Source organism: Paenibacillus soyae (genome assembly GCF_024623455.1).
GTDB lineage: Bacteria > Bacillota > Bacilli > Paenibacillales > Paenibacillaceae > Pristimantibacillus > Pristimantibacillus soyae.
This window is the reverse complement of record NZ_JANIPJ010000003.1, coordinates 171,877-228,471: the sequence shown is the minus strand read 5'-3', so window position 1 is coordinate 228,471 and position 56,595 is coordinate 171,877. Positions and strand designations below refer to the sequence as shown.

Below are 56,595 nucleotides of genomic sequence, written 5' to 3'. Positions count from 1 at the left end.
ATGACGATCAGCCTCGCGTCGTCGATGTACAGCTGGTGCGGCTGGAAGCCTTCCTCCTTGGCATACTCCAGCTCCGCGGCGAGGCGCGGCTTCGCCGGGTCGGAGATGTCTGCGATCATGACGCGGGAGCCGCTGATCTGATAAATATAGTCGCCGTCCGTCTTCACCCAGTCCGCTTCGTCGACGCCTTCCACCTGCACGTTGGTTTTCGAATAGTCGTCGCCCGCATCGGCGGAGCCGCCGTAGTCCGAGCCGTCGGCTGCCGTAGCGGCTTCTGGAGCCGCCGCCCCCTTGTCCGCCGACGCTTGCGTTTCGGTTACCGCGCCGCCTTCCCTCGCCAAGTACGAATACGAGTTTCTGTCCGCCAATTCCCGGAGCAGCTCCGCCAGCTTCTTCTCGGAGCCGATCGCGGGAAGCTGAAGCGGCTCGTCGATGGCGACGATGCGTTTGATGCCGTCCCAGGTGACGACCGTGCCAAGCGACTCGGAGATGGCTCGCAGCGGCACCATCGTGACGCTTTGCACCGTTCGCGGCTCGGCGGCCAGCGTCACTTTTTTGCTGCCGACCGTCATGACGCTCGAGCCGATCGTCAGCACCGCCTCGCGTTCTCCGCGCTTTAGCCGAACGGTCCGCTCGCCGTCCTGCATCTCGTCGTAGGTCACATCCGCGCCGAGGGCTTCGGCGATTTCCCTCACGGGTACCAAGGTTGAACCATTCTCGATGAAAGCGGGCGTGGACAACGCGAGCGGTTCGCCTTCGATGACGATTTGAATCTCTTCCTGCGCCGCTGCCGTTTCGCTTGATTTCGCCCATTGCAGGGAAGCCGTAACGCATAACGTCAAGGTGAGGCATGCGGCAAGTAAGGACTTTTTGTTCACTTTAATTCCTCCTTCTTAAGTTTTGTGTAACGAAGTGGAACAAAACGGCTTCGGAAGCATTCGCTTTGTTCATTGGTTATGGATGAGTTTGTTTTTAGGATAGTAATGATTAGACGGGACGTTCGCGGCAATTGTTTCAGGACGGATGCGGGACGTGAACGTTTTTTGTTTAAAAAATGGAAAATGGGCTTGACGTTGCCAAGTAATAGTTGTATGGTTAGTTACATAAGTAATGAACCAAACAAGCAACGAGGTGATGATGTGTTTGACGAGCGGAGCCCCATTTATCAGCAGATCGCGGATCAGATCAAAAACGATATCGTAAGCGGCGAGCTGAAGGAGGAGCAGCAGGTCATGTCGACCAACCAGTACGCGGCGTTCTACCGGATAAATCCGGCGACGGCGGCGAAGGGCTTCCAGCTATTGACCGAGGAAGGCATTCTGTACAAGAAGAGGGGAATCGGCATGTTCGTGAGCATGGAGGCGAGGGATAAGCTGCTGCAGGCGCGAAGAGAACGTTTCTTCGAGGAAGTGGTGGAACCGATGGTGGAAGAGGCGGATCGAATCGGGGTCCCTCTGGCGGATATTATGAAGCATATCGAGAAGAGAAAGGGGCAGCAGTCATGACGCTTAGCATCGAGGTGAAAGATGTAACCGTCCGTTACGGGAAGACGACGGCCGTCGACCGCATATCGTTCCATCTGGAAGGCGGCAAAATTTATGGTTTGCTCGGGCGCAACGGCTCGGGCAAAACGAGCTTGCTGTCCGTGCTGGCCTCCTTCCAGCCGCAAGCGGAAGGGGAGGTTCGGATCGGCGGCGAAGCGCCGTTCGAGAACGCGGCCGTGACGAGCCAGGTTTGTTTTATTCAAGAGAACGGCCATCTGTCGGATGGATATTCGGTGAAGGATGGGCTGAAGCTTGCTGCCCTATGCATGCCGTATTGGGATTCCCCGTACGCCGACAGGCTAATCGAATTGTTCGGGCTGCCGCTGAAGAAACGGATCTCCGAGTTGTCCAGGGGGATGAAATCGGCCCTTGGCGTGACGATCGGCCTCGCGAGCCGGGCCCCGGTTACGATTTTCGATGAGGCTTACCTCGGAATGGACGCTCCTTCGCGGTACGCTTTCTATGAAGAGCTGCTTAAGGATTATATGGAGCAGCCGCGCACGTTCATTCTGTCGACCCACTTGATCGAGGAGGTAAGCAATCTGTTCGAGGAAGTGCTTATCCTGGATCAAGGCAAGCTGCTGTTGCACAAGGAGACGGAATTGCTGCGCGAACACGGCGTGTCCGTGACGGGACCAGCCGCCAAGATCGACGAATTTAAGCTCGGGCTGAACGTGCTTGGCGAGCAGCAGCTCGGCGGGATCAAGTCTATAACCGCTTACGGCGAGCTTGGGCCGGAGAGAGCCAGCAGGGCGCGCGCGGAGGGTCTGGAGCTCGGTCCGGTGCCGCTGCAGGATTTGTTCGTTCATTTAACCAAAAGAGGAGGGAGCGCTTCATGAATACGCCAAACAAACATTCCGCGCTCAAAGTAGCCGGAAGCTTATGGTCATCTTACCGCATGACGCTTATCTGGTTCTGGGCTATCTTCGTGGTTGTTTTTTTAGGAATTAACTTCCTGCTTCTCCATCTTGGCGAAGTGGACTCGGATATGTGGAGCGAAGGCATCTGGGCGGGCAGCGTCTACTCCCCGAAAATCTTTTTGTTTGTCATCGGCATCTTAGTGACCCCAATATCGCTAGCTTCTTATGTGTCGTTTGGCATCACGAGGAAACATTTCGTATGGGGCAGCACGCTGATGCTCGCCGGCTTGTCGCTCGTTTGCGCAATCCTCACCGCTGCTGGTTTTCCGATTGAACGTCTAATCTACGACATGACGGGCGGGAGCGGATCGTTGAATCAGCCTCCGTTGTTGGAGAGCTCGCTCGAGTTCTTTGTCCTGTGCTTCGGTTACTGTTTGGCGGGCTGTATGATCGGCAACGGATTTTACCGGCATGACTGGCGTATCGGCACCATTATCTGTCTCTTGGCGCTCCTTCCGATTATTCTGATGGAGGCGATCGTCGAGTCGGGAAGCCTGATCCGGTTCATGTCGTATTCGTTCCACTCTCCTTCCTTGGCTCCGTGGCTCGAGCTGATCCTGACGCTGGCCATCGCCGCGATGATGTTAGCTTTGAACTTCTCCATGCTGCGGAAGGTTACCATTCGACGCAAGCTCGTATAATTTCGACATATTTTGCAACTAACCTGCGATTTTCAGCCTCTTATAAGAGAGGGTGATCGCAGGTTATTTTTTTGCAAATCCTTCATTCCTATAGTTGCGATTAACAGTCAAATAGAGGAAAATAGGGATAAGAAAAATTTGCAGAAGATTGTCGAATTTTAGTAGATAATCGATATTGAAGATCGATAGAATAGATCGGGTTGAGGTGTTATACATGAACCAAGCATTTAGGCGCGTTTTTGCATGGCTTATGCCCGCGATGCTTCTGGTCCTCGTCGCGCTGCTGCCCCAGGCGGCCAGCGCCAAGGAAGCGGCTCAGTCCGAAATGGCGATCAAGGAATGGCAAATGCTATGGGAGCAGCCCGGAGAGGAACTGAATATCGAGCAGGTAAGCTCCTTGCCGGACGGGCAGGGCTGGCTCAGCGTGCAGGCTGGCGGGGACTACCCGGAGCCGCCTCCCGACGTGCGGTCGGCGTGGATCAAGCTGAAGCTGCCGGAGCTGACGCAGATGCGGCCGGCGCTCGATATGAACCAGCTGTTCGCCTACGACGTCGTCATCTATTTGGACGGAAACATCGTTTACGAGCGCTATAGAGACTACGTGTACCAGCGTAACGAAATATTGCTGCCGCTTGGCCGATCGGAATCGTCGAAGGACCTTTATTTGAAGCTTAGCACAGGACTCAACCAGCTAGGCTTTTATCAAGCGCCGGTTATTGGGGAATACGATGATTTCAGCAAGCAATACATCATTAGGGATCTGGACGACCTTATCTTGGGAAGCTCCTTAATCTTCATCGCTTTCTTCATGATGGCGAGCGTGCTCTTCTTAAATCGCGCTTTCCAGCCGGGCTGGAATTCCTTGTTTATGGTTATGCTGTCCGTCGGAGTCATGATATTGACTTATTCGGCGTTTTTGGACAAGTATTTCCCCGAGTATGGACAGCTCTTCATTGATTTATTTGACTTGGCCAGCAGGCTGCTCATGCTGTCGCTTTTCTTTTTCTTCGAAAAAATATTTGGCCGAGGGCCGTTCGGGCTTATACGCATTTTCCGTAACATCCAAATTGCAGGCGCAACCATTCTAATCGCGCTGCTTTTGCTCAAGCCCTATTCCGAATGGATTGACGATCTAGCAGGAGACGCTAGCTTCTTGTTTTTTGTTTTTTCGATCGTTGTAGGGAATATTCTAATTCTTGCGTCCCTGTTCTATGAGCTGAGGAGAAAAAATAGAGAAGCGATTATCATGCTAGCGGGAATTGGCCTATTTGCCGGTATAGGAATGATTGAAATCGCTATTTATTTTGCGACGGCCAGCATGTATAAGTTGGTTTTCTGGAAGTTTGGCGTTCTCTTTTTCTTGGCTTCCTTAGTCATTCTTCTGGTTCGAAAGGTGATGTCGGGCTATAAGCAAGCCCTTCAATACTCGAAGCAGATTGAAATTTTTAATAACCAACTGCAACGGTCGGAGAAAATCGAGCTCATCAGTCATTTGGCCGCGTCCATCGCGCATGAAGTTCGAAATCCTCTCCAAGTGACCCGTGGCTTCCTGCAGCTGCTGGGGGAAAAAGCCAGCGATAACAAAGCTAAGGATTACATGTCTTTGGCGATTAATGAGCTCGATCGGGCATCCGAAATCATAACGGATTTCTTAACCTTCGCGAAGCCGGATCAGAACGGGCTCGTTAAATTGGATACGATCGAGGAGGTACAACAAATTGTTGCGATCCTCTCTCCCTTAGCGACCATGCAAGGCGGCATCCTAAAAATACAAGGCGAGAAAAATTTGTACGTGCGCGGAAACTCCTCCAGGTTCAAGCAGGCGCTTATCAATATTATTAAGAACAGCATCGAGGCGCTTGGGGAAAATGGCGAAGTGGAAATAGCCGTAGCAAAGGAGAAGGAGTTAAATACGATCATTATCGTAATAAGGGATAACGGGGAAGGCATAGACAACGAAGATTTGCAACGGCTTGGAGAGCCTTATTACTCCAAGAAAACCAAGGGTACCGGACTTGGACTTATGGTGACATACCGCATCATTGAATCTATGAACGGCGAGATTGCTTTTAGCAGCACCAAAGGAATGGGGACGGAGGTTTGTATACGAATACCTCAGGCTATGTAAGCCTGCAGCCCAAAATAACAGAAACCGGCGTAGTGTCACGCCGGTTTCATGTATATTAAACCCATCTCGGATTGGAGTCGTCACTCTCGGCCGTAAGATCCGCCTTCGCAACGGGGCTTTGCGGAAGCACTAAGTAGTAGGTATCCTCGGTCTCTTCCAATACTTTCAACTTATAGCCTTTCGGAATATCTACGCCGAAAGCGTCTTTAATCGCCGATTCCGGGTTCGAGAGCAGCTGCTTCTTGAATTCCGGGTCGGTCCATGCTTTCTGAATAATCTGATCTCTTAGCTCTTGAGTGCTAGACATTAGAACCATCCTCCCAAATCATATAGGAACACACGCCTAATACTACCATCATAATTCGACAATATCTACAACTTTTCTACCATTATCTTCCCTGGAGGTGTTACTAGTGATCCGAACGTCCATGCGAGTTCCCTTCTTGATTATGCTAGCCTTGCTCCTATCGGCGTTTCTTTTGCCGCCTGCGGAGGCGAGGGCCGATAGAGGACCGGCTTCCGAAGACGAAATAACGGAATGGCAAATGATGTGGGAGCAGCCAGGCGAGGAGCTGACGATCGAGGAGGTAAGCTCCTTGCAGGATAGCTCAGGCTGGTTCCGCGTGCGGGCGGGGGAGCCTCCGGAGCTGCCTGGTGGCGTGAAGTCGGCATGGATGAAGGTTGAGCTGCCGGCGCTGACGCAAGCGAGTCCGGCGTTATACAGCGAGGAATTAACGGCGAGAGACGTGACCGTGTACGTAAATAGTCAGATAGTCATGGATTCGACGCGCGACTATCCATACGACCGCAATCACTTGTTAGTGCCGCTCGCCCAGGAGGCGTCATCATCCTTTCTTTATATCAAGCTTGTTTCCGCTTCCGAAAGATTAGGCCAGCAGGATGTCCTTTATTTAGGGGAATACCCGCGGCTTTCCAAGCAAATGTTCGGAAGCCATCTTTTTGATCTGGTTCTTGGTTTAGCGCTTATGTTAATCGCATTGTTTATGACATCGAGCGCGTTTTTCCTGAACAAAGGATTGTTCCCGGAATGGAATTCGCTCAGCTTGTCCATTCTGTCGATCGGCGTCATGGAAATCGCGTATTCGCCTTTTATCCATAACTTCTTGCCGTCCATTGGCTATCTCACGTATTATTCGTTTGATATTGCTTCTTCCGTTCTTCTGCCGGCCTTGTTTTATTTCTTCGAGCAGATTTTCGGGAAAGGTCCGAAAGGCTTCATACGCTTATTAAGAAAAGCCCATGTCTATATCGCGATAGGATCCATGCTTCTTTTCTTGTCCGGTTTTGCGTCCGATACAATCAAGCAGCTTTATTTGCTGGCCGGTCCGGTATTGTTTGCCGTGTCGGCGCTGGGAAGCATGCTGGCAATGGTTGTGCTCCTCATTCGTTATTGCATGCAGAAGAACAGGAAAGCGATAGCTCTGGCAGCAGGCTTTAGCACGCTTGTTACCATTTGCATCGCGGAAGTCATTTGGTATTTCGCAAGCGGCGGGGCGTATAAGCTCACGTATTGGAAATTCGGCATCATCGCGTTTATCATTTCGTTATTCGTCATGCTTGTGATGAAGGTAACGGAAAATTACAGGCAGGTGCTTATCTACTCCAAGCAGTTGGAAGTGTTCAATAATGAGCTTCAGCGGTCCGAGAAAATCGAGATGATCAGCCAGCTTGCGGCATCCGTGGCGCATGAAGTAAGAAATCCTCTCCAGGTTACAAGAGGCTTCCTCCAATTGCTGCGGGATCGGACGAGCCACGAGCAAGATAAAACCTATATGGTATTGGCGATGGACGAGTTGGACCGGGCTTCCGACATCATTACGGATTTTCTTACCTTTGCGAAGCCGGGCATGGAGAAGCTGTCCCAACTGAATTTATTCGAAGAGCTCCATCAATTAAAAGCCATTGTATTGCCGCTCGTCACCACGCAGGGAGGCCAGTTATCCCTGTCGGTTCAACAGGATTTATGGATTAGAGGGAATTCCTCGAAGCTGAAACAAGCCATCATCAATGTGGTTAAAAACAGCGTCGAGGCGCTGGGCGAGAACGGGAATATTTCGATCCAGGCTGAGAAATCGGAAGATCAGAATAAAATCGTCATTTGCATCGAGGATAACGGGGAAGGTATGGAACCGGAGGCTTTGGAGAGATTAGGCGAGCCGTATTATTCCCAGAAAACAAAAGGCACGGGACTCGGGCTGATGGTCACGTTCCGAATCATTGAGGCTATGGATGGAAGGATTGCCTACAAAAGCGAGATGGGGAAAGGAACGCAAGCATTCATTACGTTCCCGGCCATAAATTAATTCCGCCGCCCATCAGCATGCGCTTGCGCGATTCAATGGCTTCGGCGATCCGCGCCAAGCCGTCCGCCATATAAGCGTGATAATCGAGGAGATCAGGAGCAGCTTCGGGCAATGAAAGCAGCCTCTCGTGATTGCTGCGTGCAATATCGGCATAGGCATTCATACAACCCAGCACGTAAATTTGCGTCTCCATCCTTTCTTCCGTCAAGGAAGAGAGGGAAGGGAGCTCCGACAATCGGGCGCAATGGGCCAGCAGTCCGTTATAGCTTCCTACCGCGAGATCCTCGCGCCAATCGGCCCAGTCGTCCAGCATCTGCAGCGTCATGAGCGTAAGGTCCACGGCTTCCTCGACAGCCGGAATAGAAGCGTGCATTCCTGCCAGCAGACAAGCGCCCGTGCTCGAAAGCTTGACCGGGCCTGCCTTGCCGGCGGTCCGGATCGGATCGTTCGTGAAATAATCCAGCTCCGCTTCGTTCATGACGCAATCCGCCCACGTTGTCACGTACTTGTCATAGTAGCTCCAGAACGGGCTGTCGGACGGGAAGAGCCCGCGGAAGACGCCAAGCATCTCCGTCTGAAGCAGATTGGCCAGGGCCAGCTGTCCCTTCCACTTCTCCGGCTTCGCGTTGTCCATCACATCGTCTTGAATAAAAAAGTAGAGCATGCCATATATATTGGCAAGCGCCAGTCTTTCGCACTGCTCGTCCGAAATACCGGTTGATTCTTGCATCCAGTAGGGGAGCAGCGAGCAGATGTAATCCTTGCCACCGCCATCATCCTCCGTGGGATCGAATTTCAAGGCGTAAGTTTGTCCGATTCTATGCAATGGGGGAGGGAATTCGCCAATACGGGAGAGCGCCGTTTGGAAGACGCGTTCTATTCTCGTTCGATAGTTTTCATACCATAACATGCTTCCGTTCACCATGCCCTATCTAAATATAGTAGACATTCATCCTTTCCTACTATATCATGGTCAGAGCCGTTCTTTTCAAATCTTGTTAAAACAAGAAAAAAACTTTTGAGCGCAGCCTGTTGAGGAAAGCTAAAAAATCCTTTAGAATGAAGAAGGATTAATTACCGTTCAAAAAATGTACACATTTTCTCTCTCATGGGGCGCTTGCATAACTGGACTAAAGTCGAGGGGTCGTCTATTACCTAAGCAGGTTAATTTCTCTCGTGACCTGGCTTAAAGTTAATACCTGATAGAGTTCTTCTATGTGGAGGTCGTGTAGACATGAACAGAGATAAAGATATATATGTTCTCCTGACGGACACCGGAACCGTCTTAACCAAGATCATAAGATCCTTTACGAAGGATCCTCTCAATCACGCTTCGATTGCGTTCGACGACGATTTGAACGAGGTGTACAGCTTCGGGCGGAAAAATCCGAGCAACCCGTTCTTCGCCGGATTCGTGAGAGAGAACGTGCGGGGCGAATTTTTTGAGGATTCGATGTGCGCCCTTTACCGCTGCAGAGTGAGCCAAGCGACGTACAACAGCATCCGCGCCCAAATTCAACATTTCGAGCAATATTCGGATTTGTACAAATATAATCTCGTCGGCATGCTCGGCGTCGTCTTCAATATCGAGTGGGAACGCCGTTATGCGTATTTCTGCTCCCAATTCGTCGCCACGCTGTTCGAGAGAAGCGGCATGAGTCTGGTCGACAAATCGCCGCTGCTGGTTACGCCCGGAGACTTGCAGACCAATCCGCAGCTAGAGCTTGTATATCGAGGCAGGCTGCATGACTATACAGGCTGCGAAGTCGCGGCAGCGGGAAGCTCTTTCCGTACCGCCTAATCCGAAGATCTCTACTTGCTAGAGATCTTTTTTTGTGCCCGATATCGCTGGCAGGATGGCTGCCTCCCTCCCCGAGTGGTGGCGATTGCCAAGGTATGGTACATTTACGTAAAGAGTTTCGAGGAGGGAATAAGCATGACGATTCAACTGGATACGCCGTTTTCGATCAAAGATTTAACGCTCCGCAACCGTACGGTCATGGCGCCGATGTGCCAATACAGCGTGGAGCGTCGTGACGGTATCGCAACCGACTGGCATTTCGTTCATTATACGTCCCGCGCCATAGGCGGAGTCGGCCTGATCATCGTGGAGATGACCAACGTCGAGCCGGATGGCCGAATTACGGATAATTGCCTCGGACTTTGGTCCGATGAGCAGATTCCGGCCTTGAAGCGCATCGTTGACGCAGCCCACCGCCATGGGGCCAAGATCGGCATTCAAATCGCGCATGCGGGCCGCAAGGCGCAAGATGCGGAGACGCCTGTGGCGCCATCGGCCATCGCATTCGACGAGAAGTACAAGACGCCTCGCGCGCTCAGCACCGAGGAAGTCAAAGGAATGGTCGTCAAATTCGGCGAGGCCGCCAGAAGAGCGGTCGAAGCGGGCTTCGATACGATCGAGCTACATGGCGCCCACGGCTATTTGCTTCATCAGTTCCACTCGCCGAAAGCGAACAAAAGACAGGACGAATACGGTCAAGATTTGACGTTGTTCGGCCGCGAAGTGATCGGGCAGGTGAAGAAGCATATGCCGGAAGGCATGCCTTTGTTATTCCGCATATCCGCCTTGGAATATGCAGAGGGCGGCTACGATCTGGCTCAGGGCATCGAGCTTTGCCGCGCTTACAGAGATGCCGGAGTCGACGTATTCCATATTTCCTCGGGCGGCGACGGCGCGCCAAGCCCGTCGCGCAGGCCGACCGTCGAGCCCGGGTATCAGGTTCACGCGGCGGAAGCGGTAAAGGAGGCGCTTGGCGTTCCGGTCATCGCCGTCGGAATCCTGGAGGATCCTAAGGTCGCGGCGGGCGTTCTGAAGGACGGCAAAGCCGACATGGTTGCGGTCGCAAGAGGGCTGCTTCGCGATCCGCATTGGGCGATCCGCGCGATCGAAGCGACGGGCGGCAATTTCCGCTCCTTTGTGCCTGTTCCCTACGAGCGAGGGTTCTAAAGAGCCGGGAGCAATTCTAGGAAAGGGTGTGCATCATCGATGAAGGGCCAAGGCATGCTTATATCCGCTTTCGCGTTTGCGCTTGTCATTGCCGTATTCGCCGTTATTAACGTGGAACAGGTACAGGTTAATTTCCTGTTCGCGAAGACGACGACTCCGCTTATTCTCGTTATACTGGTATCCACTCTGCTCGGGGGATTGACGGTTGGATTGTTCGGCATGCTGCGTATATTCCGGCTTCAGCGCACGGTCAAATCGCTGGAGAAGCGGATTGCCGAATTGACGCCGTCTGAAGAAGGATTCGAAGCATCCTATCAATCGGATCCGCTTAAGCGGGCTTTCGCCGGTGCTCCTGTCGACAAGAAGGAAGAAGATGACGGAGACGAATAAAGTCGTTTATGCCTACGTCAGGCATGAAGAAGAAGCGGAGCTGTGCGCGCTCGAGCTTCGGTCGATGCTTGGCGCAAGAGCGTCCATCGGCGATGGCCTAGCCGTCGTGGAAGGAGATTCGCTTGGCCTTCCGAACGTTGACCGAAGTCCCTTCTTCAAGCGCCGTCTGGATGTGATCGCGGAAGCCGATACGCTTCCCGGCTTGCTGGAGATGCTGCCGGGGATCGAGCTCGAAGGTCGTTCGTTCAAGGTGCTGTATACGCAGGGGCAAGGAGAGCATAAGGTTTCTTCTTACGGCGAGCAGCGCGAGCTGGAGAGGCTTGCCGGCTCAAAGCTTCGCGGCACGGCCGATATGCGGAATCCGGACCGGCTCTTCGGCCTAATGTCATATAGAGGCCGGTGGCTGTTCGGCACCTGCGCGGAAGGCGGCAAGCTTTGGCTGAAGCATCAGAGCAAGCCGCAAAATTATTCGACCGCTCTCCCCACGCGTGCGGCGAGAGCGATCGTCAACATTGCGGCGGGCGAAGCGAATCCGCCAGCCTTCAGCATGATCGATCCATGCTGCGGCATGGGGACGGTGCTGATCGAGGCGTTGTCGATGGGATTTCCGATTAAGGGGATAGACCGAAATCCGATGGCGGCGCGGGGAGCTCGCGTCAATCTGGCCCACTTCGGCTATCCGGACGTCGTTCGTCTCGGCGACATGAGGGAAGAGACGGGCGAATATGATGCCGCGATAGTCGATTTGCCCTACAATTTATGCTCGGTGCTGCCGGAAGAGGAAGCTTCACGCATGCTGCTTGCCGTCCGGAGAATGGCGGCCCGCGCGGTCATCGTCGCGACGGAGGAGATGGACGGCCTCTTGTCCAAGGCGGCATTCCGCGTGAAAGATCGGGCGAGACTGTCGAAAGGCTCTTTTACCCGTTATATAAGTGTAGTAGAATAGGGATGATGTGGAGTATGAAGCGAGGTGAACCTTATGTCGTCGAACGAAAAAAACGATGCTGCCGAACAGAAGAAGCCGCTTACCCAAGCGGAACGCGCTAAGCAGCTGCTTGCCCAGAAGAAGCAAGGCGGGAACGGCGGGAAGCCGGGACAACAGCATTTTTCGACCGGGACCCAGGAGCTGAAGAGCCAGAACACAAAGAAGGTTAACAATCAGCGCAAAAAGATGGGTGTCTAACGTTTATAGCTAGCTGAAGAGGATGGAACGCCGGCCGCGGATCGCGGTTCGGCGTTCCTTTTTTCGATAACGTCGTTTGCGGGTAAGATTGTCATATGCGCCCAGAATTGAATAGGATATAGCCAATGCGGCGGCTGGAAACGGGAGGCTTGGTCGCAAATGTCAGGCGCCGCCGGGAATGAATTGGCCCGGTACCCCGCATAATGAGGATAACGCAACGTTTTCGCCGCGCGGCGAGAAAACAATGGGAGGGAATCGCAATGGCAGTAAAACCGTCGACTTTACAAGTTTTTTTGCTGGCCGGAGTGAAAACAACGACATGTTCCTTCAATGCCTGCAAAGACCGGCTGGAGGAACAGCTGAGGTCCGAAGGCATAGATCCGAATATTCATGTGTTGTTCCCTTATGGCGACGCGAGCCGAAATCTGATTAAGCAGGTACTAGAGGTCAAAACCGATCTGTCCAACCGGATGCGGGCGGGAAGAATCGGGGGCCGGCAGGTATGGCAGCAAATCAAGGATACGGTTAAGGGCGAGAGAGCTTTGCTCATCGGCCACAGCGGCGGCGGGGCCGCGGCATACCAAGCCGCGAAAATGCTGGCCGAAGCCGGGATCATGAACGATTTCCGGGTCGTGCAGGTTGGCTCTCCGCGAACGCCGATCGATCCGAGCATGAGAGAGAGGGTCAGCTACTTCCATTCGATCGACAGCTGGGGCAAGCTGAACGACCCGATCAGCCGGATCGGCAGCTGGGGCGGATGGATCCGGACGGGACGTTCCATCCCGAGGTGGAATCGGTTCAAATACGCGCCTGGATATGTCGAAGGCATTCCGACGCTTGGCGGCCATGCGCACTACTTCCGGAATACCGCGCCTTACATCGATACGGATTCGGTGTGCAATCTGGACAAAACGATCGGCCGCGTTCGGGAATGGTTGAAAGGGTGGCTGTAATCCATTAGACTGGAAGTAAGCTTCAGGAATCGGAGCTTGCAAAGGAGTTGATGGAGAATGGCTAACACGCATACGTTCTCGAAAGGCGAAGAAATCGCGAACGCGGTGACGCACGGAATCGGAGCGCTGCTTAGCATAGCGGCGCTTGTTTTGTTAATCGTATTCGCGTCGATCAAAGGAACCGCCATGCATGTCGTAAGCTTTACGATTTACGGCTCGGCCATGCTGCTGCTTTATTTGGCGTCGACGCTTGTCCATAGCTTTCCGGTCGGAAAGGCCAAGCGGGTGTTCGAATCGCTTGACCATTCGTTTATCTACGTATTCATCGCGGGTACGTATACGCCGATCTTATTCCACATCGTGCAGGGGGCGCTTGGCTGGGTGCTGTTCGGCATTGTGTGGGGCGTAGCGGTCGTCGGCGTCATCTTCAAATCGATGTTCGCGTCCAAATATTTGTTCACGTCGACGATACTGTATATCGCGATGGGCTGGATTATTGTGTTCGCATGGAAGCCGCTGACCACGCATTTGGCGCCAGGCGGAATTCAGCTGCTCGTAACGGGAGGCATTCTGTATACGGCAGGGACCATATTCTATATGTGGCGGAGCTTCCCTTATCATCATGCCGTGTGGCATCTGTTCGTGCTCGGCGGCTCGATCGTACACTTCTTCGCCATTCTGCTGTACGTTCTGCCAGCTTAAGTTCAGTTTTCAGCACCGATCAAAACTGAACATCTACCTCGGGACACCAGCCCGGAGGCTCGGCGCACATCGCGGCCGCGTCTTCGGGCTTTTCTTTGGCCAGATCGGCAAAATAGCTGGACAGAATGTGATTGCCCGATACCGATCCCATGCGGAAGGTACGCTGCACTTCGCCTTTGACGTGCAGATAGAAGTAGGTACCCTTGGTATGCGGCGACTGGTAGACGAGCGGCGGGAGATGAGGCACGATGTCGAATTCGTTCTGGAACCGCCAATGAGTGGGCACGGTATAGTTGTAGGCTTGCACGAACTTGGGGTCTCCGACGCGCGGCGCGCCGAATGTGTATACGACCGGCGACCGGAAAGACGTATTGATCGCGATATCGAGCGCGGCGAGCGTAGCAAGCGCGCCGCCAAGGCTGTGACCGGTAATGAACAGCGGCTTGCCAAGGGGAAGCTGTCGTAGAAGCTCGTGCACTTGATCTCTGGCGGACATGTAGATGTCCGTGAATCCCTTATGCGTCTGTCCCGCATTTCGGACGGGGCGGTAGAGGGTCTGCTGCGCGATGAAGTCCGACACCCAATCGACCGCGGAGCCGGTACCCCGAAAGGCGAGGACGGCGCATGCGTCCGATTCGAGCACGAAGCCGAACCGCTCCGGATTATTGTCGTAAGCGCTGGCCGTAATCTCGCCAACCAGACGATAGGAACGCGGCACCAGGAACAAGCCGTCTTCTTTGTTGTTGTACTGAACGTAGGTTTGTCCGCATATCGCGGCCAAAAATAGAGCGCTTCCCATATCGGGCCCCGTGCCTCGAGCCAATCGGTCATCAACCGTAATCATCGCAATCCCTCCCATACAACATGAATGGAATATTGTATGTGGGCAGGGCTCGCTAGGTACCTGCGGATATTCAAAAGTTGCTCGAGTCGTTCGGACGAAAAAAAAGTTCCCGTGAAACCGCCGCGTTTTACGTGCGATTTCTGCGGGAACGCAGAAGAGGCTGATCCGGCGACGGGCTATCGTCACCTGATGGCTTAGCCGTTCGTTTGCTTCTCTTGCCATGCCGCGCGGAGCGGGTTTCTTGCTCCTGCTTGCCGGCGAACATGGCAGGCGTGCCTCGTTTGTTCAATAAATCCCCGGTCCAGCCTTTCTTCCACAGCCAAATGTAGATGAAGACCGTCAATACGGCCACGCCGGTGACCAAGGCCGAGAAGCCCCACGGCTCCGTCTTGAAGGGGAGCTTGTCGAAATTGGTTCCAAGCAGGGCTCCGAACACGCTGGCTGGCAAGCACAAGACAGTGAAGATCGTCAGCGTCTTCATAATATCGTTGCCGCGGAATCCCGAGATCGCATCGTCCATGGAGATGAGCGTATCGATTTCGACAGCGTAATGCTTGAGCAGCGTTTCGATCCGTTCCAGCTTGTGCGTGATGCGGACGAAAGCTTCTCTCTCCGCCAGTTGTTCGGGAAAGGATTCCTGGGCGGCGACATGCAGCTCCCTGATCGGGATGAACAGATGGCTCCAATGCAGCAAGTCGTACCGGCGCTCGATGATCACGTCTAGCAAGCCCGTCCGATTCTCGCTGCGCATCGAGGACTCCAGCTCGCCGAGCCGCCGCTCGAAGCCGTCGAGACCCGTGTGGAACGTCTCCAGCAGCACGCCTACCATAACGAAGAACGCTTCGGGCGCAAGCTCGCACTCCTCGTATTTGTGCGTATTGGCGCCGTATTGCAGACGCAGCGGGATGCGCATATCCTCATGCATCGTGATGAGCCGTTTGGCCGACAGCCAGAAATGCAGAGGCTGCATGTCGGACTGATCCTCCGACACCTGGATCATCAGCGTGCCGCTGAGCAGGGAGCCGAGATCGGGCGCATCCTCCACCGATATATGATTCGTTCTTCTATGTAGACACTCGTCCACCCAGCCCGCGCATTCGGGGAATCGCTTCTTCAGCTCCAGCGCTTCGTCTTCGGGCGGAGCGGCTTTCTCTTCCGTTAGAGCGCTTAACCTGTTAACGGTCGTGGGCGCTCCCGCGTTTTCCGATCTTGCGGCGGATTTCCTGCTGGGCAGCGGCTTCTGCTCCGTAGGCTGCGATTTTGCCTGCTGCACAACATGCCATTCCCAGCCCCCGGGATATCGAAGCATCCGATGTATCATAGCAAGAGACTCCTTCCGTTTGCTGCCATATCTACTCCACATCATACCCCGAACCCAACCGAACAGACAACCTGCGCGCATCCTTTTAGACGGAATTTGCCAAAACCTCCCCCGAATCGACAAACGGAGTGAGCGTACAGGGAATTGGGCATACCAACGGAAAGCATATTTCCACAAGAAAAGGGGCGAGATGCCTAATGGCCAAAAAAATCGGGATTTTCGACAATGAGCAGAAGGTCATTCAAGCGGTTGCGGAGCTGGAGCAAGCCGGCTTCGTCGCCGGCGAAATGAAAATATTGGCGAAGGATTCGGAGCATTCCCGGCGGATCGAGCGGGAGACGGACACGCATGTCGACGAGATCAGGGAGCTCGAAGAGACGGAATCGCATACGGACGGAGCGGGCACGATCGGACTCGCGGCCTCGTCCGGCTACGGCTTCCCGGTTGCGGCGGGAACCTATGCCGCGTATGGCGCGCCGGGATACAGCGGCATGGGAGCGAACGGCGGGTTTGCTTTTGCCGCGCTATTCGCTTTCCTGGGCGATGACCATGACGAGCCCTTCCGTTCGCTCGGTCTGGATACCAAGGAAACCGAGCTCTGCTCGGAAGCGCTGCGTAACGGGTCGATCGCGCTCATCGTCGAGACGAGCGAAAGCAAGTCGCTGCTGGATAAGGACGGAGGTCCCGACTTGTCCAAGCTCGGCATTGCGGAAGCGGCTTTCCGCCGCTGCGGCGCTTCGCGAATTGTGAATGGAAGCTAGATTAGAGGGGGAAGAACATGCAGGAACAATTGTCTTACGGAGAAGACTACCATTACTTGCCCATCACGTCCGTCGATAGCGGCGAGCTTCACGAGGTTACCGATGATGTAGCGTCACTCACGGTCCAAGTCGTGAATTTATGTTTCGTAGGGCGTCCCGGATCGGAAGATTGGGTGCTCGTCGATGCCGGTATGCCGGGGTCGGCGGACCGCATTATCGAGGAAGCGGAGAGGCGCTACGGCGAAGGAAGCAAACCCAAAGGCATTGTCGTTACCCACGGCCATTTCGACCATGTGGGAGCCATTATCGAGCTCGTGCGGCATTGGGATGTACCGGTTTACGTTCATGAGCTGGAGATGCCCTATATAACCGGCAAACAAAGCTATCCCGAGCAGGACCCTTCCGTCGACAGCGGCTTGGTGGCGAAAATGTCTCCTTTTTTCCCGATCCAGCCGATTCAGCTCGGCCGATACGCGCATCCGCTGCCCGGGGATGGAACGATCCCCGTCATGCCCGGCTGGCAGTGGATTCATACGCCCGGCCATACGGCCGGTCATATCTCGTTATTCCGTGAGGCGGACCGTTTCCTTATCGCGGGAGACGCTTTCGTCACCGTGAAGCAGGAGTCGCTGTACAAAGTCATTACGCAGGAGCAAGAAATTAACGGGCCCCCGAAATATTTGACGACGGATTGGGACCTGGCCGGACAATCCGTGCGCCGCTTGCAAGCGCTGAGGCCCCGATATGCGATTACGGGGCACGGCAAACCGATGCAGGGGCCGCTGCTTGAGGATCAGCTATCCATTCTGGCGAATGAATTCGAGGAGATCGCCGTGCCGCGGCATGGCAAATATGTCCGCCATTAAACGCTAGGGCGGCTTACACATAGGCGATTGGCAGTCCCTCGAAATATACGATTTGCGCGATTCGGACATGAACGGCCCTTCCTTCGGCCACGGTCAGTTGAACATGATCGACCGCCACGCCGGACAATATTCCCGTCAGCATGCCCGCCGTCGTCTGCAAAGAAACCGTACGGTTGGTGTGTCTGCTTAAATGATCGACGAATACCGGATCAAGGGCCGTCATGTACTGCATAGGCTGGGGCACGGCCGGCACGGAATAGATGGGCGTGCAGGTGGCGGGCATGCCGTGTACGAAGGCCGGCTGCACGATCGGATTAAGATGGGTGTCGGCCATGGCTGGCGGCCCGGAATTGGGGCCGGCATTGGGCGCGTCGTATACGGAGAACACGGCATCATCGAGCGGTCGCCTGGCCGCGTTGCGTTCCGATGGGTTCATTAAAGCTCCTCCTTTTTCACGAAGGGATTCTTGGCTTAGCGGGATCACAGTCCGGCTGGGGCACGGAGCCGCTCTGCGACAGCTTCAGCAGGTAGTAGCATTCCTCCCGGAGCATATGGTCCGGCATAAGCGGATCGATCCGGCTAAGCAGCTCGTCGCTTAGCTCCAGCTCCTCCAGCTCTTTCAGGAAGTTCATAAAGACGGACATTTCCATATTCACGTCCGCATGGAACCTGGACAGGACGGGGTAATGATCCTTCAATGTACGGAAGTAACCGGTCAGCTCGACTGCCTTCAAATAAAACTCGTTAAAATGCTGTTCGAATGCCTGGCTCTTGCGGATCAGCCGCTTCTCGACCGCGTCCAGCTCCGCAGCGATGGCGGCCGCGTGACCGGACGCGTCGGACAGCCATAACAAATCATGATGCAAAGAAGGATAAGCCGGCACGCCTTTTCCTCCCATCAACGAGGTTAGGATTCGGATATATTCCTCCAGCTCGTTCACCATATGATTGAGGAATGTAGGCGTAAAAGCGATTGCGACCGTATTCGTCAAACGCCGGTCAAGCAGGTTCAGCTTAAATGCGCGCAGCTGCGCGGCGGCCTCGTACGCTTTGGCCGTTAAGCTCGGCAACGGCAGACTGCGGCTTCGGGCCGCTCCCAGCAGCTCGTCGAACAAAGCGACGAACTGTTCGGCCACCCCGATGTCCCGTTGCTCCTTCGGAGCCAGGGCGCTCCGGATAAACCGGGAATGATCTCCCGCGATCTGCAGCCAGAACCGATGCTCGAACCATGCTTGCTCATCCATGCGGATCCCCCCACTTCACTGACACGATATATTAGGCTATGGGAAATCACGCTTGTTTCATTCATGACCAGTAATTTTTGACTAAGCATAGCTTCCGGCGATGTGAGCAAATTAATGAAGGGGATCATTCGGAATGCCGAGATTCCACTAAAGTTGGAACGGAGAACGTCTGTGAGCGAACATGGAAGCGAAAAGAAAAAGTTGGATTTAGCCGCGTTGGCATCTATTCCTCTTATTATGACGCTGGCCAACTCTATGCTGATCCCGGTTCTTCCCCTCATGAAGAAGAAGCTGAACATTTCTTCCGTTCAATCCAGCTTGATCATTACGGTGTACGCGGGGATATCGATCCTATGCATTCCTATTGCAGGCTACCTCTCGGACCGATTCGGGCGAAAGCTCGTCATTCTGATCGGGATGGCAATAGCCGCGATTGGCGGCACGGTCTCGTGGCTGGCCGCATGGCTGATGCAGGATCATGCTTATTCCGTTATTCTAATCGGCCGGCTGATTCAAGGGATTGGCGCGGCGGGGGCCTTTCCGATTGTGCTGCCTCTCGTCGGCGATATGTTCCGCAGCGAAGAAGAGGTAAGCAGCGGTCTCGGGATGATCGAAACCTCGAATACGTTCGGCAAAGTGCTCAGCCCGATTTTAGGCTCGGCGCTTGCTCTTATCGTATGGTACATGCCTCTTGCCTCCATTCCGGTCATGTCGGCCATTTCGATCGCGGCTGTGTGGTTTCTGGTGAAGACGCCGAATAAAGATGAAGAGAAGGTCGGCTTGAAGCAGTTTATGTCCACGGTCAAAAAGCTGCTTAAGGACAATCGCTGGCTGTATGCCATTTTCATTATCGGCGGAATACTGATGTTCGTCATGTTCGCGTTTCTGTACTATTTATCCTCCGTTCTAGAGGATCATTACCATATCGAAGGTATTCGCAAAGGCTTGATTCTGGCTATTCCGCTCGGCGCCATCTGCTTGTCCTCCTTCGTGGGCGGCAAGCTGGTGGGAGAGAATAAACCGAGAATGAAATGGGTTACCGTTATCGGGGGCGGCATTGCCGCGGCTTCCATGCTCGTCTGCGCCATCGCCGATACGAAGAGCCTTGTCATTCTTATCGTAATCATGTTTGCGGGCGGAGCGGGCATCGGCGCCATGATGCCGAGCTTGGACGCGCTCATTACGGAAGGCGTGGAAAAGAAGCAGCGAGGCACGATTACGGCTTTATATAGCAGCATGAGATTTATCGGGGTGGCGTCAGGTCCGCTCACGGCTTCGGCGCTTGGGGGTAAGGAGACGCTGTTGTTTTATCTGCTCACGGGCACTGCGATATGCGGCGCGTTGATTGCCTTGTTCGCGATTAAGCCGGGACGCGGCAAACCGAAGGAACAAAAAAGCTGACCGAACGAGTCCTGCTTCTATGGCGGGATTCATTCGGTCAGCTTTTTTTAGCGTTGCTCGGCGAAATCTCTCATTCCGATAAAAGGAAGGGGGTGAGGAGTCTTGTCCTTGATCATCCCCAAAATAATTTGAGCTCCCAGCATGCAGCATACGGAGCCGTTGCCGCCATAGCCCAAGTTATAATAGACGCCGGGGCAAGCCGGATCCTCGCCGATGAACGGCAAATGATCCAGCGATTCCCCGAAGGTGGCGTTCCAGGCGAAATCGATTTCCGCGCGGATTCCGGGGAACAGGGAGGAGAACCTGGCGAGCAGCTGCTCCCCTTTATCGGCCAGCTTTCGGCTGCTGTGGACGGGCTGTTCTTGGTCTTCGTCCAAGCCGCCTATAATGATCCGGTTGTCGAGGGTCGTGCGCATGTACAGATAAGGTCTGGCCGTTTCCCATATCAGGAATCGGTTATGCCACGAGCTTAAGTCGGATTGCCCGTCCGTGACGATGACATAGGAACGGTTCAAATCGGCTTTGCGAAGCTTGCCCCGAAGCGCTTCCGGTTCGTAACCGACGGCATACACGACATACTCGGCATCGATCGTGCAGCCGTTCGATGCGTGAAGGCGGTGCCGGGCTCCGGTAAGCGTCTCGTGACGAACGACTTCCGTTTGCTCGAAAATGCGGAGTCCGTTCGCCGTTGCCTCATCCGCCATAGCGAACACGAACTTAAGCGGGTTAATTTCCGCATCCGCATGCGTGACGAGCGCTCCCGGCTTGCGGAAAGGAAAATGCCGTCCTATCTCTTCCGCGGACCAATATTCCACGTCGAACCCGCAATGGAGAAGCGCCTCGTACTCGCGGCGCAGCTTCGGCAGGTCCTGCTCCGATGAAGCGAAGTACAGGCTGCTTCGCCGCTTGAATTCCACGTCGACGGGCAATCGAGAGGCAAGCTGGGCTATTCGGTCGAGCGCCTCTTTGGAGCTGCCGTAGAACCGCTCGGCGGGAGCCTCTCCAATCTGCTCCTTCAGCTCGCATAACATGATGTCGCTGCTGAACTGCAGCAAGCCCGTATTGGAGGAGGTACTGCCGTCCGCAATACTTCGTTGTTCGATGAGCACCGTCTCGAAGCCGGCCTCCGCGAACGCGTGCGCGCACGTCACGCCTGACATTCCGCCTCCCAGTATGGCAATCTGAGCGGAAATGTTATCGGTTAACGGATCGTTGAGCATGGGCTTACGAACCGTTTCCGGCCAATACATTCGTCCGGTATGCAGTTCTTTCACGCGATCACCCCACCTTGGCTAGTATGTCCACCTGGTTCAAAAATCGCCGGGTTCTCCAATCATTTCTTTGCGGTATGCCGTAGGCGAAAGCCCATGCTGCTTGCGGAATTGCTTGGAGAAGTAAAGGGCGTCCTGCAGGCCCACCGAGGCGGCGACTTGCTCGACGGTCAGCTCGGGACGTTCCCGCAGAAGCAGCTTGGCCCGGTCCAGCCGAAGCTTGAGCAGGAACGAGATCGGGGAGAGGCCGGTCTTCTGCTTGAAGGCCCGGGACAGATAGGCTCTATTATAGCCAAGCGACTCCGCCATGCTCTCGATGGATACAGGATGCGTATATTGCGACGATAAATAATGGATAATCCGCCGATGAAGCTGCTCGTTGTCGCGTTCGCTCCCGAAAGTCGATCGCCGCTCGCCGGCGGACGCGTCGCAGTAAGCCGCCATGATGAGCTGCAGATAAGCCGCCGCTTGAATGGGGGCGGAGTCGCGGCTTTCCCGCAGAACGGAGTAGATGCGCCGGTAAAGCGCCGCCGTTCGGCGGAAATCCGCGAGCTTCACGATCTGTCCTTCGGAGGAGTCGAACCCGGCCAGCCCCGCAAGCTCCGAGGATTCGCTTCCTTTGAACGCGACCCAGCGGTATTGCCAAGGCTCCTCCTGGTCCGACTCGTACGTAATAAGCTGGCCTGGCTTGATAAGGAACGTGCTGCCGGCTTCCAGCTCGCGGCGCTGGCCTTCCAGCGTGAACGCGCCTCGCCCGGACAGAACCAAATGCATGAGGTGAAATTCGTACACCTTCGGTCCTAGCCGATGGCCAGGCTTCGTCTGGCTTTCGCCGGAGAAGAGGACATGCAGACGCGGACTGGCACTCTGCGGGGTAACCGCGCTCGAGGCGACGCTGTAGGTTTCGGGCGGGTAAGCCATGATGCGGATTGTTCCCCTTTCATAGGCGATTAAGAACGAGGTTTCATCGTTCTTACCCTCATCATAGCATGTTTGAATCTTGGCTATAAATGCATGTTCAAAAGTCCAGTTTTCAGCACCGAAGTCACATAAGTACATATTGTCGGCACTTCCCGCCATTTCGCTGGCAGCCTGAATCCACTATACTAAAGCTAAGAGGCAACGAATTCCATCCTACTTGCAAAGGAATGTGAGCATCATATGGCAGACATTGCGGCACTGAAAGAACAATTTACCCGGCACTATGGAGAAGGGAAAGCGGAGATTGCCGTATTCCATGCGCCGGGCCGCGTCAATCTAATCGGTGAGCACACGGATTATAACGGCGGCTACGTGTTCCCGGCGGCGCTGACGTTCGGCACGACGCTCCTGATCCGGAAGCGCGAGGATAGAGGGCTTGGACTCGCGACGACGAACTTCCCCGCGTCCAAGCTGCTCTCCATCGACTCGATCGTGTATGACGAGGCGGATGACTGGATGAATTATCCGAAGGGCATCGTGCACGAGCTGCTCAGCCAAGGCGTCGTCTTCGGCAGCGGCTACGACCTGCTCTACCATGGGGAGATTCCGAACGGCTCCGGCTTGTCCTCCTCGGCTTCGATCGAGGTCGTGACGGCCTACGCTCTGCTGAACATGGAAGGATTGCCGACGGACACGGTTAAGATCGCGCTGCTGTCGCAGAAATCCGAAAATGAATTCAACGGCGTTCAATGCGGCATCATGGACCAATTCGCGGTCGCGAACGGCAAGAAGGACCATGCAATCCTGCTTATGTGCGACACGCTCGAATACGATCTCGTGCCGTTCGAGTCCGGCAGCTACAAGCTGGTCATCGGCAACACGAACAAGCGCAGGGGGCTGGTCGATTCCGAGTACAATCTGCGCCGCAGCCAATGCGAACAAGCCGTGCGGGAGCTACGCGCCGCGCACCCGCATCTCGAGCTGCTGGGCCAGTTGAGCCTGGAGCAGTTCAATGCTTCGAAGCACCTGATCAAGGACGAGATCGTGCGGAAGCGCGCGGAGCACGTCGTAGAAGAAATCGACCGCGTCCTGCAATCGATCAAGGCGCTCAAGGCGAATGATCTCGCGGGCTTCGGCCAGCTGATGAACGCCTCCCACGACTCGCTGCGCGATCTGTACGAGGTAACGGGAGACGAGCTGGACGCGATGGTGAACGCGGCCCGCCAGGTGCCGGGCGTGCTTGGCTCCCGTATGACGGGCGCGGGCTTCGGCGGCTGCACCGTATCGCTGGTCCATGAGGACAGCGTCCAGCAGTTCCAGGAGGAAGTCGGACGCCAGTATACCGAAGCGACGGGACTGCGGGCGGACTTCTACGTATGCAGCATCGGCAACGGCGTGGAACGGTTAAGCTAGCTCACGGCAAGTAAAGACTATTTTCAATTATTAGGAGGAGAAACCATTATGGCGGTATTGGTAACAGGCGGAGCGGGGTATATCGGGTCTCATACGGCGGCGGCGCTGCTCGAGCGCGGCGAGGAAATCGTGGTTATCGACAATTTGCAGCAAGGACATCGGGAAGCGCTGCTCGGCGGCAAGCTTTATGTAGGCGATCTGCGCGACGCGGAATTCATGGACACGGTGTTCAAGGAGAACAAGATTGACGCGGTCATTCATTTCGCGGCGAACTCGCTGGTCGGGGAGAGCATGAAGCTGCCCGGCAAATATTATCACAATAACGTTTACGGCACGCTGTGCCTGCTGGAGAAAATGAACGAGCACGGCGTCGGCAAAATCGTGTTCTCCTCGACGGCCGCCACTTACGGCGAGCCGGAGAACATTCCGATCGACGAATACGACCGCACCTTGCCGACGAACGCATACGGCGAGACGAAGCTGGCCATGGAGAAAATGATGAAGTGGTTCGATGTCGCGCACGGCATCAAATATATTTCGCTCCGCTACTTCAACGCGGCTGGCGCTCACGCGAGCGGCCGCATCGGCGAAGATCACGATCCGGAGACGCATCTGGTGCCGATCGTGCTGGAGACGGCGCTTGGCAAGCGTCCGCATATCTCCATCTTCGGCGATGACTACGATACGGCGGACGGCACATGCATCCGCGACTATATCCATGTCAGCGACCTGGCGGACGCGCACGTTCTTGCGGTAGACCGTCTGCGTACCGGCGCGGACAGCGCGATATATAATCTTGGCAACGGTCAAGGCTTCTCCGTGAAGGAAGTCATCGAGATCGCGCGCGAAGTGACCGGCAAGGAGATCCCGGCCGTCGTCGAGCCGCGCCGCGCAGGCGATCCTGCCGTGCTCGTGGCATCCTCCGAGCGCGCGCGCAAGGAGCTGGGCTGGAACCCAAGCCGCAACAAGCTGGAGGATATTATTAAGAGCGCTTGGGCTTGGCATGTCGCGCACCCGAACGGGTATGAAGATTAACTTGCTGGGGTCAAAGAGAGTTCGCGAGAGGAGCAGCACGAGATGACGACGAATCAACAGGCGGCGCCGACGGCAGAAGAGGCGCTGATATCTATCGAAAGATTGCTGCAGTTCGCGCTTCAGCGCGGGTTGCTGCAGGAGCTGGATTTGCCTTCGGGGCGCAACGCGCTTCTCGATTTGTTCCGGTTCTCGGAGCCAAGCGAGGCAGCCGCGCCGGACGAGAAGCTGGACAGCGCGGTCGAGCTCCTGGAGCCGCTTCTGGATTATGGCTATTCCATCGGTCTCATACCGAACAATACCGTCACTTACCGGGATTTGCTGGACGCCCGCATCATGGGACTGCTGATGCCCCGGCCGTCGGAGACGGCGGCGGATTTCCGCCGGCTGTCCGAGCAGGGAGGCGTTGCTTCCGCGACCGACGCGTTGTACCGGCTCAGCATCGACAGCAACTATATCCGGATGGACCGCATCTCGAAAAACCTGATTTGGCTTCACGGAACGCCATACGGCAAGCTCGAGATGACGATCAACTTGTCGAAGCCGGAGAAGGATCCGAAAGAAATCGCGCTGCTGAAGACGCTGCCGCAAGCCCGTTATCCGAAGTGCCCGCTATGCGCGGACAACGTCGGATACGCGGGCCGGGCCGACCATCCCGCCCGGCAGAACCTGCGGATCATCCCGCTCAGGCTGCGCGGAGAAGACTGGTTCTTCCAGTACTCGCCGTATGTCTATTACAACGAGCACAGCATCGTGTTCAAAGCCGCGCACGAGCCGATGGTCGTATCGCACGACTCCTTTGCGAGGCTGCTCGATTTCGTCGAGCAGTTCCCGCATTACTTTATCGGCTCGAACGCCGATCTGCCGATCGTGGGCGGTTCGATTCTGAGTCACGATCATTTCCAGGCGGGCCGTCACGTCTTCCCGATGGAGACCGCCCCTGTCGAGGCGTTCTTCGTCGACGAGCGCCTGCCCGGCGTCAAGTTCGGCATCGTCGAATGGCCGATGACCGTGCTGCGGGTGAACGGCTCGTCGAAGCAGGACGTGCACGCGGCGGCTTGCCGCATCCTGGATCTATGGCGCGAATACAGCGACGAATCGGCCGAAGTCAGATCTTACACGGTTCGTGAAGACGGCAGCAAGGTGCCTCATAACACGATAACGCCGATCGCGAGGCTGCGGGATAACGGCGAATACGAGCTGGATCTCGTGCTTCGCAACAATCGCACCAGCGAGGAGCATCCGGACGGCATCTTCCACCCTCACGCGCACCGGCATCATATCAAGAAAGAGAACATCGGCCTGATCGAAGTGATGGGTCTCGCCGTGCTTCCAGGTCGGCTTAAGGCTGAGCTGGAGCAGCTCGCCGGGTATTTGACGGGTGAAGCGGCGGATGGCGTCGAAGCGCTTCGGGATGCCTCTCATCCTCTTCATAAGCATGCGGAGTGGGCGGAACGCCTGGTTGCCCGGCACGGCGCCTCCCTAAGCGCGGAGCAAGCGGGGGAGCTGCTGCGATCCGAGACAGGGGATATATTCCTGGACGTGCTGAAGGACGCCGGCGTGTTCAAACGGACGGAGCAGGGAGCGCAAGCTTTCCGCGCCTTCTTGGCATCCGCGGGCTTGAAGGAAAAGTAACGAATATAGAACCTTCCCGGGTGTTCGGGGAGGTTCTTTATTGTATTGGCGATAAAATTATGGTATTTTTTATTTAATAAATATTGTTTTTTGAATTATTATTATTAGCTATAGTTGAATTTCACAATTGGAGGGGTTGAAATGCCGGAGAAAATGCTGCCGCTTGATGAATTTCTGCAGCTGAGCACGGAGGAGCAAGTCGAGAAGCTGAAGCGTTGGAAGATGGATTATACGCTCAAAGATATCCGGGAGGCTTGGAATTTCAAGCATTCCGCCCAATATTATATGCTGCTGAAGAAGCTCCGCATTTACGAGCGCGTGGTGAACAAGTCGGATAAGTTCTACCCTGCCCAGGAGCAGATTCCCCAGCGTCCGGGTGTGCCCGAGGAACGCGGCTGGCGCGGCGGAAGCTCCTACGGCTCCAAGCCGCCGTCCGATTCCTTCGGCTATCAATTGAACACGACGCTGAGCGGGCCCGAGCTCGCGGATAAGCTGGAGAGGCTGGCGCATTTCCTGAAGGGCGAGCGCAAGGACATTTCCATTAAGCTCACCATCGAAGCGCTCGATCCCATCGATGCGGAGCTGGATTCCGATTCGGAGGAGTAGAGTCCATTCGGCCTAATAGACAACAAGAACCGAAATCGCGTGATCGATTTCGGTTCTTTTTTGTCGAATTATTCATATAAAATGGTTTTATTTTGTAATTTTCAAGTGAATTATTTTTTTCTGAGCTTGCCTAGCTCGGATACGAGCGCTTCCACTTCGCTGATGCTGAATTTGTCCTTGGAATCGACCACCTCGTACAAGTCCCTGATATCCTCATATTGCTCCACGCTGAAATGGGAAGCTTGCATGGCGGCGCCGGAAGCCATGCGCAGCTTGGTTTTGATCGCTTCGATCATGAATTCCACGTTCTCTTGACTCTGCTGCTCCAGATTCATCATTACCATTGCTCCTTTCTTGCGAATACCGTATTCCTGCCATTGTACCACGGGGCGCGCGGCGCTTGCCACAAATTGAAGCGGCAGGAGAATTTCGGTACAATAACGGGTATGAAGAACATTAGCTAAAGTCCGGAGAAGGTGAAGGCAGATGGGACAGCGGGCAAGAAAAAACCGGGCGCGCCCAGACGTGACCGAAGGTCTCCCTAGCCCTTGCGGCAGGAGAGAGCTGGCGGACTTTCTGGCGAAGGCATGGCCGGGCGAATCCACCCGGGAGCCTGGCGGAGTACTCTTTATATGCATCGGCAGCGACCGCTCCACGGGAGACGCCTACGGGCCGCTTGTCGGTTCCATGCTCAAGGAACGCGGCTTCCCCCATGTGATCGGAACGCTGGAGAAGCCATGCGACGCGCATGCGGTGGAGGAGGCTGTGCGTGAAGCGGCCGCGCTGCGTGAACGGGTGTCCTTTATCGTGGCCATCGACGCGTGCTTGGGGAAGCCGGAATCCGTCGGCTGCTTTCTCGCGGCGGAGGGACCGCTGCAGCCCGGGGCGGCGATCGGCAGACGGCTGCCCTTCGTCGGCGACGTCAGCATTGCGGGCGTCGTCAATATGCACGGGCCGAAGGCGTACGGGATGCTGCAGACGACCTCCCTCCATCTCGTGATGGAGATGGCGAAGCAGACGGCGGATGCGATTTGCGAAGCTTGGTTTGGCAAGGGGCCATAACGGGTACCTTGATACATAGGATGAGAGTGTTCATAAGGATTGAAATGGAGGGAATGGATAATGGCAAATCAAGAGCAAGACTTGAAGGTATCGATCGCTCAGGAGGAAGTCACGCTGAACAACGGCACGAGGCTGGCTTACTTCGATTCGAAGGAATCTCACGGTTTGGATACGGCGCTTGTCCTGCTGCACGGCTACTGCGGAAGCTCGGCCTACTGGGAGAAAATCGTAGACGAGCTGGCGGCGTCGATCCGCATCATCGCGCCGGACGCCAGAGGACACGGCGACAGCTCCTCGCCGGATGACGAGACGTATTCGATGGAGCTTTACGCCGATGATCTGGCCGGCTTGCTCGAAGCAATCGGGGTCGAGAGAGCCGTCGTGCTCGGCCATTCGCTCGGCGGATACATCGCGCTCGCGTTCGCGGAGCGTTATGAAGACAGGCTCGCCGCCTTCGGCCTCATTCACTCGACTTCCCTGCCGGACGGCGAGACGGCCAAGTCTAACCGGGACAAGGCGATCGAGACGATCGGAAGCAAAGGCGTCAAAGAATTTGTGGACGGTCTTATTCCGAAGCTGTTCGCGCAGGATCGTCTGGACGACATGCAGCCCGAGCTCGAACGGTGCAAAGCGATCGGATACGCGACTTCTCAGCACGGGGCCATGGCTACGGCCAGAGGGATGAAGATCAGGATCGATCGAAGCTCCGTCATTAAGGAGACGAAGCTGCCCGTCTTATTGGTCGCCGGAGCGCAGGACGGCATTATTCCGGCGTCGAGCACCTTTGCGGCGATAGGCGCGGATACGAGGAAGGTGGAGCTGGAGCAGGCTGGCCATATGAGCATGCAGGAATGCTCCGCTCAGCTGGCGGAGGAGATCGCTTCCTTCGTTCGTTCGGTTTAACGAAGGGCCGCCGCCATACCTTAGGAGAGGAGGGGGACGGTTGTTTCAGAGGGATTATTTCATGAGGATGATCAGCCAGATGACGGAGGCTATCGGCCAGGTCATGGGTCTCCGCAAGCAGATGAAGCAGGAAGAGGCGCTGCTTGTCCTGGAGGAGCTGCTGGATAAGCACTTCCGGCTCAGCGGCAAGCTGATTCGTTCCCTTACCGACGAGGACTTGATGAAGGTAATGACAACGAACGGCATCGTCGATACGGATCATCTGCAAGCCATCGCCATTATTCTGAAGCAAGAGGCGCTGCTGCATGGGGAGCTGGGGAGGGAAACGGAATGCTTCGGCTTGTACAATCGCTCGCTGCGCTTGTTTCTTCGCCTGTCGTTGATGAAGGCGGAGCCGACGCTCGTGGAGCCTAATGAGCAGATCGAGGAGCTGCTGGAGCTCGTCCGGGAATACGAGCTCCCGGTGCCGACCAAGCGGCTGCTTATGGAATGGCATGAAGCGGAAGGAAAGTACGATCAAGTCGAGAACGTAATGTTCGAGCTGGTGAAGGAGCGGGCGCTGCCGGCGCAGGATGCCGCCGGGGTGTACGCCCGTTTGCTTGCTAAAAGCGACGAAGAGCTGGAGGCGGGAGGACTGCCCCGCGAAGAAATCAGGCAGGGGCTCGCGGAGCTGAGCCTGGACAAGAAGGAAAGCGTAACGAAGGAGTGACCGAAGGCAGCATGACGGATCAATGGCAGGAAGACATAAGGGAATGGATACGCGGAGGCGGGCTTCTGCAGGCCACGCTTAGTTCGCCGCGCGCGAAGACGGAAGAGACGCCAGGGAAGACGGTCGTGCGGCCGGTGAAGCTGAAGGAAGGACTGCGCTATCAGTTCGAATCGCATTTCGCGAACAAAGTTACGCATCTGAACCTGGAAGGGCAGGAGGCGGCCGATCGGCTGATCAGACTGCTCGGCGACCCCTACCGGCAAGCGCTGGTGAAAACGGCGGACGCGGACGTGCAGCTCTTGTTGAACAACAAGGGAAAGGCGACGATGAGGAAGCAGGCTGCCGCCGGCAAGGCGCGCGAAGCCGTCCTCGACCACAATCGCAAGAAGAACAGGATTCTGGAGGAAGGCAAGCCCGCGCCGTTCCTTGTCGAGCTCGGCATTATGACGCCGGAGGGCCGCGTGCACGCCAAGAAGCAGGACAAGTACCGCCAGATCAACCGCTTTCTGGAGATGGTTTCGGATGTGGTGGACGCGCTGCCCCGCGGCCGCGAGCTGAAGATCGTGGATTTCGGCTGCGGCAAATCCTATTTGACGTTTGCTCTTTATCACCTGCTGGCGGTAGAGCAAGGACGGGATATTTCCGTCGTCGGGCTCGACCTCAAGCAGGACGTGATCTCGTTCTGCTCGGAGCTTGCCAAGAAGCTGGGCTACGACAAGCTTCGCTTCCTCGTGGGGGATATCGGGGAGTACGAGGGACAAGAGTCGGCGGATATGGTCGTCACGCTGCACGCCTGCGACACGGCGACGGACGCCGCGCTGGCCAAAGCCGTGGGATGGGGCGCTTCCGTCATCATGTCCGTGCCGTGCTGCCAGCATGAGGCGTTCCGCCAAATCGAGAACGGCACTCTTGCGCCGCTGCTCTCCCAAGGCCTGCTCAAGGAACGTTTCGCTGCTCTCGCCACCGACGCGGTGAGGGGGAATCTGCTCGAGGTTCTCGGGTACAAGGTGCAGATGCTAGAGTTCGTGGATCCGGAGCATACGCCCAAAAACCTGCTTATCCGGGCCGTCGCTTCTCCTCACAAAGAACTATCCGCGGCCAAATGGGAGCAGTACGAAAGCTTTAGGGACTTTCTTCGCCTGTCTCCGGCACTAGAATCGATGATCGCGGAACGCCTCCCGGGACCCTCGCAAAATATATCGGAAACTGCGAAATAGCCAATTGTCGAGCAGAATAACATTTGATACAATGGAAGAAGATGGCTATAAAATGAATGGGTGAACCGAATTGGAATGGATGATTTGGCTCGACTTTAGTATGTTCCTGGTGCTGCTAGGGTTGTTTTTATACGTTTTTTCTTCCAGCACCGTCACGGTTTTACACCGGATTTATATTTTTCTGCATGTCGTATTTATGCTCTGGCCTCTGTTCCAATTTGCCTCGCAGACCGTTTCAGACACTAGCTATAGGCTATTCTACCTATCAGGCTCCTATATAGGACTTTCGCTGCTCGGCATTGGATGGTTCGCGTTTATTCTCTTCCTGACCGGACAGTATTACGTTATTCGCAAGAGTCGGCTGTTTCTCATATCGGTTCCCGCGCTCGTGTCGGTTACGGTCGTCGTCTGGAATCCGGATGGCCGGTTCCTCCGCATAGATTCCGCGCTGGAGCCGCTTAAGCAGCTGCAGCACGGTTCCCTCTATTGGGTCATGATCGGACAGCTTGTGCTTTATCTGACCGTATCCTTGGTCATTTTGCTGTACAAGCTCGGACGCAGAGACGATTCGGCCCGCCAACGGAAGATGGTCAGGACGGCGCTTAACGGCGTTTTTGTTTTGTCGTTTTTTGCGATCATGGATTTTGTCGTCAATGTGGCGTACATCGACTACTTCGCGCGTTATATCCCTCTCATATCGGTCGGGATGACCGTGACGGCGATTTATATCGTGCACGCGATCAGCCGCAACAAAGTATTCGATATTATCCAGATCGTCCAGAGGGATATTATGAATACGATGTCGATGGGCATTATCGTGATGGACGAGAACGGCATGATCATCGAGATCAACAAAGTGATCAAGCCGTTCATCCGGTTCCGGGTCGGGGATATTTTCAATTTGGAAGCGATGGTGTCTCCGTTCAAGAACGAAACGAGAAGGCAGCTTCTGGAGTTTTTCGAAGCGCAGCGGCTTCGCCCCCTCGACCGGATCGAAGTCGAGCTCGCCATGGACATGAATCACATTCAGCATGTCATCGTGCAGTCGGCTCCGATTCTGAATCAGAAGAAGCGAGTCGTCGGACGCGTCATTACGATCCAAGACGTGACCGAGCTTCGCATGCTCGTCGAAGAGACGAATACGCAGAACGAATTGCTCCAAGAACGCAATCGCGAGCTGCTTATTATGCAGGACGAGCTCTATCAGGCGAACAAGAAGCTGGAGCATATGGCGATCACGGATGGCTTGACGGGCTGCTACAACAGACGATACTTGCTTCAGCAGCTGGAAGGCGAAATCGTGAACAATTTCAAATACGGCATTCCGTTTTCGATTTTTTTGTTCGACCTTGATTATTTCAAATCAATCAACGATCGTTACGGCCACATCATCGGCGACGAAGTGCTTTGCAGCACGGTCGAGGCCGTAAGAAGCGCTCTTCGGCTGACGGATGTTCTCGCCCGGTTCGGCGGCGAAGAATTTACGGTTTACCTCCCGCATACCAACCGCGAGCAAGCGGACATTATCGCGGACCGCGTCAAGGAAGCCGTCGAGCAGAATCTGGTTTTGACCGGGGCGAACGGCGTTCCGGTGAACGTGACGATCAGCATGGGCGTCATCTCGATCGAGCAGATCGAGCCGTCCGCGTTAGAACAGCCGAAGGCATTCTTGCGGGAGCTTATGGCGCAGGCGGACGCCGCTCTGTACGAGGCCAAGTACAATGGCCGCAACCGCATCGTGAAGCGAAAGCTGGCATGAAATCCCGACGTTACGTCCGGGATTTTTTTGTTATTGGTTGATTCGATTACGGGCGCCCGCCGTACGCATAGTCAGATCGGCGGTTGTCTGATAAGATTAAGGGTACCTCGCTTGGGGAAAAGAGAAGGTTCAAAGGCGGGAGCAATCAGATGAGAAAAGTTCAACTGGAAATGGTCAAGCCCGGCGACAAAGTTGCAAGACCCATCTTTCAAGATAACGGGAATGTGCTTCTAGGAGAAGGCATCGAGCTCAATGACCGATACATAACGAGACTTCGCAATTTAGGCATCGACGTGCTGTATATTGAAGACGGCTTTACGGCCGATATCGTTCCCGAGGATACGATCAGGGACGAGACAAGATCGCAGGCCGTCAATACCATTTACAAGACCATGACCTCCTTCAAGGACGAGAAGCTGACCAAAGGCAAGACGATCGCTCCCGACATGGGGCGCAACTTCAGGGCGGTGTTCGGCAGCATCATGCAGGATTTGGCGACAAGGCCCAACATGCTGGTGAATTTGACGAGCATTCATTCCATGGACGCGTATTGGTTCCAGCATGCGTTCAATGTTGCGGTGCTTGCCGGTATTATGGGGCTTGCGAAAGGGTTTAACCGCAACCAGCTGGAAGAGCTTGGCGTCGGAGCGCTATTATTCGACATCGGGATGACGAAGATGCCGCAGGAGCTGCTCACGAGACAAGGCCCGCTTACGGAGGCGGAACGGCAAATCCTGCGCTCGCATCCGAAGGAAGGCTTTGACATCCTGCGGAAATATCACGATATTTCGATCGTCTCCGCCCATTGCGCGCTGCAGCACCATGAGCGGTTCGACGGATCGGGCTACCCCCGCGGACTGAGCAAGGACGAGATTCATATGTATGGCCAAATCGTAGGTTTAGCCGATACTTATGACGCTCTTGTCTCTCCGAGACCGCATCGGAAGCGGTATACGACTAGCGAAGCGGTCGAATTTTTGTTCGCCGCGGGAGGCACTTATTTCGACTTGGATTTGATTCGGCTCTTCTGCAAGCATATATCGGTATACCCTATCGCGACGACGCTTCTGCTCAGCACGGGGCAAGAGGTGGTCGTCACGCATAATAACGATCTTGCCGTCCATCGTCCGCGGGTGCGCGTCATTGCGGAAGCCGACGGCAAGCCGCCGAAATCGCCGTACGAGATCGAGCTGAAGAACGAGATGCATATTACGATTGTGAAAGAGCTTTAGCCTAAGTCGCTGCTCGAAAGCCTCTTACGCCCCGGCGGTCCGCCTGGGCGTAAGAGGCTTGTATCATGCGCGGCGAAGCTTTGAATATAGGGTCGATTAAGGTAAAATGAGTAGAAAAAGAAGCGGATTACGCTAGCTGGGGGAGAATGGATCGTTGGACGAATTCGCAAGCATTCGACATTGGACGGCCGGAAGGCAAACTGCCGAATGGCAGCGCCGGCGGGGCGTTACTCTGGGGATCGGCGACGACGCCGCCGCCGTGGACCTAAGCCTTGCCGAAGCCGGGCTGGACGGAGCCGGAAGCTTGTTGATCGCGGTCGATACGATGGTGGAGACGGTTCACTTCGCGGAAGGAACGATGGCGGACGAAGACGTCGGCTATAAAGCGCTCGCCGCGAACGTAAGCGACATCGCCGCGATGGGAGGCGTGCCGCTTCACGCGGTGGTCTCGGTCAGCGTGCCGTCCGGCTACGGTTCGGAGCGGATGCGCCGCGTCTACGACGGTCTGTACGTATGCGCCGAACAGTACGGCATTGCGGTAATCGGCGGCGATACGACTTCGGCTCCGAGCCATATGGTCGTCAGCGTGACGTTAACCGGAACGGTGGAGACGGGCAAGGAGCTTCGGCGCTCGGGCGCCCGGCCGGGAGACGCGGTATTCGTGACCGGTCCGCTCGGCATGTCGGCGGCCGGTCTGCACCTTCTCCTTCGGGAGGAAGCGGGGACTCCCGACTCCGAATATGCCGCAATCGTTGCCGCCCACAAGCGGCCGAAGCCGTCGGTGCTGGCGGGCAGGCTGCTGCTGAAGTCCGGCGCTTGCCGCAGCTTGAACGACGTGAGCGACGGTCTAGCTAGCGAGGCCTGGGAGCTGGCGGAAGCGTCCGGTCTCCGGATCGTTCTGGAGGAGGGGCGGCTGCCGAAGAGCGGCTCATTGAGCGCTTATGCCGCCAAGGCGGGAATCGATCCGCTCGAATGGATGCTTTACGGGGGCGAGGACTATGTACTCGTCGGAACCGTGGAGAGCGGCGGAGCGGATGCGGTCCAGAAGGCGTTCCATGAACGCGGACTGCCGTTCTACATTATTGGCAAGGCGGAAGCAGGCGAGCCGGACGTGGAGTTGATTCCGCTGCCGAAGAACTGGAACGGCGAGCGGGCTTCCGGTAGGATAGCCCGCCGGAAGATTGGGAAGCGCGGCTACAATCATTTTGACGAATGAACGGGTGAAGAAGATGGAGCAAGCAAGCGCGCGGGCGGATTGGCAAATTCATAGCCTGCAGGAAACGGCTGAGCTGGCGGAACGAATCGCCGCCAAAGCGGTTCCCGGCACTGTCATTACGCTGGACGGCGATTTGGGCGCGGGGAAGACGACGTTCTCGCAGGCTTTCGCCAAGGCGATCGGCGTGAAGGGAATCGTGAACAGCCCGACCTTTACGATTATTAAAGAATATGATGGCGAGAAGCTGTCTTTCTACCATATGGATGTGTATCGGCTGTCGCAGGAAGAAGCCGACGAGCTGGGGCTGGACGACTATTTCTACGGAGAAGGCGTTACGCTGGTAGAGTGGGCGAGCTTGATCGAGGACTTGCTGCCTCCGAACCGTCTGGAGCTGTTTATCGAGCATTTGGGCGGCGAGTCGAGAGTGGTGAGAGCGACGGGCATCGGGGAGCCTTATGCCGATTGGTGCGACGAGTGGAACAAGATGGGAGCGACAAATGAGAATGACGGAAGCCTATAACGGAACGGTGCTTGCGCTCGATACGTCGACGGCGGCGATGTCCGCGGCGGTGCTGCGGGGGAATCAAGTGCTGTCGGAGATCGAGTCGATCGCCGAGCGCAATCATTCCGTGCATGTCATCACGCATGTCAAATCGATTTTGGAGGAAGCGGGCGTCTCGAGAGAGAGTTTGGATGCGATCGTCGTCGGGAGCGGCCCTGGTTCCTATACAGGCATGAGAATTGCCGTCACCGCGGCGAAGACGCTCGCGTGGGCTTGGGAGAAGCCGCTGACGGGCGTCTCCAGCTTGGAGGCGATCGCTTACGGCGCTTTGCGCGAGGGCATCGGCGCGGTAGACGGCGAGCTGCCTGGGAAGCTGACCGGCACGCACTTCTTCATTCCTATTATGGATGCCCGAAGAGGTCAAGTGTACGGGGCGATGTTCGAAGCGGGCCATGCGTCCGGCTGGAGCAGAATTCAGGATGACGGCGTTCGGATCATGATGGATTGGGTGGATGAAATCGTACGGGAAGCAGAGACGAGGCAGGAGGACGAGCGTCCGGTCATCTGGCTGACCGGCGACTTGTCCCTGCATGGCGAGGCGGCTGCCAAGCTGCAGGAGAAGGGCCGGGGAGCCGGTCTCGCGGTGAACCTGCTGCCGCATGTTCTGCGAGGAAGGTACTTGGCCGAGCTGGGCATGCTGAATTTGGCTGCCGAATCGTTCGCTGACGTTCACGCGTTTACCCCCAATTACACGCAGCTTACGGAAGCGGAAGTGAAGCTGAAGGCAAGGCAATCGGGAGAGTCGCGGGGATGAGCATGGATACGAACAAGCTGATCTACCGGGCCATGACCAAGCAGGATATTCCGGCCATTCTGGCCATCGAAGAGGAAGCGTTCAGCAGCCCCTGGTCCGAGGAGGCGTTCCAGAACGAGCTGACGAACAATATGTTCGCCCGTTATCTCGTCATGGAGTATCGGGGGGAATTGCTCGGTTACGGGGGCATGTGGGTCATCGTGGACGAGGCCCATATTACGAATATCGCCGTCCGCGCGGATATGCGGGGCAAAGGGCTCGGCAACAGGCTGCTGGACCAGCTGCAGCGGACGGCCGTCTTTTTCGGCGCGGCCCGCATGACGCTGGAGGTACGAGTGACCAATAAGACGGCCCAAAAGCTGTATCGTAAATTCGGCTTCGAGCCGGCCGGCATTCGTCCGCGCTATTATTCCGACAATAACGAAGACGCGCTCATTATGTGGGCCGAGCTGGATGTCGAGAAGCTGAAGAAGGGAGGGAGACGGCATGAGTAGGAACGCAGGAAACGATCGATCGGCGACAGAGGCTGCGGAATCTTTTGATCATTCGCTTATATTGGCCATCGAAACAAGCTGCGACGAAACATCGGCATCCGTCATTCGCGGAGGCAAACACATCTTGTCGAACGTGGTATCGAGTCAGATCGACGTTCACGTCCGATTCGGCGGCGTCGTGCCGGAGATCGCGTCCCGCAAGCATGTAGAGACGATAACGCTCATTATGGAGCAGGCGGTTCGCGAAGCGGGCTGTTCGTTGCGGGACTTGTCGGCGATCGCGGTGACGCAGGGGCCCGGGCTTGTCGGGGCGCTGCTGGTTGGGATCGTCGCCGCCAAGAGTCTGGCGATGGCTCTCGATATTCCGCTTATCGGCACCCACCATATAGCAGGCCATATCTATGCCAACGAGCTGGTGCACGAGATGAACTATCCATGCATGGCGCTCGTCGTGTCCGGCGGGCATACCGAGCTGGTGCTGCTCGAGAGCGAAGGCGAGTTCCGGGTCGTGGGCCGCACGCGGGACGACGCGGTAGGGGAAGCCTATGACAAGGTGGCGCGCGCGCTGCAACTGCCTTATCCCGGAGGTCCGCATATCGACAAGCTGGCCGCAGGGGCGGAGAACGCGATCGAATTGCCGAGAGCATGGCTGGAGCCGGACAGCTACGACTTCAGCTTCAGCGGGCTGAAATCGGCGGTGCTGGCGGTTATCAACCAGACGCGGATGAAGGGGCTGGAGCTGGATGAAGCGGCGCTTGCGCGCGGGTTCCAGGAATCCGTTATCGACGTGCTGGTCACGAAGGCGCTTCGCGCGGTGCGGCAATACGGAGCCAAGCAGCTTCTGCTATGCGGAGGAGTCGCGGCCAATCGCGGCTTGCGGACGGCGCTGACCTCTCGCTGCGAGGCGGAGGGAATCGAGCTGCTGATCCCGCCCGGCGGACTGTGCACGGACAATGCCGCCATGATCGGCGCCGCTGCTCATTTGAAGCTGAAGCGGTCCCAGTTCTCGAACCTCGACATGAAGGCGGATCCCGGTCTGCCCCTCGAGGGCTGGTCTTTATCGGCCCATAATTGACAGACAATAACGATTTGCATATAATAAGCAACAATACTTCGAAACAACTCATAGCGACGAAACGCTGGGAACAGGAACAGTAAAGCCAATCGGGAAGCTCAGAGAGCCGCGGGCGGGTGCAACGCGGACGAAGATTGGTTTGAAGCTCGCCTGGGAGCGGAGCGGTGGAGAAAGCTCATTGGGCTTTGCGTACACGGCTACGGTTAACCTCCGTGAAGAGGTTCATAGGAATCGGCATCCGGAGCCGGTCTTATGGTTAAGGTGGGCGCGCAGCATTTTCGTTAAGGAATGTGAGCGAGTCAACAAGGGTGGTACCGCGCGGGTCATTATAGCCTGTCGTCTCTTGATTAGGAGACGACAGGCTTTTCTTGTTGTCGATTGAAGTGTATAAAGGAAAACGCTGGGAACAGGAGCAGTAAAGCGATAGCTGGATAGGGGCGAACGCCTGCGGGCGTAACGTCGGTCAGAGAGCTGCGGGTCGGTGCGACGCAGTCGAAGCGAACGCTTGAATCTCGCCTGGGAGCGGATCGAGGGAAAGGATGACATTCATCTCTGGTGGATGCTGCCCCCTACTTCGATACGGTTAGCCGCCGTGATCGGGCTTGAAGCGGGCTGCGACATTCGCGCTTCCGGGATCTCTATGGTCCGTCGGAGGACTTGTGGCTGCAGTCAATGAGAGTGGTACCACGGCAAACCTGTCGTCTCTTTTACGGAGACGGCGGGTTTATTTTATTTCTACACATTCTAGGAGGAATGGATCATGAGCCAAGAGATGAAAAAAATTCAAATATTCGATACGACGTTAAGAGACGGAGAGCAGTCGCCGGGAGCTTCGATCGCGCCCGAGAAAAAAATCGTCATCGCCCGCCAGCTTGCGAAGCTGGGGATCGACGTCATCGAGCCGGGCTTTGCCGTATCGAGTCCGGGCGAGTTCGCGGCCGTCCAGCAGATTGCAAGGGAGCTGCAAAATGTCGAAATCGCCGGCTTCGCGAGAGCCGTCAAAGCCGACATTGACGCGGCCGTCAAGGCGACGCAGGATGCCGCGCGCAGACGTCTGCATCTGTTCATCTCCTCGTCGGATATCCACCTGAACCACCAGCTGCGCAAATCCCGCGACGAGGTTGTGCGGATCGCTCGCGAGATGGTCGCATACGGCAAGCAATTCGTGGACGAGATCGAGTTTTCGGCAATGGACTCCACGCGTTCGGGGCGGGATTTCGTCATTCAGCTGGTGGAAGCGGTCATTGCCGAAGGGGCGACCATCATTAATCTTCCCGATACGCTGGGGTATGCTTTGCCGCACGAAATGGCCGACCTGTTCCATACGGTTCGGCGCGAAGCGAGAGGCGGCGATACGGTCCGGTACAGCGCGCATTGCCATAACGATCTGGGGCTTGCGGTCGCGAACAGCCTCGCGGCCATCGAGGCGGGAGCCACGCAAATCGAAGTGACCGTGAACGGGATTGGCGAGAGGGCAGGCAACTGCTCGCTCGAGGAGCTGGTCATGGCCGTCGAGACGCGCAAAGACGCGATTCGGGCGGCGACAGGCATTAACATGGGAGAAATTTATGAAACCTCCCGCGTCGTCAGCCGGACGATGAACTTCCCGATCGCCTACAACAAGCCGATCGTCGGCCGGAACGCGTTCCAGCATGAATCCGGCATTCATCAGGATGGCCTGCTGAAAAACCGCAGCACCTATGAAATCATGGATCCCGAGGCGATGGGCATCTCCCGAAGCATGATCATTCTTGGCAAGCATTCCGGCAGCCATGCGATCAAGCACCGGCTGGAGGAATACGGCGTTCAGGTAACGGACGATCAGCTGAAGTCCATCTATGACCGGTTCAAGGAAGTAGCGGACGGCCAAAAAATCGTGACGGACGACCAGCTGATCCGCATTGCGGGCGATATGACCAAAACGCGTCCGGATCCATTCGCGCTGGTCGACCTTCAGGTGCATGCGGGAACGCAGCGCGCAAGGAGCGCGACGGTCACGATCCGGAACAACGAGCTAGGCGCGGATCAGTCCTATATCGCCATGGGCGAAGGACCGCTGGAGGCCGTTATCCGCGCGATCGGCCAGGCGATACCGGTGGCGGTAGAGTTCGAGGATTTGGAGCTGCATTCGCTGTCCACAGGGGAAGGCGCTAATGGAGAGGCAGTTGTAAGTATTATCCACAAAGGGAAAAGATACCGGGGAACGTCTATTCACAAGGATATTATTCTGGCGGCGGCGGAGGCTTATATCTCGGCATGCAACCAAGCCATGATGACAGCGGGCCGAACTCGTGCAGAGAAAGCGGCGCGTACCGCGAATGAAGTCGATTCGAAGGCCTTGAGTTAAACTTGTGTAGAAAGTTACACACATACCGACAAGTCGATGTGGATAACTATGTAAAAACCGCGTAAATAAAAGGGTTTGTCTAGAGTGGGAGTAAGATGCAAACGTGGACAGTTTTTTCACAAGCGCATTGTGGATAATGTGCATAACGTGAATAATTGTCCACGTTCTTTATTGAGAAGGAGAGAATGTACCTAAAAACCGTAGTTTTCTTGTCCTAATTCGATATTATTCGTTATAAATGTCGACTGAATTTACAAACAATTTATTCACTTATGTGGATAAGGCTGTGAATAACTAAGAAAGGGATTTCGGAACGCAACTTCATTGCGCTAATTACGAACCACTTTTTCGGTGAAAATTGAGGGGGGATCGGCTATCGTTAAAGTAATCTTCATTAACGGAGGAAGGCCGAATGGATATGCCGGCAATTATTCAATTGGACACAGTGAGCAAGCTCTACGGCGCGAATAATGCAATCAAGCAGCTATCCTTTCAAGTGAGGCAAGGAGAGCTATTCGGAATTATGGGGATGAACGGAGCGGGCAAATCCACGCTGCTGGAGCTGTTATCCTGCAATCTGCAGCCGGACGGCGGCGTTCTGCGCCTGCTGGGACATGATGCGGTGCTGGAAGCGGATCAGCTGAAGGGATCTATGAATAAGATTCCCCAAGGAGCTTCTCTCGTTGAGCGGATGACGGTGCGGGAGGCGCTGGAGACGTTCCAGAGCGCCTATAGCCGAGAACATGAAATCGATACCTACCTGAGCCGCTTCGGTCTGCTCCCCTATTCGGATAAGTTGATCCGAGGGTTGACCGGCGGACTGAAGCAAATGACTATGCTCGCGATCGCGATAGCACACGAACCGAAGCTTATTTTCCTGGATGAGCCGACGACGGGGCTGGACGCGCAGGCCAAGAGGGATTACTGGGCGATACTCGCGGCGCTCAGAGCGGAGGGCAAGACCATTGTCATCGCCTCGCACGACATGTCCCTTATGCAGGCGCGCTGCGATCGGATCCTGGTTCTGCGCAAGGGGAGAATGGCGGCTTGCGACAGTCCCGGACGATTAATCGAAGGGCTTCCGGGCGGCGGATTAACGATGGAAGCCGTATATATGCAATACGCCGTAGGAGAACCGGGAGGTGTTGGCGTTTAAGTCACCCGACGCGGACCATCCTGGCAATCGGTCATCACAGAAGCGCGAAAGCCTTATACAGAAGAAGATGGAGCTGATCGCTCTACTCTTAACCAAACGAAGCGAGGGGGGAGCATTGAGGAAAGAGCCGCCGGATGTAACCGGGAAGCAATCATAGTATAATAGATGCTAGATTGCTTGAATCGGAGGACATACCGTGCAGGATCAGTACGAACGCAAGAATCGAATCGCCGGCCTCATGAGCGACTGTATCCGAACCTGGTTTACGACGGAGCCGATGTGCCGTCACGCGCTGCTGTTCCTCGAAGACAAGAGGAAGGAAAGGATGCTGTTCGGCGAATTGACGGCCATCCATTACCGGATGTTCGGCGGCGAACATGCCGACATCGAGAAGGCGTCGGCCGCGGTGGAGCTGTTTATTCTGGCATCCGACATTTTGGACGACTTGGAGGATGGCGATGCCCCGGACAAGCCCTGGATGAAGCTTCCGCTTCCGCTCTCCGTCCATATCGCGACTTCGTTCATTACGCTGTCCCAGCAGGCGCTCCTAGAGGCCGCGCCGAACGCGGAACTGCGGGGGAAGCTGGCGGAGATGACTAATATACAGCTCCTTCGATCCGCGAACGGCCAAATGCTCGATTTGATGAACGGCATTCGGACGGAAGAAGCGTACCTCGAGATGATCGAACTGAAGTCGGCGTCGCTGCTCGTCTGGGCATGTATGTGCGGCGTGATGCTGGCGGGTCATCCTTGGCATGAGAAAGTTGCGGAATACGCGAAGGAGCTCGGAATCGCCGCTCAGCTGCGCAATGACGGCAGGGACCTGATGAGATGGGACGACAAGAGCGATTTCCTGAACCGCAAGCGGACGTTGCTCTCGATGTATTTGATGGAGGGGGACGACGAACAGGTCAGCTGGATTAGAGATTATTACGAAGGCCGCTTAACGAAATCCGATATTTCCGAGAAGAAAGACTTGTTCTTCCGGATTTGCGAGCAATCGGGCGCAAGCCTGTACGGTTCGGTCATGAGTCGAATGCACTACAATCGGTTCGAGGAGCTGTTGCGGGAGACGGATGCCGATGCGGATTGGAAAGACAAGCTGCTGGGCTTGACGGCAGGATATATAACGGTTGAGTGAACCGCGCAATCACGCAAAAGTCATTTCGGTAAATACGAATGATCTTTGCGTTTTCAGTCATGTCTTTCCTTGATATAGTATAAATGTACTATATAATGATAGATTGAATGAGAGGCGGAGGAGTTCCAATGTTGAAAGAAACGATTCGTCAGTTAGCCAGCAGCACGGAGAAGATGTCGCTCGCCCTGTCGGGACAGCTTCAATTCGCGGGCGTTTCCGCGGCAGAACAAGAGGCGCTTTTGGCTGAATTAATGGAAAAGAGGGACAACGGATATTCTTATATGTGGGAATAGCCTGAGGGGATGAGGATCGCATGAGACTAGCCAAATCAAACCGAATACTTGCGATCCTCTTCGTCATTGCTTTCGCGGCGATTTTGTTTTATTTGACTATCGTTATCGTGAGGATCCCTTCCATCGGCGCGCTATTAGTTAAGGAAGCGGACAATCTATATATCGTGCAATCCGTTGAACCAGCAGGGGAGGCCGTTATATCCGGCATTCGGCCGCAAGACCGCATCGTGGAAGTGAACGGCGAACCCGCGCATTTGTACGATAACGTCATGAAATATAATTCGTTGGAATATGCGGATAACGTGCTTGTCGAGCATCGTGACGGGACAAGCGCGCTGATCCATTTCTCGAAGGGATGGACCAACGAGCATTCGGCCACAGAACTAATGCTTCAATTATATATACCGGGAATATCGTTGCTGTTCTTTTTTGCTTTTTCCGGATTTCTGTACGTCAAGCGCAAGAATGATCCAGCCGTTCTTATGCTTATTCTTTTTTTTATGTCGATCGGCATATGCTATTACAGCTCCGCGGCATCCCACCGCAGCGACCCGGTCGGGCTGTCCGTTATTTACGTCGTGATGCCCGCCATTATCCTCATCTTTATGAATTTCATGAATATTTATTTGCGGCGCTTCAATGTCCAATTTATTGGAAAGAAGTTCCTCAGGGCTTTATTTATGCTCGCCGGAGCCGTAAGTTTATTCAGCCTCGTATACATCTGGACGGATCTATTCGATTTCGAAGTGTTATCTTATATTAAGATCGCTTATAGCGGCGTCGTGCTAATCGGCAATTTGGTATGTATATACCGTCTTGCCTTTAAGTTCATTAAGCACAGGAATTCGAAGCTGAAATCGTTGTTCACGATTACGCTCGTCTCCCATCTCGTGGCGTTTACCCCGTTCACGACGATGAATTTATTGCCGTTAATGCTCGGTCAGAAGCAAATTTTGCCGGCGGCTTTTACCGCCTTGTTTTTATTTGTGCTTCCCATCGTCTATTTCTATCTATCGACGTCAAGTCAATTGTTCGACATCGATTTTATATTAACGAGGTTTAAGTACTACACCGCGTTATCTTTGCTGCCTGCCGCTTTGGTATCCGGCGTTGCGGCTTTCGTGATGGATTTAGGGCGACACGGCGGGTGGTCGAAATGGTTTCTTCTATACTCGATTACATTTATCGGAATGACGCTGTTCCTCTATGCGAAGGAGCAGATCGATCAGCGGTTCCGGCCCAAAATATTCAAAGCGATGTACAGCTATCAGGACAGTCTGGACCGTTTCTCCCGCAGCATCGCGAGGGTCATGAAGCAATCCGACCTGGAGGCGGTTCTTAAGCAGGAGATCACTTCGCTTCTGCCCGTCAATCGGATCTCGTTCCTGATCGTCGATCAGGCGGAGCATGTCGTGTTCCCGGTTGCCATGAACGACGAGGAGAAAGTGACGGGCGACTTTCTTCTTGGCATCGTCAATACGCTGAAGCTGGGCGAATTGATCGATCTGCCTTACGGACTCGGCATGATAATCGGGAAGCAGCGTTCCCGCTATCATATTTTGTGGATCGGCCTCAAGACGAACCATACGCGGTTCAACTCGGATGAAATAAGATGGCTCAAGACGATGGCCAATTACTCCAGCATCGTGTTCGAGAATCTCTATCTTATAGAAGGCTTGATCGAGGACTTGGAGACCGAGGTGCGGAAGGAACAAACGACTTCTCCGTGGGTGCTGCGAATGCTGTTCTGCTTATCGGAGAACGAGCGGAGGAAGCTTGCCGCCGATCTGCACGATTCCGCGCTGCAAGACCAACTGATCTGGTATCGGAAGCTTGAATCGGTCATGATGGACCATCCGATCACGGACAAGCTGGGCAGTGAGCTTGAGCAGATTAAGGAAGGCTTGCTTGACGTTATTCATCAGATCCGGGAAACCTGCAACGAGCTTCGCCCTCCTCTGCTTAAGGAGATGGGGGTCGTAGAAGCCGTCGAATCGATTATCGAGCATATGCAGATGCGGGTAAATTTCGACGTTCGTTTCCGCTCGACGCCGGTCCAAGAGCCCATGGATGAAGAGCAGATTACCGCTATCTACCGCATCGTTCAAGAGCTTCTCCGCAACGCGGACAAGCATGCGGGCGCCAAGGTCGTTCAGCTGGAGCTGGAGCTTCGCGAGGGCACTATTTATTTCCGCTATCAGGACGACGGAGTAGGTATGGAAGTCCATCAGATGGAGGAGTCCTTCGAGCACATGGGGTTGTCGGGAATCAAGGAGCGCGTCGCGAGTCTGGAGGGGGACATTTCCTTCTATTCCGAGCGCGGGAAGGGACTGGAGGTTATCATCCTGATGCCGCTCATTATGTCGAACGGTTTATCGGAGAGGGGAATTTCGCGTGATTCGTATCTTATTAGTTGATGATCATCCGTCTGTCGGCGAAGGCACCAAAACGATGATCGAGCAGGACGGAGAGATGAAAGTGACGGTTGCGTTATCCGCGCTCGAAGCGCTGGATAAAGTGCATTCCGAAGCGTTCGATATTATATTGTGCGATCTGAACATGCCTGGAATCAGCGGATTGGAGCTGACGAAGCGTCTGATCCAGAATGATCCGGAGCGCAAGGTCATCATCTATTCGGGGTACGAGATTGGCACGCACTTCAATCTGCTGGTCGAGTCTGGTGTGTCCGGCTTTATATCGAAGACGGCTTCCCGGGAGCAGCTTCACAATTCCATAAGATGCGCGCTCAGAGGAGAAGCGGTTATCCCGATCTCGCTGCTGAAGCAGCTTCGAAGGAATGAAGTCGCCATCTCCCGTTCCGAGCTGTCGATCGAGGACGTATCGATCAACGAGAAGGAGATGACCATTCTCCACGAAGTGGCTGCCGGCGTCAGCAACAAGGAGCTGGCCGCTATCCTGCATGTCAGCCAGCGCAACGTCGAATATCAGCTGACCAAAATTTTCGAAAAGCTAAATGTCCGTTCTCGTTCGGAGGCCATCCGGGAAGCGAAACGGCTGGGACTTATCAGCATGGAGCAATATTAAACGCATGAAAGAAGCAGCCTCATGAATCGTATTCATGAGGCTGCTGCATTCTCACATATATTGCTCCCACTGTTCGTAGGCTGCGGCCAGCGCAGAGCGCTTCGTATCAATCTCGGCTTGAAGCTCTTGTACCCGCAAATAGTTGCCGAACACTTCCGGATCGGCGAGACGTTCCTCAAGAGCCGTGATCTGCTCCTCCAGCTGAGCAATTTCGGATTCGAGCTGTTCGGCCTTGCGCTGCCGGTTCCGTTCTTCGCGTTTGGCCTGCTTCTCCGCTTCATAGGAGCTTGAGGAAGGAGCGGCTTCCGGGGCGGCCGATTTTTTGGAGGTGCTGCTGCGCAACGCGGCCGCTTCCAGCGCTTCTTCTTCCATCTCCCGCTTTTTGTCCAACATTTCGTCATAATTTCCCAGGAAATGCGACATGCCGTCCGGACCGAGCTCAACGATCCGTTCCGCCATTTTGTTCAGGAAATAGCGGTCATGCGAGATGAAGAACAAGGTTCCTTCATAATCGAGAAGAGCGGCCTCGAGCACTTCCTTGCTGAAGAGGTCCAGGTGGTTGGTAGGCTCGTCCAGAATAAGGAGGTTCGCTTCCGCAAGCATAAGCTTCGACAGCGACACGCGAGCTTTCTCGCCGCCGCTTAACGAGGAAATCCGTTTCAGAACATCCTCGCCGCTGAACAGAAAGTTCCCGAGCACCGTGCGAATCCGGGTTTCCTCCAAATGAGGGTACGCGCTCCACAGCTCTTCGAGTATCGTATTCTGCGGGTTCAGTCTCGTATGCTCTTGATCGTAATAGCCGAGCTTCACGTGCGTGCCGAGCTGGATAGTGCCGGTGGCAGGCTCAAGCTGGCCGACCAGCGCCTTCAGCAGCGTCGACTTGCCGATCCCGTTGGGGCCGATAAGGGCAACGGTCTCGCCGCGGGTCAGCTTGAAGCCCACGTTCCGGAACAGAGGCCGCTCGCGTCCCGGGAACTCGACGGAAAGTCCTTCAACCGTCAAAACGTCCTTCCCTGACATGCGTTCGATTTCGAACGAGAAATGGGCTTTCTTCAAATCGCCGAGCGGTTTGTCGACGCGTTCCAGTTTGTCGAGCGCCTTGCGCCGGCTCTGTGCGCGTTTGGTCGTTGAAGCCCGCACGATGTTGCGCTGAATAAACTGCTCCATCCGTTCGATTTCTTCCTGCTGTTTCTCGAAATGCTTCAATTGGGTTTCGTAATCGGCAGCCTTAAGCTCCAGGTAACGGCTGTAATTGCCGGTATAACGCTTGGCCGCATGGCGTTCGATCTCGATGATCGTGTCGGCGAGCGCATCCAGGAAATAACGGTCATGGGAGACGACGACGATGGCGCCCGGGTAACCCCGCAGGTAGCTTTCCAGCCAGGTTAAGGTCTCAATGTCCAAATAGTTGGTCGGCTCGTCGAGCATGAGCAGGTCCGGCGCCTGCAGTAGGATACGGGCGAGCGCGAGCCTTGTCTTCTGTCCGCCGCTTAGCGTCGAGATGGGAGTGTCCGGATCAAAGCTGCCGAAGCCCATCCCATGAAGGACGCTGTTAATGCGGGTATTGATCTCGAAGCCGCCGTTTTCCTTGAACCAATCGGAGCGTTTGGCATAGCGGTCCAGAATGTCGGCGTATCTCTTCTCGTCGGCATGAAGCTCGGGATCGGCTATCTTGACCTCCAGCTCGCGGAGCTCCTGCTCGGCTTGGATCAGATGCGCGAATACGGCCCGCATCTCCTCGATAATCGTCCGGTCCGACTGCAAACCGCTATTCTGCGCAAGGTAACCCAGCTTCAGATCTTTTGGTTTATGAATATCCCCGGAATCGGGGGTTATCTCGCCTGCGATAATTTTAAGCAGCGTCGACTTGCCGGCACCGTTCACGCCTACAAGCCCGATCCGCTCTCTCTCCAGCACCTGCATCGAGATTTGGGAGAGAATCGGGGTGACGCCGTAGCTCTTGGATATATTGGATACTTGCAATAACATTCGTAGAAACCTCCGTTTCATCATGACAACAGGACAAAAAACGCGCACCTCTCTAGTTTACCACAAACTAGCGTCTCCATTGGCGAAACTTGCATAACAATGGTACACTACAAGAAAGATGAAACGATACGAACAAGGATGTAAGGGCATGATAAGGGATTCGGAGCACGGGGACAAGAAATCTCTAAGAAAACAATGGACCGGCATGAGAGATGCGATGAGCGCGCGCGATCGGAAGCTATGGTCCGAAGCGGCATGCGAGAAGCTCTCGGAATGGGTCGAAGACCGGGAATGCCGTTCCGTCATGGTCTACTCTTCCTTTCGGAGCGAGCTCGACCTGCGAGCTTTCATAGAGCGGTGCTGGAGCAGAAGAGTGGGCGTCATCGTACCGCGTTCCATTCCTTCGGACTATTCCATGAAGCTATACGCGTTCGCCGGATGGGACGAGCTGATCCCCGGAGCATATGGCATTATGGAGCCGGATCCGGCTCGAATGGCGGAGCTGCCCGCGGAGGCCGTGCCGGATATCGTCGTCGTGCCCGGGCTTGCCTTCGATAGAGAGGGAGGCCGAATGGGCTACGGGGCGGGGTATTACGACCGTTACGCGGAGCAGGCGAACCGGCAAGCGGCGGAGCTTGGGAAGAAGATTTTGTGGATCGGAGCAGGATTTGAGGCGCAGCTTGTAGAACGAGTACCGCTGGAGGAACACGATTTGCGCCTGGACGGCGTTGTGACCGAGAAGGCTTTGTACTTCCGGCATGATCCGGATGGCGATTAAGAAAGGGGCGGTATGGATGGAGCTTACCCATTTCAATGAACAGGGCAGGGCCCGCATGGTCGATATCTCGGACAAAGAGATTACCGTTCGGGAGGCGACCGCCCAGACGACGGTCAGAATGAATCCCGAGACGCTGGCGAAGATCAAGGAAGGCAAGATCGGTAAAGGCGACGTGCTTGCCGTTGCCCAGGTTGCGGGCATCATGGCCGCCAAAAAAACGTCGGATTGGATTCCGATGTGCCATCCGCTCGCGCTGACGGGAATTAATATTGCGTTCACCGATAACAAGGCGGACGAGCTATATATAGAAGGAACCGTAAAAACCAAAGGGAAGACGGGAGTAGAGATGGAGGCGCTCACGGCGGTATCCGCCGCGGCGCTTACCGTTTACGATATGTGCAAGGCTCTGCAGAAGGATATGGTCATCGGACCGACTCAGCTCATGGCGAAGACGGGAGGCAAGAGCGGGGATTACCAGCGATAGAAACCCCAAGATGGGAATCGAGACGGGAGGAAAGGGACATGCAGTGGAAGGTTGCTTTATTGACGGCAAGTGACAAAGGCTCGCGCGGAGAACGCGAGGATACAAGCGCGCAGGTCATCCGGGAGCTGGTCGAGGAAGAGCTGGGCGGCGTTATCGTGGATTATCGCATCGTGCCGGACGAGCAGGACGAGATTATGGCCGCCATCATCGAGATGACGGAATATTATCAGGCGGATCTCGTGCTGACGACCGGCGGAACGGGGCTGGCGCCGAGGGATATTACGCCCGAGGCCACGCTTAAGGTCATTGACCGCCAGGTGCCGGGCTTAGCGGAAGCCATGAGAATGGGCGCCTTGCAGAAGACCAGGCGCGCGATGCTGTCCAGAGGCGTATGCGGCATCCGGGGCAGCTCGCTCATCGTCAACCTCCCGGGAAGCCCGAAGGGCGTGCATGAAAGCTTGATGGCGATCATGGACCAACTGCCTCACGCGCTTGGCATATTGTCGGGGCAGCTGGGGGAGCATAACGGATGAATGGCGCGGAAATAGATGGAAACCAAGGAAGCGGCTCATCAACTAGCCTGAAGGAAGTGCCGGTCCGCGAGGCGATTGGTCTTCGTCTGGCGCATGACCTGACCCGCATCGTGCCGGGGGAGTTCAAGGGCCGCCTCTTCAAGCGGGGGCATCTGATTACGGAAGAGGATATTCCGAGCTTGCTCGACATCGGCAAAGAGCATATCTATATCATGGAGCTCGGGGATCTCGATCTGCACGAAGACGACGCGGCGGCTCGTATGGCCGGCGCGCTTGCGGATAACGATCTCCTGTTGTCCGAGCCTCATGAGGGCAAAGTAAGTATCAAATCGCCGATACTCGGCCTCGCCCAGATCGATCGCGGCGTTGTCGAAGCGATTAACCGGCTTGGCGAGATCGCTCTTGCAACGGTCAAGACGAACACGGTCGTGCAGCCGGGAGCGGCAATCGCAGCAACAAGGGCGATTCCGCTCGTCGTGCCCCGCTCGAAGGTGGAGCAAGCCGAGGCGATCGCCAGACAGCACCGGAGCGAGAACGAAGCGGCGCCGATCCGCGTTAGGCCACTTAGGAAGGTGCGGGCGGGCCTGCTGACGACCGGCAGCGAGGTGTTTAACGGCAGGATTCAGGATAAATTCGGTCCGGCCGTAGCGGCTAAGCTTGCCGCATTCGGCTCCGAGGTGGCGGAGCAGCGCTTCGCGCCCGACGATCGACAAACAATTGTCAAGGAAATCCTCTATTTGCTGGGCCAAGGCTATGATATGATACTAGTAACAGGCGGAATGTCGGTCGATCCGGATGATCGCACGCCGGGCGCGATTGGCGCGGCCGGAGCGGAGATCGTCAGCTACGGAACGCCGATGCTCCCGGGATCGATGCTGCTTATGGGCTATCTCGGCGACGTGCCGATTATGGGATTGCCCGGCTGCGTCATGCATGATCCTTATACGTCATTCGACGCCCTGCTGCCTAGAATATTGGCAGGCGACCGGATTACGCGCGAAGATATTATCGAATTAGGGTACGGCGGTCTGCTTGGCTGCTAAACCCGTGCAAAAGATGTGGAGGCATACCTATGAGTGGAATTGGTGCAGGGGGCATAGTCTTGCTCGTGCTGCTGGCATTGCTGCTGTTCGGACCGAGTAAGCTGCCCGAGCTCGGACGGGCGTTCGGCAAAACGCTGCGGGAATTCAAATCCGGCGCTCGCGAGATCATGGACGACGACGATCGGAAGGACTCCGAGAAGAATCGGATCGAAGTGAACCGCGCGGAACATAGCGAGAAGGAAAACAAGCGGCTGCCGGATTAATCGGGTCCGCTTTTTTCTTGCGCGGCGGACTTACTGAACTACCTCTAAGAGGAAAGGAGCAGCATTGGAAATGGCGAATGAAAAGACGGACCGATCCGCGGCGTCAGGGAAGGGGCTGCTTCGGGAGGAAGGCTTGATGCCGCTTCTGGAGCACCTGGGCGAGCTGCGTAAACGGCTTATCTATGTCATGATTGTTCTTACGGCAGGGCTGGTGCTCGGTCTTACCGTTGCCCAGCCGGCGTACAACTTCTTAATGAGCCAGCCGCCCGCGGATACGCTGAAGCTTCACACGTTCTCGCTCTGGGACGGCATCGGCATGTACATGAAGATCGCGCTCGTGATCGCGCTAGTTATAACCTTGCCGTTCACCGCGTATCAGCTGTGGGCGTTCGTGAAGCCCGCGCTGCGGCCGATCGAGCAGCGTTCGACGCTCAAATACGTGCCGTTTGCGCTGATCATGTTCCTGATCGGCCTGGCGTTTTCTTATTTTGTCGTATTCCCGCTGGCCTTCGGCTTCACGCGCACGATCGCGCAGCAGCTGCATCTCGAGGAAACGTACGGCATCGTGCAGTACTTTACGTTCCTGTTCAGCATCCTGATTCCGATCTCGCTGCTGTTCGAGCTTCCGCTGGCGCTCATGTTCCTGACAGCCATCCGGATTATTAATCCGCAGCGGCTGCGCAAGATGCGTAAGCTGGCTTATTTCATTCTGGCGGCGATCGGCGTCATGGTAACCCCGCCTGACTTTATTTCGGACGTGTTGGTCATCATTCCGCTCGTCGCGTTGTACGAACTGAGCTTGTTTCTGTCGGACATCGTCTACAAGAAGCAGCAAGCGGCGGATGCCAAGCTGGCAGCGGCGGGCGAAGCTTAACTTCATAAGCAGTTGCAAAAAATCTGTCGAGAGACGGATTTTTTTTTGTTTGGTTAAGAAGCAAGAAGACGGTTGACAGGAGCGGTTTATGAGAGCATAATTTAAACAGTTGTTTTAAACAAGCGTTTAATAGAGATAGGAGAGATACGGATGAGAGATGCGCTGCAGGCTTTTATGAAGAGGCCGACCACTTGGGTCGGGATTATTACGGCATTTATGTTTCAAATTATTTTTTCCGTCATTTGGATGACGGGATATGACGGCGTGACGGACCGGACGGATCAGCTCCGAATCGCGGTTGTCAATGAGGACGCGGGCATGGGCCAAGCGATTGCCACCAATTTGCTGGAGAGCCTGCCGTTCGATATGGTACAATCCGAATCGTTAGAAGCGGCGAAGGCGGAGCTGGACGAGAGGGAGCTGCAGATGGTCGTGCATATTCCGGCCGATTTCTCGCAGAAGGCGGCGGACGCGGCCGGAACGGGCAGCATCGATTATTTGATTAACGAATCGAATCCGGCCCTAATTAAAAGCATCATGAGCGGCGCGGCTACGCAAATAACGGCGGAGGTCAACAAGCAGGCTGTAGCGATGGGCGTGCAGCAGACGCTTGCCGGCGCGAACGTGCCGGCAGAGCAGGCGGCGGCCGTATCGGCCAGCCTGTCGGAGCGGGTAACGTCGAAAGTGCAGTCCACCAACGTCGTTGAAGGGATGAACAACCAGATGGTGCCGATGATGATGGTGCTCGCCTCGTATGTCGGCGCGATGATCATGGGCATGAACCTGGAGCAATCCTCGCTGGCGATCGCTTCGCAGACAAGCAAGTGGAGACGCTTCGCGGCGCGCAGCGTCATCAACGTCGCGGCTGCGGTGCTCGTCTCGCTCGTAGGCTCGACGCTGCTCGTCAGCTTGGGCGGACAGGTGGAGCAGGGCTTCCTGCACCTGTGGGGCTTCCAGCTGCTGTTCCTGCTCGTGTTCATGTTCGTCTCTCAATCCTTCTTGTATTTGTTCGGAATGGCGGGTATGCTGTTCAATATTATCCTATTGTCGGCCCAGCTCGTCTCGTCCGGCGCGATCGTGCCTCGCGAGCTGCTGAGCGAGTTCTATACGGGACTTGGAGCCGCGCTGCCGGCGACTTACGCGGTAGACGGCAACATGAACATCCTGTTCGGAGGACCTGGCGTAGGATCCGATGCAGGGATGCTTGCATTAATTGGAGCGGTTGCGATCGCGGTCAGCGCGGCGGCGGTTTTGTTCAAAAGCAGCAAGCCGGTTCAGCAGCCGCAAGCCGCGATTGCGAGCCATCAATCGAAGTAGGAACGAAACAAACTGGAGGTAGCTCATGACGATGACGGACGAGACAGACATCAAGACAAAAATTTTGCTGTCGGCGAAAAAGCTGTTTGCTGTGCAAGGCTTCGACGGAACAACGATTCGGCAAATATGCGAGGAAGCGGGCGTCAACATCGCGATGGTCTCGTACCACTTCGGCGGCAAAGATAATTTGTTCGGAGCGTTATTCGAAGCTTTTATCCCGAATGCCCAGCTATCGTCCGTCGATCCGAACATGCCGCCAGTGATAGGGGTGAAGCTGGTTATTCGCGAGGTGACGCTTTACCGGCTGTCGGACCCGCAAATGATTAGCATTATTCAGCAGGAAATCAGCATGAATTCGCCTCGTATTCAGAAGATCCGGGAGCATGTCATGCCGATGTGGCGCCTGCTGCGGAAGTGGATCGCGGAAGGACGGGAGCATGGTTTGTTTCAATTCCGTTCGCTGGACACGGCGTTTATGTCGGTCGCGGGCACGCTGCTGTTCCACCGCCACCAGGAATATTGGAAGGTGCTTCTGGAGGAAGATACGTCAGACGTAGAGGCGACGATTGAGGATATGACCGAATATATTTTGCATGGTCTTCAGTATAGCGGGGAGTAAGTGCAGATCAATGAAGCCCGGGCGCAGGACGCCCGGGCTTTGTCGTGTTTGGACGCTTGGCGCGCTGGGATTCGCCAAAAAAGTCAGGATTAGCGTAAAACTGATAAAAATAGTGTTATGAATCGGATGGAGGGCTTGCCTATAATACCAGTTAAGCGTTTACAATCTCGGCAAATAGATAATAAAGGATGGGATAGTGATGGCAGTACCGACTCAGACGGATTGGCCGCAACAGGCGTGGGAACAAATTGTGCGCAAGGTAACAAGAACGAGCCGGCGGATCGAGGACCGCTTCCCGCATGCGAGCGTGAACGGCGAATACGTGCTTGAGCCCGCTCATTGGTGGACGGCCGGCTTCTGGCCGGGGCTGTTATGGCTCGTCTATCGCGATACGAACGACGAGAGGCTGAAAGGCTACGCGGAGAGCTGCGAGAAGCAGCTGGATACCGTGATGTCGGAGTACGATAAGCTGGATCACGACATGGGCTTCATGTGGCAGCTGACAAGCGTTGCGCGGCACAAGCTGCTCGGCGACGACGCTTCGAGACGGCGCGCCATGCTGGCCGCGAATTTGCTTGTCGGCCGCTTCAACGTGAAAGGCCGTTACATCCGCGCGTGGAACCCTTGGCGTCCGGGCGAAAACAATTCGGGCTGGGCGATCATCGACTGCGCGATGAACCTGCCGCTGCTATACTGGGCATCCGAAACGTCCGGCGACCCGCGCTTCAAGCATGTCGCGATGGAGCATGCGGATACCGTGCTGGAGCATTTCATCCGTCCGGACGGCTCCGTGAACCATATCGTCATCTTCGATCCGGACACGGGCGAGAAGGTCGGCGTGAACGGCGGCCAAGGCTTCGCTCCGAATTCCGCTTGGTCCCGCGGCACAGCATGGGCGATCTATGGCATGGCGCTCAGCTACAAGCATACGGGTGAAACGCGTTACTTGGAGGCCGCGAAGCGGGCGGCGCATTTCCTCATCGCGAATCTGCCGGAAGACCGCGTGCCGCATTGGGATTTCCGTCTGCCGGCCGAAATAACGCGCTACCGGGATTCTTCGGCGGGCGCTTGCGCGGCTTGCGGCTTGCTGCTCATCTCGGAGCTTGTGGACGGGACGGAGAGCGGCCTGTACCGGCAGGAGGCGGAGCGGATGCTGCATGCGTTGTACGCCGAGTACGGCGCATGGGACCGGGAGGACGAGGAAGGACTCATCCTGCACGGCACGAGCCATTATCCGGAAGGGAGAAATATCGACGTGCCGCTTATCTATGGCGATTATTTCTTCGCGGAGGGCATCTCGCGGCTGCTGAAGCACGGCGAGCTGTTCTGGTAAGAGGAGGAACGGAGCCATGATTAGAGAAGAGCTGCGAAGCAATCCGCTGCGGACGAAGCAGGATTTGGCGAACGCGCTCGATCAGCTGGTCCGGCCGTTAATCCCGCATTACAGCGAAGGACGGGGAAGGCTGCGCCTCGGCGCGGCCGGCGCCTCCTATTCGCACGCCAAGGCGGAGACGGAAGGCTTCTCCCGCGTCCTATGGGGACTCGTCCCGCTGCTGGCAGGCGGAGGGGACAGCGAGCTGCGGCTATTCGCGATCGATGGTTTCCGGCACGGGGCGAACCCGGAGCACGAGGACTATTGGGGAGAGGTGGCCGACTACGACCAGCTGCTGGTGGAGATGGCTGCATTCGGCTTCGCCCTGACGCTTGCGGCGGATCAGCTATGGGAGCCTCTGGCGGCGGAGGAGAAGCGGCGTTTATACGAATGGCTGAAGCCAATCAACGATCGCGAGGCGTGGGACTGCAACTGGCTGTTTTTTCAGGTTATGGTCAGCCTCGGGTTTAAGAAGGCGGGTTTGCCCTACGATCGGGAGCGGATGGAGCGCAACCTGGAGCGCATCGAGCGGTTCTACATGGAGGATGGCTGGTACCAGGACGGGATCGACGCGCATTGCGATTATTACGGCCCGTTCGCGCTTCATTTCTATGGGTTGATCTATGCGGTCGAGATGGAGCGGGAGGATCCGGAGCGTTCCGCTCGTTATAAGGAAAGAGCGGCGTTGTTCGCCCGCGATTTCCTGTACTGGTTCGCGGAGGACGGCGCGGCGCTGCCGTACGGACGAAGCATGGCGTACCGGTTCTCGCAGTCCGCCTTCTGGGGGGCGCTCGTCTATGCAGGGGTGGAGGCGCTGCCGCTGGGCGTGATGAAAGGCTTGCTGCTGCGCAACATGCGCTGGTGGCTCGCCCAGCCGATATTCCATGGAGACGGAACGCTGTCCATCGGCTATGCTTATCCGAATCTGGTGATGGCCGAAAACTACAATGCGCCGGGCTCGCCTTATTGGGCGCTCAAGTCCTTCCTGCCGCTTGCGCTCGCGGACGATCATCCATTCTGGCTGGCGGAGGAAGAGCCGCTGCCAAAGCTTGACGCAATCCGGGCGATGGCTTCGCCGCGCATGCTGCTGCATCGGTCGGGAAACCATGTCGCGGCCTTCAACGCCGGCTGCCGGACGAGCAACGAGCATACGCATGTCGCGCCCAAATACGAGAAGTTCGTCTATTCCACGGCGTTCGGCTTCAGCGTGCCGCGCGCGGAATGGGGACTCGCGCAAGGGGCGTACGATTCCATGCTGGCCCTAAGCGAAGAGGGGGACAACCTGTACCG

Annotated in this window: 57 protein-coding genes (2 of these 57 cut by a window edge); 46 read left to right on the top strand and 11 right to left on the bottom strand. The window is 55.7% G+C overall.

The window, feature by feature from the left end:
• Positions 1-878, bottom strand: partial view of a beta-propeller domain-containing protein gene (locus NQZ67_RS06235; protein WP_257443801.1) — the 5' end (the start) only. 1,657 nt of this gene lie to the left of the window's left edge; the window shows 878 of its 2,535 coding nt (coding positions 1-878); its start codon is at positions 876-878; its stop codon lies off the left edge, out of view.
• Positions 879-1,139: 261 nt separating this feature from the next.
• On the opposite strand from NQZ67_RS06235, the gene NQZ67_RS06230 reads away from it, so the two are divergent.
• The 4 genes from NQZ67_RS06230 (at position 1,140) to NQZ67_RS06215 (ending at position 5,233) form a co-directional block, all read left to right on the top strand.
• Complete coding sequence (locus NQZ67_RS06230) at positions 1,140-1,505, top strand: GntR family transcriptional regulator (RefSeq protein WP_371825273.1); 366 nt, start codon at positions 1,140-1,142, stop codon at positions 1,503-1,505.
• Positions 1,502-2,383: an ATP-binding cassette domain-containing protein gene (locus NQZ67_RS06225; RefSeq protein WP_257443788.1), complete on the top strand. Its 882-nt coding sequence runs from the start codon at positions 1,502-1,504 to the stop codon at positions 2,381-2,383. The genes NQZ67_RS06230 and NQZ67_RS06225 overlap by 4 nt, the downstream gene beginning before the upstream one ends.
• The gene (locus NQZ67_RS06220; protein WP_257443785.1) at positions 2,380-3,105 is read left to right on the top strand and encodes a hypothetical protein; all 726 of its coding nucleotides are present in this window, start codon (positions 2,380-2,382) and stop codon (positions 3,103-3,105) included. Before NQZ67_RS06225 ends, NQZ67_RS06220 begins: the two co-directional genes overlap by 4 nt.
• Before the next feature lie 214 nt (positions 3,106-3,319).
• Complete coding sequence (locus NQZ67_RS06215) at positions 3,320-5,233, top strand: ATP-binding protein (RefSeq protein ID WP_257443784.1); 1,914 nt, start codon at positions 3,320-3,322, stop codon at positions 5,231-5,233.
• A 55-nt stretch (positions 5,234-5,288) separates the two neighbouring features.
• Here NQZ67_RS06215 and NQZ67_RS06210 read toward each other — a convergent pair whose 3' ends face one another.
• On the bottom strand, positions 5,289-5,540 hold the full coding sequence (locus NQZ67_RS06210; RefSeq protein ID WP_257443783.1) for an NHLP leader peptide family RiPP precursor: 252 nt from the start codon (positions 5,538-5,540) through the stop codon (positions 5,289-5,291).
• 106 nt (positions 5,541-5,646) lie between these two features.
• On the opposite strand from NQZ67_RS06210, the gene NQZ67_RS06205 reads away from it, so the two are divergent.
• The gene (locus NQZ67_RS06205; protein WP_257443781.1) at positions 5,647-7,557 is read left to right on the top strand and encodes an ATP-binding protein; all 1,911 of its coding nucleotides are present in this window, start codon (positions 5,647-5,649) and stop codon (positions 7,555-7,557) included.
• Here NQZ67_RS06205 and NQZ67_RS06200 read toward each other — a convergent pair.
• Positions 7,535-8,467 carry a hypothetical protein gene (locus NQZ67_RS06200; protein WP_257443780.1) on the bottom strand — a complete coding sequence of 311 codons (933 nt, stop codon included), beginning with the start codon at positions 8,465-8,467 and terminating at the stop codon, positions 7,535-7,537. The two genes, NQZ67_RS06205 and NQZ67_RS06200, sit on opposite strands and share 23 nt — an antisense overlap.
• A gap of 324 nt (positions 8,468-8,791) precedes the next feature.
• On the opposite strand from NQZ67_RS06200, the gene NQZ67_RS06195 reads away from it, so the two are divergent.
• From NQZ67_RS06195 to trhA, 7 genes are all read left to right on the top strand, one after another.
• The gene (locus tag NQZ67_RS06195; RefSeq protein WP_257443779.1) at positions 8,792-9,358 is read left to right on the top strand and encodes a C40 family peptidase; all 567 of its coding nucleotides are present in this window, start codon (positions 8,792-8,794) and stop codon (positions 9,356-9,358) included.
• 135 nt (positions 9,359-9,493) lie between these two features.
• Entirely contained in the window at positions 9,494-10,525 is a 1,032-nt protein-coding gene (locus NQZ67_RS06190; RefSeq protein WP_257443778.1) for an NADH:flavin oxidoreductase/NADH oxidase, read from the top strand.
• A gap of 39 nt (positions 10,526-10,564) precedes the next feature.
• Positions 10,565-10,915 (top strand): LapA family protein, encoded by a 351-nt coding sequence (locus tag NQZ67_RS06185; protein ID WP_257443777.1) that lies wholly within the window; start codon positions 10,565-10,567, stop codon positions 10,913-10,915.
• Positions 10,899-11,861, top strand: a complete 963-nt coding sequence (locus NQZ67_RS06180) for a TRM11 family SAM-dependent methyltransferase (RefSeq protein WP_257443776.1) — start codon at positions 10,899-10,901, stop codon at positions 11,859-11,861. The genes NQZ67_RS06185 and NQZ67_RS06180 overlap by 17 nt, the downstream gene beginning before the upstream one ends.
• Positions 11,862-11,894: 33 nt before the next feature.
• Positions 11,895-12,098 carry a hypothetical protein gene (locus tag NQZ67_RS06175; RefSeq protein WP_257443775.1) on the top strand — a complete coding sequence of 68 codons (204 nt, stop codon included), beginning with the start codon at positions 11,895-11,897 and terminating at the stop codon, positions 12,096-12,098.
• 260 nt (positions 12,099-12,358) lie between these two features.
• Positions 12,359-13,051: a lipase family protein gene (locus NQZ67_RS06170; RefSeq protein WP_257443774.1), complete on the top strand. Its 693-nt coding sequence runs from the start codon at positions 12,359-12,361 to the stop codon at positions 13,049-13,051.
• 57 nt (positions 13,052-13,108) lie between these two features.
• Positions 13,109-13,753 (top strand): PAQR family membrane homeostasis protein TrhA, encoded by a 645-nt coding sequence (trhA, locus tag NQZ67_RS06165; protein ID WP_257443771.1) that lies wholly within the window; start codon positions 13,109-13,111, stop codon positions 13,751-13,753.
• A gap of 19 nt (positions 13,754-13,772) precedes the next feature.
• On the opposite strand, the gene NQZ67_RS06160 is transcribed toward trhA, so the two are convergent.
• Positions 13,773-14,597: a lipase family protein gene (locus NQZ67_RS06160; RefSeq protein ID WP_257443770.1), complete on the bottom strand. Its 825-nt coding sequence runs from the start codon at positions 14,595-14,597 to the stop codon at positions 13,773-13,775.
• A gap of 127 nt (positions 14,598-14,724) precedes the next feature.
• Positions 14,725-15,918 carry a magnesium transporter CorA family protein gene (locus NQZ67_RS06155; RefSeq protein WP_257443767.1) on the bottom strand — a complete coding sequence of 398 codons (1,194 nt, stop codon included), beginning with the start codon at positions 15,916-15,918 and terminating at the stop codon, positions 14,725-14,727.
• A 197-nt stretch (positions 15,919-16,115) separates the two neighbouring features.
• Between NQZ67_RS06155 and NQZ67_RS06150 the strand changes: the two genes are divergently transcribed.
• Both NQZ67_RS06150 and NQZ67_RS06145 read left to right on the top strand, forming a co-directional pair.
• Positions 16,116-16,679, top strand: a complete 564-nt coding sequence (locus tag NQZ67_RS06150) for a general stress protein (RefSeq protein WP_257443764.1) — start codon at positions 16,116-16,118, stop codon at positions 16,677-16,679.
• A 17-nt stretch (positions 16,680-16,696) separates the two neighbouring features.
• Positions 16,697-17,545, top strand: coding sequence for an MBL fold metallo-hydrolase (locus tag NQZ67_RS06145; RefSeq protein WP_257443763.1), 849 nt, complete (start codon positions 16,697-16,699; stop codon positions 17,543-17,545).
• Between the two features lie 13 nt (positions 17,546-17,558).
• Here the strand turns inward: NQZ67_RS06145 and NQZ67_RS06140 are convergent, their stop codons facing one another.
• On the bottom strand, positions 17,559-17,981 hold the full coding sequence (locus NQZ67_RS06140; RefSeq protein WP_257443761.1) for a DUF2642 domain-containing protein: 423 nt from the start codon (positions 17,979-17,981) through the stop codon (positions 17,559-17,561).
• A gap of 16 nt (positions 17,982-17,997) precedes the next feature.
• On the bottom strand, positions 17,998-18,789 hold the full coding sequence (locus NQZ67_RS06135; RefSeq protein ID WP_257443759.1) for a DUF2935 domain-containing protein: 792 nt from the start codon (positions 18,787-18,789) through the stop codon (positions 17,998-18,000).
• Between the two features lie 171 nt (positions 18,790-18,960).
• Between NQZ67_RS06135 and NQZ67_RS06130 the strand changes: the two genes are divergently transcribed.
• On the top strand, positions 18,961-20,190 hold the full coding sequence (locus tag NQZ67_RS06130) for an MFS transporter (protein WP_257443757.1): 1,230 nt from the start codon (positions 18,961-18,963) through the stop codon (positions 20,188-20,190).
• A 47-nt stretch (positions 20,191-20,237) separates the two neighbouring features.
• On the opposite strand, the gene NQZ67_RS06125 is transcribed toward NQZ67_RS06130, so the two are convergent.
• Both NQZ67_RS06125 and NQZ67_RS06120 read right to left on the bottom strand, forming a co-directional pair.
• Positions 20,238-21,464, bottom strand: coding sequence for an NAD(P)/FAD-dependent oxidoreductase (locus NQZ67_RS06125; RefSeq protein ID WP_257443755.1), 1,227 nt, complete (start codon positions 21,462-21,464; stop codon positions 20,238-20,240).
• A gap of 36 nt (positions 21,465-21,500) precedes the next feature.
• Complete coding sequence (locus tag NQZ67_RS06120) at positions 21,501-22,382, bottom strand: AraC family transcriptional regulator (protein ID WP_257443753.1); 882 nt, start codon at positions 22,380-22,382, stop codon at positions 21,501-21,503.
• Between the two features lie 240 nt (positions 22,383-22,622).
• Between NQZ67_RS06120 and NQZ67_RS06115 the strand changes: the two genes are divergently transcribed.
• From NQZ67_RS06115 to NQZ67_RS06100, 4 genes are all read left to right on the top strand, one after another.
• Positions 22,623-23,795, top strand: a complete 1,173-nt coding sequence (locus NQZ67_RS06115) for a galactokinase (protein ID WP_257443751.1) — start codon at positions 22,623-22,625, stop codon at positions 23,793-23,795.
• A 48-nt stretch (positions 23,796-23,843) separates the two neighbouring features.
• Positions 23,844-24,830: a UDP-glucose 4-epimerase GalE gene (gene galE, locus NQZ67_RS06110; protein WP_257443750.1), complete on the top strand. Its 987-nt coding sequence runs from the start codon at positions 23,844-23,846 to the stop codon at positions 24,828-24,830.
• Between the two features lie 42 nt (positions 24,831-24,872).
• Positions 24,873-26,462, top strand: coding sequence for a UDP-glucose--hexose-1-phosphate uridylyltransferase (locus NQZ67_RS06105; protein ID WP_257443748.1), 1,590 nt, complete (start codon positions 24,873-24,875; stop codon positions 26,460-26,462).
• 141 nt (positions 26,463-26,603) lie between these two features.
• A complete protein-coding gene (locus NQZ67_RS06100) occupies positions 26,604-27,068 on the top strand; it encodes a hypothetical protein (protein ID WP_257443746.1) in 465 nt (154 codons plus the stop codon).
• 110 nt (positions 27,069-27,178) lie between these two features.
• Here the strand turns inward: NQZ67_RS06100 and NQZ67_RS06095 are convergent, their stop codons facing one another.
• Positions 27,179-27,403: a DUF1128 domain-containing protein gene (locus NQZ67_RS06095; RefSeq protein WP_257444069.1), complete on the bottom strand. Its 225-nt coding sequence runs from the start codon at positions 27,401-27,403 to the stop codon at positions 27,179-27,181.
• 151 nt (positions 27,404-27,554) lie between these two features.
• On the opposite strand from NQZ67_RS06095, the gene yyaC reads away from it, so the two are divergent.
• The 17 genes from yyaC (at position 27,555) to NQZ67_RS06010 (ending at position 46,033) form a co-directional block, all read left to right on the top strand.
• Positions 27,555-28,130: a spore protease YyaC gene (gene yyaC / locus NQZ67_RS06090; protein ID WP_257443745.1), complete on the top strand. Its 576-nt coding sequence runs from the start codon at positions 27,555-27,557 to the stop codon at positions 28,128-28,130.
• Between the two features lie 60 nt (positions 28,131-28,190).
• Positions 28,191-29,033 (top strand): alpha/beta fold hydrolase, encoded by an 843-nt coding sequence (locus NQZ67_RS06085; protein ID WP_257443743.1) that lies wholly within the window; start codon positions 28,191-28,193, stop codon positions 29,031-29,033.
• Positions 29,034-29,073: 40 nt separating this feature from the next.
• Complete coding sequence (locus tag NQZ67_RS06080) at positions 29,074-29,742, top strand: DUF6483 family protein (RefSeq protein WP_257443741.1); 669 nt, start codon at positions 29,074-29,076, stop codon at positions 29,740-29,742.
• 11 nt (positions 29,743-29,753) lie between these two features.
• Entirely contained in the window at positions 29,754-30,959 is a 1,206-nt protein-coding gene (locus NQZ67_RS06075; protein WP_257443739.1) for a class I SAM-dependent methyltransferase, read from the top strand.
• 79 nt (positions 30,960-31,038) lie between these two features.
• Positions 31,039-32,718, top strand: coding sequence for a histidine kinase N-terminal 7TM domain-containing diguanylate cyclase (locus NQZ67_RS06070; RefSeq protein ID WP_257444068.1), 1,680 nt, complete (start codon positions 31,039-31,041; stop codon positions 32,716-32,718).
• Between the two features lie 149 nt (positions 32,719-32,867).
• Complete coding sequence (locus NQZ67_RS06065) at positions 32,868-33,950, top strand: HD-GYP domain-containing protein (RefSeq protein ID WP_257443733.1); 1,083 nt, start codon at positions 32,868-32,870, stop codon at positions 33,948-33,950.
• Positions 33,951-34,104: 154 nt separating this feature from the next.
• Positions 34,105-35,166 carry a thiamine-phosphate kinase gene (thiL, locus tag NQZ67_RS06060; RefSeq protein ID WP_257443732.1) on the top strand — a complete coding sequence of 354 codons (1,062 nt, stop codon included), beginning with the start codon at positions 34,105-34,107 and terminating at the stop codon, positions 35,164-35,166.
• A gap of 13 nt (positions 35,167-35,179) precedes the next feature.
• Positions 35,180-35,686 (top strand): tRNA (adenosine(37)-N6)-threonylcarbamoyltransferase complex ATPase subunit type 1 TsaE, encoded by a 507-nt coding sequence (gene tsaE, locus NQZ67_RS06055; protein ID WP_257444067.1) that lies wholly within the window; start codon positions 35,180-35,182, stop codon positions 35,684-35,686.
• Positions 35,664-36,482 (top strand): tRNA (adenosine(37)-N6)-threonylcarbamoyltransferase complex dimerization subunit type 1 TsaB, encoded by an 819-nt coding sequence (gene tsaB, locus NQZ67_RS06050; RefSeq protein ID WP_257443730.1) that lies wholly within the window; start codon positions 35,664-35,666, stop codon positions 36,480-36,482. Before tsaE ends, tsaB begins: the two co-directional genes overlap by 23 nt.
• Positions 36,479-36,976, top strand: coding sequence for a ribosomal protein S18-alanine N-acetyltransferase (gene rimI, locus NQZ67_RS06045; RefSeq protein ID WP_257443728.1), 498 nt, complete (start codon positions 36,479-36,481; stop codon positions 36,974-36,976). The genes tsaB and rimI overlap by 4 nt, the downstream gene beginning before the upstream one ends.
• Positions 36,969-38,051: a tRNA (adenosine(37)-N6)-threonylcarbamoyltransferase complex transferase subunit TsaD gene (gene tsaD / locus NQZ67_RS06040; RefSeq protein ID WP_257443715.1), complete on the top strand. Its 1,083-nt coding sequence runs from the start codon at positions 36,969-36,971 to the stop codon at positions 38,049-38,051. Before rimI ends, tsaD begins: the two co-directional genes overlap by 8 nt.
• 772 nt (positions 38,052-38,823) lie before the next feature.
• Positions 38,824-40,398: a 2-isopropylmalate synthase gene (locus NQZ67_RS06035; RefSeq protein WP_257444066.1), complete on the top strand. Its 1,575-nt coding sequence runs from the start codon at positions 38,824-38,826 to the stop codon at positions 40,396-40,398.
• 412 nt (positions 40,399-40,810) lie between these two features.
• The gene (locus tag NQZ67_RS06030) at positions 40,811-41,554 is read left to right on the top strand and encodes an ABC transporter ATP-binding protein (protein ID WP_257443711.1); all 744 of its coding nucleotides are present in this window, start codon (positions 40,811-40,813) and stop codon (positions 41,552-41,554) included.
• A gap of 196 nt (positions 41,555-41,750) precedes the next feature.
• Positions 41,751-42,695: a polyprenyl synthetase family protein gene (locus NQZ67_RS06025; RefSeq protein ID WP_257443709.1), complete on the top strand. Its 945-nt coding sequence runs from the start codon at positions 41,751-41,753 to the stop codon at positions 42,693-42,695.
• Between the two features lie 128 nt (positions 42,696-42,823).
• Positions 42,824-42,988, top strand: a complete 165-nt coding sequence (gene comX / locus NQZ67_RS06020; RefSeq protein ID WP_257443707.1) for a competence pheromone ComX — start codon at positions 42,824-42,826, stop codon at positions 42,986-42,988.
• A 20-nt stretch (positions 42,989-43,008) separates the two neighbouring features.
• Positions 43,009-45,405 (top strand): ATP-binding protein, encoded by a 2,397-nt coding sequence (locus NQZ67_RS06015; protein WP_257443705.1) that lies wholly within the window; start codon positions 43,009-43,011, stop codon positions 45,403-45,405.
• Positions 45,383-46,033, top strand: a complete 651-nt coding sequence (locus NQZ67_RS06010; RefSeq protein WP_257443703.1) for a response regulator transcription factor — start codon at positions 45,383-45,385, stop codon at positions 46,031-46,033. The genes NQZ67_RS06015 and NQZ67_RS06010 overlap by 23 nt, the downstream gene beginning before the upstream one ends.
• A gap of 51 nt (positions 46,034-46,084) precedes the next feature.
• On the opposite strand, the gene NQZ67_RS06005 is transcribed toward NQZ67_RS06010, so the two are convergent.
• Entirely contained in the window at positions 46,085-48,022 is a 1,938-nt protein-coding gene (locus NQZ67_RS06005) for an ABC-F family ATP-binding cassette domain-containing protein (protein WP_257443702.1), read from the bottom strand.
• A gap of 148 nt (positions 48,023-48,170) precedes the next feature.
• Between NQZ67_RS06005 and NQZ67_RS06000 the strand changes: the two genes are divergently transcribed.
• From NQZ67_RS06000 to NQZ67_RS05955, 10 genes are all read left to right on the top strand, one after another.
• Positions 48,171-48,800, top strand: a complete 630-nt coding sequence (locus NQZ67_RS06000) for a 5-formyltetrahydrofolate cyclo-ligase (RefSeq protein WP_257443701.1) — start codon at positions 48,171-48,173, stop codon at positions 48,798-48,800.
• A gap of 16 nt (positions 48,801-48,816) precedes the next feature.
• Entirely contained in the window at positions 48,817-49,284 is a 468-nt protein-coding gene (gene moaC / locus NQZ67_RS05995) for a cyclic pyranopterin monophosphate synthase MoaC (protein WP_257443700.1), read from the top strand.
• Between the two features lie 38 nt (positions 49,285-49,322).
• Positions 49,323-49,817, top strand: a complete 495-nt coding sequence (locus NQZ67_RS05990) for a MogA/MoaB family molybdenum cofactor biosynthesis protein (protein ID WP_257443697.1) — start codon at positions 49,323-49,325, stop codon at positions 49,815-49,817.
• Positions 49,814-50,860: a molybdopterin-binding protein gene (locus NQZ67_RS05985; protein ID WP_257443696.1), complete on the top strand. Its 1,047-nt coding sequence runs from the start codon at positions 49,814-49,816 to the stop codon at positions 50,858-50,860. The genes NQZ67_RS05990 and NQZ67_RS05985 overlap by 4 nt, the downstream gene beginning before the upstream one ends.
• Positions 50,861-50,889: 29 nt before the next feature.
• Entirely contained in the window at positions 50,890-51,123 is a 234-nt protein-coding gene (locus NQZ67_RS05980) for a twin-arginine translocase TatA/TatE family subunit (RefSeq protein WP_257443693.1), read from the top strand.
• Positions 51,124-51,193: 70 nt separating this feature from the next.
• Positions 51,194-51,997: a twin-arginine translocase subunit TatC gene (tatC, locus tag NQZ67_RS05975; RefSeq protein ID WP_257443689.1), complete on the top strand. Its 804-nt coding sequence runs from the start codon at positions 51,194-51,196 to the stop codon at positions 51,995-51,997.
• Between the two features lie 150 nt (positions 51,998-52,147).
• A complete protein-coding gene (locus tag NQZ67_RS05970; RefSeq protein ID WP_257443686.1) occupies positions 52,148-53,314 on the top strand; it encodes a YhgE/Pip domain-containing protein in 1,167 nt (388 codons plus the stop codon).
• Between the two features lie 25 nt (positions 53,315-53,339).
• On the top strand, positions 53,340-53,933 hold the full coding sequence (locus tag NQZ67_RS05965) for a TetR/AcrR family transcriptional regulator (protein ID WP_257443684.1): 594 nt from the start codon (positions 53,340-53,342) through the stop codon (positions 53,931-53,933).
• Between the two features lie 199 nt (positions 53,934-54,132).
• The gene (locus NQZ67_RS05960) at positions 54,133-55,266 is read left to right on the top strand and encodes a glycoside hydrolase family 88 protein (protein ID WP_257443682.1); all 1,134 of its coding nucleotides are present in this window, start codon (positions 54,133-54,135) and stop codon (positions 55,264-55,266) included.
• Positions 55,267-55,282: 16 nt separating this feature from the next.
• Positions 55,283-56,595, top strand: partial view of a DUF2264 domain-containing protein gene (locus tag NQZ67_RS05955; RefSeq protein WP_257443680.1) — the 5' portion only. 526 nt of this gene lie beyond the right edge of the window; 1,313 of the gene's 1,839 nt are visible here — the first part of the coding sequence; it begins with the start codon at positions 55,283-55,285; its stop codon lies off the right edge, out of view.

Bases quoted from the DNA above. Each gene is read 5' to 3' on its own strand.
- NQZ67_RS06225 (WP_257443788.1), top strand. From the start codon at position 1,502: ATGACGCTTAGCATCGAGGTGAAAGATGTAACCGTCCGTTACGGGAAG.
- NQZ67_RS06220 (WP_257443785.1), top strand. From the start codon at position 2,380: ATGAATACGCCAAACAAACATTCCGCGCTCAAAGTAGCCGGAAGCTTA.
- NQZ67_RS06215 (WP_257443784.1), top strand. From the start codon at position 3,320: ATGAACCAAGCATTTAGGCGCGTTTTTGCATGGCTTATGCCCGCGATG.
- NQZ67_RS06210 (WP_257443783.1), bottom strand. From the start codon at position 5,540: ATGTCTAGCACTCAAGAGCTAAGAGATCAGATTATTCAGAAAGCATGG.
- NQZ67_RS06200 (WP_257443780.1), bottom strand. From the start codon at position 8,467: ATGTTATGGTATGAAAACTATCGAACGAGAATAGAACGCGTCTTCCAA.
- NQZ67_RS06195 (WP_257443779.1), top strand. From the start codon at position 8,792: ATGAACAGAGATAAAGATATATATGTTCTCCTGACGGACACCGGAACC.
- NQZ67_RS06190 (WP_257443778.1), top strand. From the start codon at position 9,494: ATGACGATTCAACTGGATACGCCGTTTTCGATCAAAGATTTAACGCTC.
- NQZ67_RS06185 (WP_257443777.1), top strand. From the start codon at position 10,565: ATGAAGGGCCAAGGCATGCTTATATCCGCTTTCGCGTTTGCGCTTGTC.
- NQZ67_RS06180 (WP_257443776.1), top strand. From the start codon at position 10,899: ATGACGGAGACGAATAAAGTCGTTTATGCCTACGTCAGGCATGAAGAA.
- NQZ67_RS06175 (WP_257443775.1), top strand. From the start codon at position 11,895: ATGTCGTCGAACGAAAAAAACGATGCTGCCGAACAGAAGAAGCCGCTT.
- NQZ67_RS06170 (WP_257443774.1), top strand. From the start codon at position 12,359: ATGGCAGTAAAACCGTCGACTTTACAAGTTTTTTTGCTGGCCGGAGTG.
- trhA (WP_257443771.1), top strand. From the start codon at position 13,109: ATGGCTAACACGCATACGTTCTCGAAAGGCGAAGAAATCGCGAACGCG.
- NQZ67_RS06160 (WP_257443770.1), bottom strand. From the start codon at position 14,597: ATGATTACGGTTGATGACCGATTGGCTCGAGGCACGGGGCCCGATATG.
- NQZ67_RS06155 (WP_257443767.1), bottom strand. From the start codon at position 15,918: ATGATACATCGGATGCTTCGATATCCCGGGGGCTGGGAATGGCATGTT.
- NQZ67_RS06150 (WP_257443764.1), top strand. From the start codon at position 16,116: ATGGCCAAAAAAATCGGGATTTTCGACAATGAGCAGAAGGTCATTCAA.
- NQZ67_RS06145 (WP_257443763.1), top strand. From the start codon at position 16,697: ATGCAGGAACAATTGTCTTACGGAGAAGACTACCATTACTTGCCCATC.
- NQZ67_RS06140 (WP_257443761.1), bottom strand. From the start codon at position 17,981: ATGAACCCATCGGAACGCAACGCGGCCAGGCGACCGCTCGATGATGCC.
- NQZ67_RS06135 (WP_257443759.1), bottom strand. From the start codon at position 18,789: ATGGATGAGCAAGCATGGTTCGAGCATCGGTTCTGGCTGCAGATCGCG.
- NQZ67_RS06120 (WP_257443753.1), bottom strand. From the start codon at position 22,382: ATGGCTTACCCGCCCGAAACCTACAGCGTCGCCTCGAGCGCGGTTACC.
- NQZ67_RS06115 (WP_257443751.1), top strand. From the start codon at position 22,623: ATGGCAGACATTGCGGCACTGAAAGAACAATTTACCCGGCACTATGGA.
- galE (WP_257443750.1), top strand. From the start codon at position 23,844: ATGGCGGTATTGGTAACAGGCGGAGCGGGGTATATCGGGTCTCATACG.
- NQZ67_RS06105 (WP_257443748.1), top strand. From the start codon at position 24,873: ATGACGACGAATCAACAGGCGGCGCCGACGGCAGAAGAGGCGCTGATA.
- NQZ67_RS06100 (WP_257443746.1), top strand. From the start codon at position 26,604: ATGCCGGAGAAAATGCTGCCGCTTGATGAATTTCTGCAGCTGAGCACG.
- NQZ67_RS06095 (WP_257444069.1), bottom strand. From the start codon at position 27,403: ATGAATCTGGAGCAGCAGAGTCAAGAGAACGTGGAATTCATGATCGAA.
- yyaC (WP_257443745.1), top strand. From the start codon at position 27,555: ATGGGACAGCGGGCAAGAAAAAACCGGGCGCGCCCAGACGTGACCGAA.
- NQZ67_RS06085 (WP_257443743.1), top strand. From the start codon at position 28,191: ATGGCAAATCAAGAGCAAGACTTGAAGGTATCGATCGCTCAGGAGGAA.
- NQZ67_RS06075 (WP_257443739.1), top strand. From the start codon at position 29,754: ATGACGGATCAATGGCAGGAAGACATAAGGGAATGGATACGCGGAGGC.
- NQZ67_RS06070 (WP_257444068.1), top strand. From the start codon at position 31,039: ATGATTTGGCTCGACTTTAGTATGTTCCTGGTGCTGCTAGGGTTGTTT.
- NQZ67_RS06065 (WP_257443733.1), top strand. From the start codon at position 32,868: ATGAGAAAAGTTCAACTGGAAATGGTCAAGCCCGGCGACAAAGTTGCA.
- tsaE (WP_257444067.1), top strand. From the start codon at position 35,180: ATGGAGCAAGCAAGCGCGCGGGCGGATTGGCAAATTCATAGCCTGCAG.
- tsaB (WP_257443730.1), top strand. From the start codon at position 35,664: ATGAGAATGACGGAAGCCTATAACGGAACGGTGCTTGCGCTCGATACG.
- rimI (WP_257443728.1), top strand. From the start codon at position 36,479: ATGAGCATGGATACGAACAAGCTGATCTACCGGGCCATGACCAAGCAG.
- tsaD (WP_257443715.1), top strand. From the start codon at position 36,969: ATGAGTAGGAACGCAGGAAACGATCGATCGGCGACAGAGGCTGCGGAA.
- NQZ67_RS06035 (WP_257444066.1), top strand. From the start codon at position 38,824: ATGAAAAAAATTCAAATATTCGATACGACGTTAAGAGACGGAGAGCAG.
- NQZ67_RS06030 (WP_257443711.1), top strand. From the start codon at position 40,811: ATGGATATGCCGGCAATTATTCAATTGGACACAGTGAGCAAGCTCTAC.
- comX (WP_257443707.1), top strand. From the start codon at position 42,824: ATGTTGAAAGAAACGATTCGTCAGTTAGCCAGCAGCACGGAGAAGATG.
- NQZ67_RS06015 (WP_257443705.1), top strand. From the start codon at position 43,009: ATGAGACTAGCCAAATCAAACCGAATACTTGCGATCCTCTTCGTCATT.
- NQZ67_RS06005 (WP_257443702.1), bottom strand. From the start codon at position 48,022: ATGTTATTGCAAGTATCCAATATATCCAAGAGCTACGGCGTCACCCCG.
- NQZ67_RS06000 (WP_257443701.1), top strand. From the start codon at position 48,171: ATGATAAGGGATTCGGAGCACGGGGACAAGAAATCTCTAAGAAAACAA.
- moaC (WP_257443700.1), top strand. From the start codon at position 48,817: ATGGAGCTTACCCATTTCAATGAACAGGGCAGGGCCCGCATGGTCGAT.
- NQZ67_RS05990 (WP_257443697.1), top strand. From the start codon at position 49,323: ATGCAGTGGAAGGTTGCTTTATTGACGGCAAGTGACAAAGGCTCGCGC.
- NQZ67_RS05985 (WP_257443696.1), top strand. From the start codon at position 49,814: ATGAATGGCGCGGAAATAGATGGAAACCAAGGAAGCGGCTCATCAACT.
- NQZ67_RS05980 (WP_257443693.1), top strand. From the start codon at position 50,890: ATGAGTGGAATTGGTGCAGGGGGCATAGTCTTGCTCGTGCTGCTGGCA.
- tatC (WP_257443689.1), top strand. From the start codon at position 51,194: ATGGCGAATGAAAAGACGGACCGATCCGCGGCGTCAGGGAAGGGGCTG.
- NQZ67_RS05970 (WP_257443686.1), top strand. From the start codon at position 52,148: ATGAGAGATGCGCTGCAGGCTTTTATGAAGAGGCCGACCACTTGGGTC.
- NQZ67_RS05965 (WP_257443684.1), top strand. From the start codon at position 53,340: ATGACGATGACGGACGAGACAGACATCAAGACAAAAATTTTGCTGTCG.
- NQZ67_RS05960 (WP_257443682.1), top strand. From the start codon at position 54,133: ATGGCAGTACCGACTCAGACGGATTGGCCGCAACAGGCGTGGGAACAA.